Raw genomic sequence first — 57,671 nt, 5'->3', positions numbered from 1 at the left:
GTAGCCCTCCATGATGCCGGGGCCGCGCAGCAGGATCTCGCCGTCGTCGGCGATCCGCACCTCGGTGCCGGGCAGCGGCTTGCCGACCGTGCCGGTGCGGTAGGCCTCGCCGGGGTTGACGAAGGACGCGGCCGAGGACTCGGTCAGGCCGTAGCCCTCCAGGATGTGGACGCCCGCACCGGCGAAGAAGTAGCCGATCTCGGGGGCCAGCGCGGCGGAGCCGGAGACACAGGCCCGCAGCCGGCCGCCGAAGGCCTCGCGCAGCTTGCTGTAGACGAGGGTGTCGGCGACCTTGTGCTTGGACGAGAGGCCGAACGGCACGGACGCCACACCGGTCCTGCGGAAGTTGTCCTGGCTGACCTTGGCGTACTCGCGCGCGACCCCGGCCGCCCACTGGAAGATCTTGTACTTGGCGGCGCCACCGGCCCGCGCCTTCGCGGCGACCCCGTTGTAGACCTTCTCGAAGATGCGCGGCACGGCGGCCATGTAGGTCGGCTGCACGACCGGCAGATTCTCGATGATCTTGTCGACGCGGCCGTCCACGGCCGTGACGTGCCCGGCCTCGATCTGCCCGCTGATCAGCACCTTGCCGAAGACGTGGGCGAGCGGCAGCCACAGGTACTGCACGTCGTCCGGGCCGATGAGCCCGGTCGCCGACATGGCCTTCGCCATGTACGCCCAGTTGTCGTGCGGGAGGCGGACGCCCTTGGGGCGGCCGGTGGTGCCGGAGGTGTAGATGAGGGTGGCGAGCTGGTCCTTGTGGATCGCGCCGACGCGCTCCTTCACCACCTCCGGGTTCTTCTCCAGGTAGGCGGCGCCGCGCGCCTCCAGGTCCTCCAGGGTGAGCAGCCAGCCGTCGGGGTCGGCGGCGTCCGGCTCGACGCCGGTCGCGTCGACCACGACGACATGGCGCAGCTCGGGCAGGTCGGCCCGGCGCTCGCGCGCCTTGGCGAGCTGGGCGGCGTCCTCGGCGATGAGCACCTTCGACTCGGAGTCGGAGAGGATGAACGCCGACTCCTCGGCGTTGGTCTGCGGGTAGACGGTGGTGGTCGCCGCGCCGGCGCACATGATGCCGAGGTCGGCGAGGATCCACTCGACCCGGGTCGAGGCGGCGAGCGCCACCCGCTCCTCGGCCCGCACACCCAGCTCGACGAGTCCGGCGGCGATCGCGTAGACCCGCTGTGCGGCCTGCGCCCAGCTGAGCGACTTCCACTCGTCCGGGGCCGGGCCTGCGGCCGCGGGCACCGGGTAGCGATAGGCCTCGGCATCAGGTGTGGCGGCCACGCGCTCCAGGAAGAGAGACGCCACGGAAGGCGGCCGGTTCTCGATCAGGGTCTGTGTGTCGCTCACGACGTCCTCCGGGGCCCGCGGCTGTTGAAACGCGGCTTGTTTAACTGGCGAGTAACCATTGAGCAGTGATCAGGGTAAGGGCCACTGCCCCGGTGCGTAAGGGGCTCCGGCCTCCGACTTCACCGAGGACCACCCCATCCGTACCTGCCCACACAGGGCCCACACAAAAGCGGTGGGCCCGACACGCCTGTGCGTGCCGGGCCCACCGCTTTTGTCCGCCGGGACTGCTCCGGTGACTACTTCTTGCTCTTGCCGCCGCTGTCGTCGCTGGACAGGACCGCGATGAAGGCTTCCTGCGGAACCTCCACGGAACCGACCATCTTCATCCGCTTCTTGCCCTCCTTCTGCTTCTCGAGGAGCTTGCGCTTACGCGAGATGTCACCGCCGTAGCACTTGGCGAGGACGTCCTTGCGGATGGCGCGGATGGTCTCGCGGGCGATGACCCGGGAGCCGATGGCCGCCTGGATCGGCACCTCGAAGGCCTGCCGCGGGATCAGCTCGCGCAGCTTGGCGACGAGCCGCACACCGTAGGCGTAGGCCTGGTCGCGGTGGGTGATCGCGGAGAAGGCGTCCACCTTGTCGCCGTGCAGCAGGATGTCGACCTTCACCAGGTGCGCGGTCTGCTCGCCGGTGGGCTCGTAGTCGAGCGAGGCGTAGCCCCGGGTCTTGGACTTCAGCTGGTCGAAGAAGTCGAAGACGATCTCGGCGAGCGGCAGCGTGTAGCGGATCTCGACGCGGTCCTCGGAGAGGTAGTCCATGCCGAGCAGGGTGCCGCGCCGGGTCTGGCACAGCTCCATGATCGAGCCGATGAACTCGGACGGCGCGAGGATGGTGGCGCGCACGACCGGCTCGTAGACCTTGTCGATCTTCCCCTCGGGGAACTCGCTCGGGTTGGTGACGATGTGCTCGGCACCGTCCTCCATGTCGACGCGGTAGACCACGTTCGGCGCGGTGGCGATCAGGTCGAGCCCGAACTCGCGCTCCAGACGCTCACGGATCACGTCGAGGTGCAGCAGCCCGAGGAAGCCGACGCGGAAGCCGAAGCCGAGCGCGGCCGAGGTCTCCGGCTCGTAGACCAGCGCCGCGTCGTTGAGCTGGAGCTTGTCGAGGGCGTCGCGCAGCTCGGGGTAGTCCGAGCCGTCGAGCGGATACAGGCCCGAGAAGACCATCGGCTTCGGGTCCTTGTAGCCGCCGAGGGCCTCCTCGGCGCCCTTCTGCTGGCTGGTGATGGTGTCACCGACCTTGGACTGCCGGACGTCCTTCACACCGGTGATCAGGTAACCGACCTCACCGACGCCGAGCCCGTCGGCGGCCAGCATCTCCGGCGAGTTCGTACCGATCTCCAGCAGCTCGTGCGTGGCGCCGGTGGACATCATCCGGATCCGCTCGCGCTTGTTGAGCTGGCCGTCGACGACACGGACGTAGGTGACGACACCGCGGTACGAGTCGTAGACCGAGTCGAAGATCATCGCGCGGGCCGGGGCGTCCTTCACGCCGACCGGCTGCGGGATCTCGGCGACGACCTTGTCGAGCAGCGCCTCGACGCCCATGCCGGTCTTCGCGGAGACCTTGAGCACGTCCTCGGGCTGGCAGCCGATGAGGTTGGCCAGCTCCTCGGAGAACTTCTCGGGCTGGGCGGCCGGCAGGTCGATCTTGTTGAGCACCGGGATGATCTTGAGGTCGTTCTCCATCGCCAGGTACAGGTTGGCGAGAGTCTGCGCCTCGATGCCCTGCGCGGCGTCGACGAGCAGGACCGTCCCCTCGCACGCGGCGAGCGACCGCGACACCTCGTACGTGAAGTCCACGTGGCCCGGGGTGTCGATCATGTTGAGGATGTGCGTATTGCTCTTGTCGTGGGTCGGGGCCCACGGGAGACGCACCGCCTGGGACTTGATCGTGATGCCGCGCTCGCGCTCGATGTCCATCCGGTCGAGGTACTGAGCACGCATCTGCCGCTGCTCGACAACGCCGGTCAGCTGGAGCATCCGGTCGGCGAGCGTGGACTTGCCGTGGTCGATGTGCGCGATGATGCAGAAATTGCGGATCAGAGCCGGGTCGGTACGGCTCGGCTCGGGCACATTCTTAGGGGTCGCGGGCACGCAGGGTCCTGTCTCTTGAGGCGCCGTTTGCCTCAGGTCGGCCTCGGTTGGGATCGATACGTAGCTTCCATGGTCCCATGGCCGGGGCACTGGGACCGGTTTGGGCCGGTGGGAGTACGGCTGGTACCGTGGTCAGCTGTGTCTCATGCCCTCTCAGCGCGAGGCACACACTCAGAGAAAATCACCGGTACGGGTCCTTCACCGGCCCCGTGCCTGAACCTGCAAAGGCTCATTTCGTGGCGAACATCAAGTCCCAGATCAAGCGGAACAAGACCAACGAGAAGGCCCGGCTGCGCAACAAGGCCGTCAAGTCCTCTCTGAAGACCGCGATCCGCAAGGCCCGCGAGGCCGCTGCCGCGGGTGACACCGCGAAGGCCACCGAGTTCCAGCGCGCTGCCGCGCGTCAGCTCGACAAGGCCGTCGCCAAGGGCGTCATCCACAAGAACCAGGCCGCCAACAAGAAGTCGGCGCTTGCTTCGAAGGTCGCTTCCCTCCAGGGCTGAACCTGACCTGATCTGTACCCGGTAGGACCCGGGCGGGCCCTCTCTCATCCGCCCCCGACCGGCCCCCGAGCCCACACGCGACTGCGTTCGCCACGCGGGTGTGGGTTCACCCAGAGCGTGACCAAAGGCCCCGCCCTTCTTGGCTGAGAAGGGCGGGGCCTTTGGCTTTTCTGATTTCAGCCTGCCGGCGTTTGAGGACGAGGCCGAAGGCCGACAGGGGGGGTCTGGGGGCGCAGCCCCCAGGGACGGCCCCCGCGATGACCGGCTAACGCCCCCGCGCCCGCGCGGCCCCGGCCACGGCGACAACGGCTTTCTCCAGGGCGTACTCGGGATCGTCCCCGCCCCCCTTGACCCCGGCATCCGCCTCGGCGACGGCCCGCAACGCCAAGGCGACCCCGTCCGGAGTCCACCCCCGCATCTGCTGCCGCACCCGATCGATCTTCCACGGCGGCATCCCCAGCTCCCGGGCAAGATCCGCCGGCCGCCCCCCACGCGCGGAGGACAGCTTCCCGATGGCCCGCACCCCCTGCGCCAGCGCACTGGTGATCAGCACCGGCGCGACCCCGGTGGCCAGCGACCACCGCAACGCCTCCAGCGCCTCCGCGGCCCGCCCCTCCACGGCCCGGTCGGCCACGGTGAAGCTGGACGCCTCGGCCCGCCCGGTGTAGTAGCGCGCGACGACGGCCTCGTCGATGGTCCCCTCGATGTCGGCGACGAGCTGCGCGGAGGCGGACGCCAGCTCCCGCAGATCGCTGCCGAGAGAGTCGACGAGCGCCTGGCACGCCTCGGGCGTGGCCGAACGGCCGAGCGTGCGGAACTCCGAGCGCACGAACGACAGCCGGTCCGCGGGCTTGGTCATCTTCGGGCAGGCGACTTCCCGCGCGCCCACCTTGCGGGCCGCGTCGAGCAGCCCCTTGCCCTTGGCGCCACCGGCGTGCAGCAGGACGAGCGTGATCTCCTCGACGGGCGAGGCGATGTACGCCTTCACGTCCTTGACGGTGTCCGCCGACAGGTCCTGCGCATTGCGTACGACGACGACCTTGCGCTCGGCGAACAGCGACGGGCTCGTCAGCTCCGCGAGCGTCCCGGGCTGCAACTGATCGGGGGTGAGGTCGCGGACATCCGTGTCGGCGTCGGCGGCCCGGGCAGCGGCCACCACCTGCTGCACCGCGCGGTCGAGCAGCAGGTCCTCCTGGCCCACCGCGACGGTGAGCGGGGCGAGGGGATCATCGTTTGCAGTCTTCCTGGCCATCGCGGTCAAGCATCCCACGCGCCACCGACAACCCGGCCCGCCCGGCCCACCCACCAAAGCCGGGATCGGGAATCAGCGGCCGGTGCTCAGGGAGCCTCCAGCCACCCGTCCCACTCCCCCGCGAACCCGTCCAGCTCTCCGGGATCGAGCCGCCCGTCGGGGTCCTCCACGACCACCAGCCACTGGGCGTCCTCGGCGTCGTCCTCACCGGCCAGCGCGTCCCGTACGAGCTGCGGCTCCTCGGCCACACCGAAACGGTCGCCGAGTGCTTCGGCGGCCTCCTCCGCCGCGTCGCGGTCGGGCAGCACCAGCACGTGTCTCACATCGCTCACGCCACCATCTTCGGCCACCCGCGCCCCGGATCGGTCCTCGGGGACCACGATCAGTCCTTGGGCACGATCTGCACGTCGAGCTCGATGCGGACACTGGAGCCGACGACGGCGATGCCGCGCGCCAGCATCGTCTGCCAGCTGACGGTGAAGTCGTCCCGGTGCAGTTCGGTGGTGGCCCGGCAGGCGGCGCGGGTCTCGCCCTCCATGCCGTTGCCGATCCCCAGGTACTCGGCGTCGAGCGTGACCGTGCGGGTCACGCCGTGCAGCGAGAGCGCGCCGGTGATCGCCCAGCGGCTGCCGCCCTTGTGCACGAAGCGGTCGCTGTAGAACTCCAGGGTCGGGAAGCGGTCGACGTCGAGGAAGTCGGCGGACCTGAGGTGGTCGTCGCGCATCTTCACGTTCGTGTCGATGGACGACGCGTCGATGACCACGTGCATCGCGGACTGCTCGACGCGGTCGGCGATCCGCAGTGCGCCGGCGAAGGTGTTGAACCGGCCGTGGACCCGGGCGAGCCCGATGTGCCGCGCCGTGAACGCGATCGAGGAGTGCGTCGGCTCGATCTCCCACTCGCCGGACTTGGGCAGCTGGGGCGGCGGCGCGACCTGGAGCGTGACATCACCGAGCGAGGCGTGCGCGTTCTCGGCGACGGTGGCGCTGACCCGGTAGGGCGCGAACCCCTCGGCCGAGACGGCGAGCCGGTAGTCCCCGGCGGGCACGGCCGCCATGAACGAGCCGTACGGGTCGGTCCCGCCGCTCACCACCTTGCGCCCCATCGCGTCGCTGACCGCGAACTCGGCGCCGCGCACCGGCTCGTTGACCGGGTCGAGGACCCGGCAGCTCAGGACGCCCGCGCTGGGCGGGACCGTCACCGCCGCCAAGGGATTTGCCCGTTGAGCCCGGTTCGTACGGTTTCCCAGCCTGCGGCCGAACATGAACTACCCACCCCAGTACGCCTTGACGAGTGTCGTCACTTCTTCAACGAAGAAGCATTCGACCACCGTTGCGGCATTCGAGGCAACACGGGCCCATTTCTACTCACGGGTAGCATTTGGGCGACCGCGAACCGGTGCCGGTCTTCGCTTCCTGCACGCTCGAACCACCTGTCCGCCGTGCCGGGTTCACCGGTCCAACGCCGTCGGCGCCGTCAGGGTCCGCCGTGCGCCACCTCCAGACCGGCTCCGCCCCGCGCCCCGGACCCGCCGCTCACGACGGCGATCGCTCCGTCCCGGTCCGTCCGCAGCACGGCGGTCCCCTGCGCCCGCAGCGCCGCCATGGTCCGCGGAGCCGGATGCCCGTACGGGTTGCCGGCCCCCGCGCTGATCAACGCGAGCCGGGGCGCGACCCGCCGCAGCAGCCCCGGATCCTGGTAGGCCGAACCATGGTGGGCGACCTTCAGCACGTCCACCCGGGACAGCCCGGCGCCCGCGCCGCTCCTCGTCAGCGCCCGCTGCGCGGCCGGTTCGAGGTCGCCGAGCAGCAGCAGGGTTAGCCCGCCGGTCCGCACCAGCAGCGTGACGCTCGCGTCGTTCGGCCCGTCCGGACCGGGCCCGGGACCCGGTGGCGGCCACAGCACCTGCCAGTCGAGCGGTCCCGCTCTGCGCCGCTCCCCCGCCACCGCCCGGACCATTGTGAGTCCGTGCGCCGCAGCGAGCCGCCGGACGAAGACGGCCTGATCCGCCGGCTCCGCGAACCCCGTGGTCTCGATCGCCCCGACCGACCGCCCCCGCAGCACCCCCGGCAGGCCCGCCACATGGTCCGCGTGGAAGTGCGTGAGCAGCACCAACGGGATCTTGGTGATGCCCAGCGCGCGCAGACACCGGTCGACGCGCACCGGGTCGGGCCCGGCGTCCACCACGATCCCGGCATCCGGCCCGGCGGCGAGCACCAGCGCATCCCCCTGCCCGACGTCGCACATCACCAGCCGCCAGCCCGGCGGCGGCCAGCCCGTGATCACCCGGGTCAGGGGCGCGGGCTGCACCACGACCAGCAGGAGCAGCAGCGCACATGCCCCGCAGACCCACGCGGACCTGAGCGCTCTGCGCCCCACGACGACCAGCAACGCCGTGCCGACCGCGAGCAGCGCTCCCCCGCGCCAGCCGCCCGGCCAGTCCACACCGCTGCCCGGCATCGCGGCTCCCGTCCGCGCGATCCCGGCGATCCAGCCCGCGGGCCAACTCGCGCACCAGGCGCAGAACTCCGCCACGGGCATCGCGACCGGCGCCGCCGCGAGCGCCGCGAACCCCAGCACGGTCGCGGGCGCGACGGCGAACTCCGCCAGCAGATTGCACGGCACCGCCACCAGGCTCACCCGCGCCGCGAGGACGGCGACGACGGGCGCGCACACGGCCTGGGCGGCGGCCGCCGCGCCGAGCGCCTCGGCGAGCCGCCCCGGCACCCGGCGTGCGCGCAGGGCCGCGCTCCAGCGCGGGGCGAGGGTGAGCAGCGCACCGGTGGCGAGCACCGACAGCAGGAACCCGTAACTCCGCGCCAGCCAGGGGTCGTAGAGGACGAGCAGCAGCACGGCCGTGGCCAGGGCGGGGATCAGGGATCTGCGGCGTCCCGTGGCGACGGCGAGCAGCGCGATCAGCCCGCACGACGCCGCCCGCAGCACGCTCGGCTCGGGCCTGCACACGACGACGAAGCCGAGCGTCAGCCCACCGCCGAGCACCGCGGTCGTCCGGAGCGGCAGGCCGATCCGGGGCGCGAGTCCCCGTCTCTCCACGAGGTGCGCGGTGCCCGGCGGCCCGATCAGCAGCGCCAGCAGGATCGTGAAATTCGCTCCGCTGACAGCGGTCAGGTGGAGCAGATCGGTCGCCTCGAACGCCGCGTGCAGCTCCGGCGTGACCCGCGCCGTGTCCCCCACGACGAGACCGGGCAGCAGGGCGCGGGCGTCCGCGGGCAGCCCGTCCGTCGCCCGCCGCAGCCCCGCGCGCAGAGCGCCGGCCAGCCGCTGCGGGCCGCTCGGCGCGCCCACCACGTGAGGCCGCTCGCCCAACCGGACGCGCAGCACGGCCGCGACCCGGTCGCCGCCGGTCAGGGGCGGCGCGAGCGAGCCCGTGACCCGCAGCCGGGTGGTCGGCAGCCGGGACAGCCAGGGGCTGCCGCGCGGCCCGGCGCTCGGGTCAGCGCTCCGGTCGACCGCTGCCGCCCGGGGCGAGTCCGCGATGACCAGCACCGGTGCCCGGGTCCGGTACACCGTGCCGTCCGGCGCCGTGACCCGCACCATGTCCGCCTCGACGAGCACGGCGGCCGGCGCGGCGTGGTCCCCGCTGATCCGCGGCCGGGTGAGCCGGGGATCGGAGGTGATCTCCACCTCGGCGTCGACCCGGGCGTACCGGGCCGCGAGGTCCGGTACCGGGCCACGGCGCAGGTCGGCTCCGTGCAGGCCCGCCGAGGCGGCTGCCGCGGCGGTGCAGAGGAGAAGCAGCGCGGCGGAGGGGCTCCGCCAGGCGCGGGGTTCGTGGGGTGCCGGGCGGCCCTGGTATGTGGATCGGTGCGGGGCGTGTGTGGCTGGGCGCGCAGTTCCCCGCGCCCCTCCGGTTCGGGCCGCGATCAGTAGCCCCGCGCCGACGAGTGCGCACACCGTGGCCACCGCTGCCGCCCACCACCCCGGGGCCGTCAGCAGCAGTGCCGTCGTCGCCCAGGCCGCCAGCGCGGGCGGGACCAGTCTCAGGTCGACGGGATCCTCTTGGCGGGCGTCGCTCTGCTCGGCGCCGGTCATGGCCGGACCAGATTCTGCAGGTCCTCGAAGCGCCGGTCCCCGATGCCGTTGACCTCGCGCAGTTCGTCCACGGAGCGGAAGCCGCCGTGCTCGGTGCGGTAGTCGATGATGTGCTGGGCCAGCACCGGGCCGACGCCGGGCAGGGTGTCGAGCTGTTCCACACTCGCGGTGTTGAGGCCGATCGGCCCGGCGGGCGGAGCAGCGGCGGCAGAGCTTCCGCCCGGGGCGCCGCTCCCCACCGGCGGGGCCGCACCGGCCGCCACCGGCTCACCCACCAGGACCTGCTCGCCGTCGGTCAGCAGGCGCGCCCGGTTGAGCCCCGCCGTGTCCGCGCCGGGACGGACTCCACCGGCCGCCCGCAGCGCGTCCGCGACCCGGGCCCCGGCGGGCAGTCGCTGGATGCCGGGGCGGCGCACCTTCCCGGCGACGTCCACGACGATCCCCGTGCCACCCGTCGGCGTCGACCCGGATTCGGGACCGGGCGCAGGCGAGGGAACGGGGTCGACGCCCTCCCCGGCCACCGCCGGAGCCGCCGCCCGCACCGTCTCGGGGGCCCGCACCGGCTGCGTACGCCCCGCCCAGAAGTGCTGAACGGCGAAGAGCGCGGCGACACAGAGGACCACGACAAGCGCCAGCGCGCCCCGCCGCTCGACACCGCAGCGGGCCTGCACCCACAGCGGCAGCCGGTCACGCACGGCCAGAGCGGCCCGCTCCCTCCACGACGAGGGCCTGGTCTCCGGCGCGGGCGCCTCCGGCACAGGATCCCGCACCGAGGGACCGTCCCGGCCCGGCGGCGCGAACAAGGCCTCCGCCCGCAGCCGCGTCTCCTCCTCGGCCCCGCCGCGAACGCCCCCGTACCGCACGCGACGCCGGGTCTGTCGCCGCTCGCGGGCGCGGCTGTCGGACGCGGGCCCGCGCCCCGGCCCGCTGGATGCCCGAGCCGCTGACGGTGCCGATGCCTGTGCTGTCCTGGACAGTGATCGAAGTGCCATGTCCGAGACGGTAGGCACCGCACGACAAACGAGTGGATCTTGCTCAATTCCCGGGGACAACAAGCCAGTTGTGGAAAACTCCGTCACCCACACCGGCTACATCGGGGCTATGTCCGAGCTATGTCCGAGCTACGCCCGAGGCGAGACCACCGCGCCGAGCAACCCCGGCCCCGTATGCGCCCCGATCACCGCTCCGACCTCGCTGACGTGCAGCTCGCCGAGGCCCGGCACCCGCTCGCGCAGCCAGTCCGCCAGGGCCTCCGCCCGCTCCGGTGCCGCCAGGTGGTGCACGGCGATGTCGACCTGGCCGCTGCCCGCCCGCTCGGCGACGATCTCCTGGAGCCGCGCGATCGCCTTGGACGCCGTACGGACCTTCTCCAGGAATTCGATGCGGCCGCCATCGAGCTGCAACAGCGGCTTGACCGCGAGCGCCGAGCCGAACAGGGCCTGCGCGGCCCCGATCCGCCCGCCGCGGCGCAGATAGTCCAGGGTGTCGACGTAGAAGTACGCGGAGGTGCCCGCGGCCCGCTTCTCCGCCGCGGTGACCGCTTCGTCGACGGTGCCGCCCGCGTCGGCCGTCTCCGCCGCGGCGAGCGCACAGAAGCCGAGCGCCATGGCGACCATCCCGGTGTCCACCACCCGCACCGGGACCGGCGCCTGACGTGCGGCGAGGACCGCCGCGTCGTAGGTTCCGGAGAACTCGGCCGACAGGTGCAGCGAGATGATGTCGGTGGCGCCGGACTCGGCGACCTTGCGATAGGTCTCGGCGAACAGCTCGGGGCTGGGTCTCGACGTCGTCACCGGCCGGCGCTTCTGCAGCGCCTCGGCGAGCGAGCGAGCGGAGATCTCCGTGCCCTCTTCGAGCGCCCGGTCACCCAGGACCACGGTCAGCGGCACCGCCGTGATGCCGTGGCGCTCCATCGTCCGCTGCGGCAGGTAGGCCGTTGAATCGGTGACGATCGCGACATGGCGGGACATGCACCGGAGATTACCCGGCGAGGCCCGCCGTCGGCAGCCCGGCCCCCGGCGACCGGCGTCAGTCGGCCGCAGAGCGGCCGGGGATCAAGTCGTACTCTCCGGACGGGGTTTCTTCTGCCACGGATACACCGGTCGCACACCTGGCGGCGCGATCGCGGACCGGTCCGGCTTCTTCCTCCCGGCCGTGGCGGGCCCGGATCCACCGGCGCCCGACGCGTCCGGGGCGACCTCGGTCGTCCAGTGCCGCAGCGCCCCCGCCTCCACGTCGATCTGGGTCCGCAGCGCGTCCAGGTCGTCGCTCGCGAACCGGCTGGCCCGGTCGCGGGCCGCGTGCCGCAGGGCGTCGGCGGACTGGGCGATCTGCTCGGTACGGGCCCGCAGCTCCGGCAGGAGACGCGCGACCTGCGCCTTGTCGGGCTCGCTCTCCAGACGCTTCAGCTCGCCGTCCAGCTCGTGCCCGTGCGCGCTCAGCCGCGCGAAGAGGCCGAGGGACTCCTTGAGGGACTCGTCCTCGGTCACGCGCGCGTGCAGCGCGTCCTGCGTGGCGCGCATGGAGCCGCGCAGCCTCAGCCGCAGCTGGGCCAGCTCGCTGGCCGCTCCGGGCTGGAAGCTCTTGGCCCGCAGGGTGGTGTCCTCCACGGTCCTGCGCGCCTGCGCCACCGTGCGGTCCACTCCGCGCTTGGCCGCGCCGACCGCCTTCACCGTCGCGTACGCGCCGAGGGCGATGAACGCGATGAAGATCAGCGCCACGATCACCAGCACAGCTTCCACGGCGCTCCTCCGATTCGTCCGCCCGCCCCGTCCGACCCTTCGGACCCGTTCTCCCACCGTAAACGGACCGGGCAGGCCAGGGGTTCCAGCGGAACCCCCAACCTGCCCGTAGGGAACAACCCTGAGTGCCTTACGCGGGCACGATGTTCACCAGCTTCGGCGCCCGCACGATCACCTTGCGGATACCGGCGCCGTCCAGCGCCGCGACGACCTTCTCGTCGGCCAGGGCGATCTTCTCCAGCTCCTCGTCGGAGATCGACGGGGAGACCTCCAGGCGCGCCTTGACCTTGCCCTTGATCTGGACGACGCAGGTCACGGCCTCGTCGACCACGTAGGCCGGGTCGGCGACGGGGAAGTCCTGGTGGACGACCGAGTCGGTGCGGCCCAGCTTGCGCCACAGCTCCTCGGCGACGTGCGGGGCCAGCGGCGCGACCAGCAGCACCAGACGCTCGGCGACCGAGCGCGGCAGCGCGCCGCCCGCGTACGACTTGACCAGGTGGTTGTTCAGCTCGGTGACCTTGGCGATGGCGGTGTTGAACCGCATCCCCTCCAGGTCGCCGCGGACGCCATCGATCGCCTTGTGCAGGGCGCGCAGCGTGGCCTCGTCGATGTCCGCCTCGGCGGCGTCGGCGACGGTGACCTCACCGGTCGTCTCGTCGACGATGTTGCGCCACAGGCGCTGCAGCAGCCGGAACTGGCCGACCACCGCGCGCGTGTCCCACGGCCGCGACACGTCCAGCGGACCCATCGCCATCTCGTACAGGCGCAGCGTGTCCGCGCCGTACTCCTCGCAGATCTCGTCCGGCGTGACGGCGTTCTTCAGGGACTTGCCCATCTTGCCCAGCAGCCGGGAGACCTTCTCGCCCTGGTAGTAGTACGCGCCGTCGCGCTCCTCCACCTCGGCGGCGGGCACGGCGATACCGCGCGCGTCCCGGTAGACGAAGGCCTGGATCATGCCCTGGTTGAACAGCTTGTGGAACGGCTCGGCCGACGAGATGTGGCCCAGGTCGAACAGCACCTTCGACCAGAAACGCGCGTACAGCAGGTGCAGCACGGCGTGCTCGGCGCCGCCCACGTACAGGTCGACACCGCCGGTCGGCTGACCCTCGCGCGGGCCCATCCAGTACTGCTCGACGGCCGGGTCGACCAGCCGCTCGCTGTTGTGCGGGTCCAGGTAGCGCAGCTCGTACCAGCACGACCCGGCCCAGTTGGGCATGGTGTTGGTCTCGCGGCGGAACGGGCGCGGGCCGCGGCCGTCGCCCAGGTCCAGGGTGACGTTGACCCAGTCCTGGTTGCGCGACAGCGGCGTCTCGGGCTCGGTGTCGGCGTCGTCCGGGTCGAAGGTGCGCGGGGTGTAGTCGTCGACCTCCGGCAGCTCCAGCGGCAGCATCGACTCGGGCAGCGGGTGGGCGATGCCGTCCTCGTCGTAGACGATCGGGAAGGGCTCGCCCCAGTAGCGCTGACGGCTGAACAGCCAGTCGCGCAGCCGGAAGTTGACCGTGCCGTGGCCGATGCCCTTGCGCTCCAGCCACTCGGTCATCCGGGCCTTGGCGTCGGCGACGCCCAGGCCGTCCAGCGCGACCTCGTCGTTCGAGGAGTTGACCAGCGCCGCCTCGTAGGCGACGAAGGCGTCGTCCCACGTCGAGGTGTCGGTGCCGCGGTCGTCCGACGGCTGGACCACGCACCGCATGGGCAGCTCGAAGGCGCGCGCGAACGCGAAGTCGCGGGCGTCGTGCGCCGGGACGGCCATGATCGCGCCGGTGCCGTAGCCCATCAGCACGTAGTCGGCGATGAAGACCGGGACCTGCTCGCCGCTGACCGGGTTGATCGCGTACGCACCCGTGAAGACGCCGGTCTTGTCCTTGGCCTCGGCCTGACGCTCGACGTCCGACTTGGAGGCGGCCTGCTTGCGGTAGGCGGCGACGGCCTCGGCGGGCGTCGCGTGGCCGCCCGTCCACACGTCGTGGGTGCCCTCGGGCCAGGCGGCGGGGGTGATCTTCTCCACCAGGTCGTGCTCGGGGGCCAGCACCATGTAGGTGGCGCCGAACAGGGTGTCCTGGCGGGTCGAGAAGACGGTGATGACGTCGTCGCGGTTCGCGGAGGCGGCGTCGAAGCCGAAGTCGATCCGGGCGCCTTCGGAGCGGCCGATCCAGTTGCGCTGCTGCAGCTTGATCGCCTCGGGCCAGTCCAGGCCGTCCAGGTCGTCGATCAGGCGGTCCGCGTAGGCGGTGATGCGCATGTTCCACTGGCGCAGCTTGGCCTTGAAGACGGGGAAGTTGCCGCGCTCGGAGCGGCCGTCGGCGGTGACCTCCTCGTTGGCCAGGACGGTGCCCAGGCCCGGCGCCCAGTTCACGGGCGCGTCGGAGGCGTACGCCAGGCGGTACTCGCCCAGGACGTCGGCGCGCTCGGCCTCGCTCAGCGCGGACCAGGAGCCGCCGCCGGGAACCGCGCGCTCACCGGTCGCGAACTGCTGGACCAGGTCGGCGATCGGACGGGCCTTCTTCAGCTCGTCGTCGTACCAGGAGTTGAAGATCTGCAGGAAGATCCACTGCGTCCACTTGTAGTACTCCGGGTCGATCGTGGCGAACGACCGGCGCTTGTCGTGCCCCAGGCCCAGGGCGCGCAGCTGCGCCTTCATGTTCTCCATGTTGGCCTCGGTCGACGTGCGCGGGTGGGTGCCCGTCTGCACGGCGTACTGCTCGGCCGGCAGGCCGAACGCGTCGAAGCCCAGGGTGTGCAGCACATTGTGGCCGTTCATGCGCTGGAAGCGCGCGAAGACGTCCGTGGCGATGTAGCCCAGCGGGTGGCCGACGTGCAGGCCCGCACCCGAGGGGTACGGGAACATGTCCATGATGAACTTCTTCGGGCGGGCGGCGACGGCCCTGGCCTCGTCGGTCTCCCCGGCCAGGTCACCGCTCGGGTTCGGCGCCTCGTACGTGCCGTGCTCGTCCCAGAAGTCCTGCCAGCGTGCCTCGATGTCGGCGGCCATGGCCGCCGTGTAGCGGTGCGGCGCGACCGCCGCCTCGGAAGGGGCGGCGGTGTTCGTCTCGCTCATGATCCTCAAAGCTCCATCGATCGTCTCTGCCTGCGGCCCGCTCACGGAAATGAAAAAGCCCCTCGCACAGGAGGGGACGCCGCGCCGATTCCGACCTCACGCCTGGGGCGGGTCGGGACTGATCAGCGCGGCTCACTAAGCAGAAGGCGTACGGCACGCATGGCGTCAGGGTACCGCAGCCCCCGCAGGAGCCGCGACGGGCTTCCGCGCGCCCCGTGGGACACCCCGGGTTACTCCGCGTACCACCCTCTATCGGGGCAACACAAATACCAGGCTTCCTCTAGATAACGGCGAGATAACTCAAACCTCGTACTGGCTGGTATGCGGCGACCTAGAGTGCGGGCTGTGGGTCCACTGTGCCGAACCTTTCGGAGTCGCCCCCATGAACCCTCGAACCCCTCACATACTGAACTCGCCCCGTAACGGGCGGAGTTCACGCACCACCGGTAAGAGCCGCCGCGCGACCACGGGGGTGTTCAGCGCGGCGGTGCTCCTGCTCGGCCCCCTGATCGTGGTCACGGGGAGCGACGTCTTCAGAGCGGCGCTCGACTTCACCACAGGGGTGCTGTCCCTGGTGTCGCTCTCGGCATCCGTCGTCTGGGGCCTGGTGGCCTCGGACCGGCTGTTCCTCACCTCGCGGCAGCGGCTGCTGTCCCAGGCCGTCCACCGGACCACGGCGGTCGCCTCGCTGGGCTTCCTGCTGCTGCACGTCAGCGTGAAGCTGGCGCTCGCGCACGTGACGCTCATCGGGGCGCTGATCCCCTTCGGCACGGGCGTCACCGGCAGCAGCGGCCTGATCGGCCTCGGGGTGCTCGCCGGACTGCTGATGGTCACGACCGGCGTCACCGGCGCGCTGCGCAGCTCCATGGCCTCCCCGGCCCGGCTCGCCGCCCGCTGGCGCGCGACCCACATGCTCGCCTATCCGGCCTGGTGCTTCGCCCTGATGCACGGCCTGTACGCGGGCCGGCCGCCGAAGACGTACGTGACCGTCCTGTACTGCCTGTGCCTGCTCGCGGTCGCCGGGGCCGTGGCCCTGCGGGCGGCGCCGAGGCCCGTGAAGGCCAGGGTGGCGGCCCGCATCCTCACCCTCCTCGACCGCGACACCCGCGGCCCGCGCGGGATGAGCGCGATGAGCGGCATGAGCAGCGCGGCCGAGCAGCCGCCCCGGCCGGCGAGCGGGACGCCGCCGCGCCCCGCGCCGCCCGACGCCGGTTTCGCGGCCGCCTACCGCGCCGTTTCTGCCACCCCGCGCGCGGAGGCGATCACCGAATCGATCCCCTACGTACAGGCGACGCCTTACGCGGCGCCCGCGGAACCGCCTCCGGCCATGAACCGCATGGACCCCATGGACGCCGCGGACACCCTGGATCCCCTGACGGCGCCCATGGACGCCGTCGAACCGCCCGCCACCCAGCGCTGGCCCGCCCCTTCGCCGCCGCCTCCGGCCGAGGCCCCGCCGTCCGCCTACGACCCCACGTACGACACGCCCTACGGAGGCGTGCCCCGGTACGAGGCCACCTATGGCAGCCCGTACGGAAACGACGCTCCCCATGGGACGTACGAAAACCCCGCACCGCCCCCCGACCCCTTCCAGCCACCGTCCTCCGGTGAGCCCTGGTCCACGCCCTACGGAGGACCGCAGTGAACACGGCACTGCCCGACGTCCCGGAAGTACGCGTCGTCGGCCTTCCCCAGCTGACCGCCGGGTTCGACCTGGTGGAGCGGCTCGACCTCGACATGCATCTGAAGGTGCACGGCCCGCTGGAGCCCATGGCGGGCGAGCAGTTGGCGCGGCTGGCCCAGGCCGTGTCGCTGCGCGGCCGGGGCGGCGCGGGCTTCCCGTTCGCCAAGAAGCTGCGCGCGGTCGCCGAGTCGGCGATCCGGCGCGGGGTGCGCCCCGTGGTCGTCGTCAACGGCAGCGAGGACGAACCGGCCTGCCGCAAGGACACGGTGCTGATCAACCGCGCCCCGCACCTGATCCTCGACGGCGCCCTGCTGGTCGCGGAGGCGCTCGGCGCGCGCACCCTCGTCGTCGGCGTGACCCGCGACTCCACCGAGGCCTCGATGCAGGCGGCCTTCGCCGAACGCGGCCTGACCAACCGGCGGGGCGCCCCGCTCCGCGCGCGCGTGCAGCGCAATCCGGTGCGCATGGTCACCGGGGAGTCCTCGGCGCTGATCCGCTCGGCGGACGGCGGACCGCCGATGCCGCCGGGCCGCAAGGTCCGCGCCTCGGACTCCGGGGTGGGCGGCGCGCCCACGCTGCTGTCGAACGCGGAGACCTTCGCGCAGCTCGCCATCGCCGCCCGCACGGGACCCGAGCGCTACTGCCGCACCGGCCTGCACGACGAGCCCGGCACGGTGCTGCTCACGCTCTCCGGCGCGGTCGCCCGCCCCATGGTCCTCGAAGTCCCCTCGGGCGTCCCGCTGCGATACGTCCTTCAGCTCGCCGGCGCCCCGCCGCTCCCCCAGGGCGTGCTCACGGGCGGCTATCACGGCAAGTGGCTGGACGGCGTCGGCGCACAGGACGCGATCGTCTCGCGGGCCTCCCTGGAGGCCTGTGGCGGTGCGCTGGGCGCGGGCGCGATCCTGCCGATCGGTCCCGACACCTGCCCGCTGGGCGAGGCCCTGAGGGTCGCGCAGTGGCTGGCGGCGGAGAGCGCGGGCCAGTGCGGGCCCTGCTACCTCGGGCTCCCGGCGGCGGCGCGCGGCCTGGAGGACGTCCTGAACGGCGGCGGCCCGACCGCCCTGGAGGCGCTGCGGGAGGTGACCCGCGCGGTGAAGCGCCGGGGCGCCTGCAAGCACCCCGACGGGTCGGCGGCGTTCATCGAGTCGACCATCTCGGCGTTCACCGACGACCTGGCCGCGCACGTGCTGGGCGCCGGATGCGGGCGGCCGGTGCGCGGGGTGCTGCCGCTGCACACCGAGGCACCCGCGAGCGCCGCTCCCAGCGGCAAGCGGCTCGCCGTCGACTGGACGCTGTGCCAGGGGCACGGCCTGTGCGCGGACATCGTGCCGGAGCTGATCCAGCTGGGCCCCGACGGCTTCCCCTCGGTCGCGGAGGCGGCGGTGCCGCGCTACTCGGAGGCGAACGCCGTGCGCGCCGTACGCCGCTGCCCGGCCCTCGCCCTGCGCATCGAGGGAGACCCCGCGGCGCTCCCGCCGCGCCCCGCGACACCGCCCGCGCTGCCACCGGGCCGCAGCCGCGCCCGCAGGTAGCCGGACCCACCGCCGGACACACACGGGCACACACGCACACGAAAGCGGGCCATCCGATTCGGATGGCCCGCTCTCAATTCCTGTGGAGCTAAGGAGAATTGAACTCCTGACCTCCTGCATGCCATGCAGGCGCTCTACCAACTGAGCTATAGCCCCTTGCGATGTACTGCCGTGGTGTCCTTCAGGTCTTCCCTGTCGGTTTCCCCGGCGGCGACGCCAACATTACACGGTCCCCTGGGTGCACCACCAAATCGTTTCCCATCTGCCCCACCTTGTTGGGAAAAGATCCTTATGGGGCCACTACGGTGCGTCCCGTGACCGCGCTCGTCCTGCCCCGTACCCACCGTCGTGTCTCCGTATCCCTGGGAGTCTGTGTTCTCTCCTTCGTGAGCTTCTGGATCGCCCAGCGCGCGGCTCACGTCTCGATGATCGATCTGCTCGTCTACCGGGCGGAGGGCGCGACCGTACGGGCGGGCGGCGACCTGTACGCGCTGCGGGCGACCCACGCCGGGCTGCCGACCACGTACCCGCCGTTCGCCGCGCTGCTGTTCACACCGCTGACCCTGCTGGACATCGCGTCCCTGCGGACAGCGGCGACGGCGCTGAATCTCGCCCTGCTCGTCGCGTTCGCCCACCTCTCCCTGCTGCTCGTGCGGCGGCACGCGCGCGTGGAGCACGCGTTGTGGGTGGCGGCGGGCGCCGTGTGGTGCGAACCGGTGTGGACCACCCTGCGCTACGGCCAGGTCAACCTGCTGCTCGCCGTGCTCGTCCTGTGGGACCTGACCCGGCGGCCCGGGCACCGGTGGGCCGGGGTGGGCATCGGGGTCGCCGCCGCGATCAAGCTGACCCCGGCACTGTTCGCGGTGTTCCTGTTCTGCACGGGGCTCGCGCTCGCGGCCACCCGGGGCGCGTGGCGGCCGTGGCTGCGCGCGGCGTGCGTGGCGGCCGGCACGTTCACCGGTGTCACGGCGCTGACGGCCGTGGTCCTGCCGTACGACTCGCGCCGCTTCTGGACCCGTACGGTCTTCGAGGCGAGCCGGGTCGGGCACGCCGAGGAGACCGCGAACCAGTCGCTGCGCGGTGTCCTGGCCCGGCTGCTGCACACCGACGACCCGGGCCTGTGGTGGGTCCTGGTGGCCGCCGCGGTGGGGGCGGCGGGCATCGCGGTGGCGGTCGCGGCGGCGCTGCGCGGACGGCAGGCGCTGGCCGTCGTGGTGTGCGCGACGACGGCGCTCCTGGTCAGTCCGGTCTCCTGGTCGCACCACTGGGTGTGGTGCGTACCGCTGATCCTGCTGACCTGGGAGGCGGGCCGCCGCCGCACCGCGGCCGTCCTCGGGCTGCTGTTCTGCTCGTACGCCCTGTGGTGGGTGCCGCACGGCGGGGGCCGCCCGGAACTGCACCAGAACGGCGCCGAGTTGCTCCTGTCGGCCCTCTACGTAGGAGCCAGCTGCGCCTTTCTGGCGCACGCCGGGGTCAGGCTCTGGCGAACGAGTAGAACCGCTTGAGCGTGCAGTGCTCGTCGAGGAGACGGCCGTAGATCGGCTCGCCCTCCAACTCGCGGTACGTCTCGATCGGGTCGCCTTTTATGATCAGCGCCCGCGCGCACTCCTCGCACCAGTACTGGTACTCGGGGTTGAGAGGCTCCATGTCGCGCACGATGGGCGTACCGCTGCCGCACCAGTCGCACTTCCTCCTGTGTGCACCCATCAATCAGCTCCAGCTGTGGCCGCAGGCCGTGCACACGTACGAGACCCCGCCGTTGTCACCCAGCATCTGGGCGACATGGGAGGAACCGCAGGACGGACAGTTGAGAAGCACCCGGGTGCCGCGCGAGGCGACCTCCTGGGCCGGGACACCGGGGGCGGGCGCGGACGGGAACGGGGGCTCGGCGGATATCGCTGTCTCACCGAGGAGGCGGTCGGCCTCCTCGTTGATGCTCGCGGGCATCGCGCACTCCCTCCCGTCGGGCCGTCTTCGTCGGTCGGACGCAGCCCCCTCCCGGCCGTCCGATTCTGCCACGGCCGGAGCAATACGGTCAGCGACGCCTGCGTACCAGTCCGGATACGGCGCCCACCAACGCCACCGTGGCCAGCGCGTACGCGCAGATCAGGAGCGCGTCCGAAGAGTTGTACGCCCCAGGGGCCCCCAGTGACTCAACGCGGCCGAGAAATAGTGTGCCGAAGGCGGCGACGCCGATCAGCATGCCGAGCTGGGTCATGGTGGTGAGCAGTCCGCTGGCGTCGGCCGCGTCCTCGGGCCGCACCGTCGCCAGGGCCCCGGTGAGCGTCGGGCCGAAGGCGAGCGAGAGCCCCGCGCCCATCGCCACGAAGGACAGTTGGAGCCCCGCACCGCCGTCGCCCCCGCCGTGCAGGGCGAGACCGGTGCCGAGCGCTCCCGCCGCCGCGAGTGCGAACCCGGCCGGGACCAGGGCCCGTTGCCACCGCGCCGGCCAGCGCCGCCAGGTCAGCCCCACGGCGCCGAACGCGACCGCGGTGGGGGCGACGGTCAGCCCGGCGCGCAGCGGGCCGTGGCCGAGGCCGCTCTGGAGGTGCAGGGTGAGCGCGAAGAGGTAACCCGCGTTCACGGCCATCACGGCGAGCACCCGGAAGACGGCCAGGCCGATGCCGGGCAGCCGCAGCACCCTCGGCACGATCAGCGGAGCCCCGCCGCGCCGGGCGAGAGCGGACTCGTAGCCGCAGAACAGGGCGAAGAGCACGACGGAGGACGCCAGGCAGAGCCAGGACCACAGCGGCCAGTCCTGCTCCTGGCCGAGCACCAGCGGCACGGTCAGCAGCGACACCGAGCCGCCGAGGAGCACCAGCCCCACCAGGTCGAGGCGGCGGCCCGCACCGCGCCCGGTGTCGGCGGGGAGCGCGCCCCGGCAGAGGACGAGGAGGGCCGCGCCGACGGGCACGTTCACCAGGAACGCCGCGCGCCAGCCGGTGCCGAACAGATCGGCGCCGACCAGCAGCCCGCCGAGCACCTGCCCGGCGGCGGCGCCCACCGCGAGCGTCGCCGAGTACAGGCCGAGCGCCCGGGTGCGGGCCTCCCCGGCGAAGTGCCGCTGGACGAGGCTGAGCACCTGCGGCACCAGCAGGGCCGCTCCGGCTCCCTGCACCATGCGGAAGGCGATCAGCTGGCCGCCGCTCTGCGCGAGGCCGCAGGCGAGCGAGGCCGCGGTGAACAGGGCGAGCCCGCCGAGCACGGCCCGCCGGTGCCCGAACAGGTCTCCCAGCCGGGCGCCGGTGATCAGCAGGACGGCGTACGTGATGGTGTATCCGGCGACGATCAGCTGCAACGCGGAGCCGGACGCGTGGAGTTCGGCGCGGACGGTGGGGGCGGCGACGTTCACGATGAACACGTCGAGGACCGCCATGAACTGCGCGGTCAGCACCACGGCGAGCAGCCGCCGGTCGCCGCGCGCGGGGCCGTTGTCCGTGCCGTTGTCAGCGGTGGGGGCTTTACTGGACACGGGAGTTGGGGACGGGGAATCTTCCGGGGCGGTTGTCGTCATGCCTGGAGCGTGACGGCGATCGGGCACGGGTCCCGAGAGCCCACTGATGCTGGTACCGGCACCACCCGGTTCGTGTCTTCCGGGTCCCGGCACGCGGGCACACGATGGGGGATGTGACGACGATGACCACGACGGAGCGGACCACGGGCGGGCCACAGGACCGCCGCAGGCCGGAGCTGGCCGCCTTCCTGCGCAGCCGCCGCGCCAGGGTCTCCCCGCAGGACATGGGGATGCCGGCGGGCCCGCGGCGGCGCACGCCCGGGCTGCGCCGCGAGGAGGTCGCCCAGCTCTCCGGCGTCGGCGTCACCTGGTACACCTGGCTGGAGCAGGGACGCCCGATCAATGCCTCGCCCCAGGTCCTGGACGCGGTCGCGCGCACCCTGCGGCTCGACCGGCCGGAGCGCGAGCACCTGTACCACCTGGCGGACGTGGCGTTCGCGCCCGCGCACGAGGACGCCGGGCGGTCGGTGGGCCCGCAGGTGCAGGGCATCCTCGACTCGCTCGCCCCGCTGCCCGCGGTCGTCTACAACGCCCGGTTCGACCTGCTGGCGACCAATGCCCCCTACCGGTCGCTGTTCATCGTCGTCCCCACCCCGCCGCCCCGGGTCCCGAACGCGCTGCGGACGCTCTTCCTGGCCCCCGAGGGGACCTGTCCCCTGGTGAACCGGGAGGCGGAGCTGCCGGTGATGGTGGCGACCCTGCGCTCCGGCTACGGACGGCATGTGGGCGAGCCCGCCTGGGAGGGCTTCATCGGCGAGCTGGCGGCGGCCAGTCCCTTCTTCGCCGGGCTCTGGGAGAGCGGCGACGTGGTGCCTCCGGGCTCCCGCGTGAAGACCTTCCGGTGCGACGGGGCACCGGGCGAGCTGCGGATGACGTCGACGTCCCTGTCGATCGACGGGATGCCGGAGTGCCGGATCGTCGTCTACTCGCCCGCGGACGACGCCACCCGCGCTTATCTGGACAAGGATCGGGACATAGAAAAATCCCGCCCCTGACGGGACGGGATTTCTTTCTGTGGAGCTAAGGAGAATTGAACTCCTGACCTCCTGCATGCCATGCAGGCGCTCTACCAACTGAGCTATAGCCCCTTGCTTTCATTCGGTTTCCGGCCGGTTTCCCGGGCGGCCCGAACAAGAAGAACTCTAGCCTGCGACCTGCCAGAAAGTGAAATCCGGCCCCCGCGCCCCGGGGACCGGCCGGATCAGTCGTCGTCGCCGAGGACCGGCTCCGGCAGGGTGCCCGCGTTGTGCTCCAGCAGGCGCCAGCCGCGCGCGCCCTCGCCGAGCACGGACCAGCAGCAGTTCGACAGGCCGCCGAGCCCTTCCCAGTGGTGGGATTCGAGGCCCAGGAGGCGGCCGATGGTGGTGCGGATGGTGCCGCCGTGGCTGACCACGACGAGCAGACCGCCGTCGGGCAGCTTGTCGGCGTGCCGCAGCACCACGGGCGCGGCCCGGTCGGCGACCTCGGTCTCCAGCTCGCCGCCGCCGCGCCGCACGGACTCGCCGCGCTTCCACGCCGCGTACTGCTCGCCGTACTGCGCCTGGATCTCGTCGTGCGTGAGGCCCTGCCACGCGCCGGCGTACGTCTCGCGCAGGCCCTCGTCGTACGTGATGTCGAGGCCGGTCAGCCGGACCAGCTCACCGGCGGTGGCGGCGGCCCGCTTGAGGTCGGAGGCGACGATCGCGTCCGGCTTCAGGGAGGCGAGCAGCCGGGCGGCGCGCCTGGCCTGCCCGGTGCCGGTCTCGGTCAGCTCGATGTCCGTGGTGCCCTGGAAGCGGCGCTCCAGGTTCCAGGAGGTCTGGCCGTGCCGCCACAGGATGACCCGACGGCCGCGCGGAGCCGCCGTCAAAGGACCTCACCGCCGAGGTCCCGGATGTCCTCGGCCTCCGCCGCCGCCTCCTCGCGCTGGGCGTGCTCGGCGCCCTTGCCGCGGGTGGCCTTGGCCTCCTCGGGCAGGTCCAGCTCGGGGCAGTCCTTCCACAGCCGCTCGAGGGCGTAGAAGACGCGCTCCTCGCTGTGCTGGACGTGGACGACGATGTCGACGTAGTCGAGGAGGATCCAGCGGGCGTCGCGGTCGCCCTCGCGGCGCACCGGCTTGACGCCGAGGTCCTTGCTCAGGCGCTCCTCGATCTCGTCCACGATGGACTTGACCTGGCGGTCGTTGGGCGCCGAGGCCAGCAGGAAGGCGTCCGTGATGGACAGCACGTCGCTGACGTCGTAGGCGATGATGTCGTGCGCGAGCTTGTCGGCGGCCGCCTGCGCGGCGGCGTTGATGAGCTCGATGGAACGGTCAGTGGCGGTCACTACAAGGCTTTCGGTCGAAGGTCGGGGCGATCTTTTCGGGTCGGATACCCCCGGAATTCCCCCGGACTGTCCCTCACCGGGCCTCACGGGGATACCCCAAGGGTCTCACGGACCGCCGGGCGGCCTCACGGCATCGCCGGCGCCCCCGCGCGGGGGCGCCGGCGCCGGTGTCACTTGCCCGTGTAGTTCTGGCCGAGGACGACGGACACGTCCGCGTTCGCCGTGGTCTCGCCCTTCTTCACGGCCGAGGTCGGCAGGTTCAGGGTCTTGGCGACCTCCACGGCGTCCTGCTTGCTGTCCGCGTCGGCGTACGTGACCCGGGAGGCGGCCACGGCCGTGTCGGTGCCGCCGGAGACGTAGGTGTAGCCGCCGTTGACCAGAGCCACGCGGGCCAGTTCGGTACGGGCCTTGTCGCCGGTGGCGTTCTCGACGGAGACGCGCGGGGAGTCGCCCGACGACGGAGCCTTCACGGTGCCGCCGAGCACGTCCTTGACCACGGAGCTCGCGGTCTGCTTGGAGAGGGTGCCGTCCTGCTGGACCGGGAGCAGGGCGGTCTTGTAGTCGCCCTCCTTGGCGTGGTCGGCCAGCTTGGCGAGGAAGGCGCCGAGGTCCTTCTCGGTGAGCGGCGGCTCGATGATCTGGGTGAGGGTCTGCACGGTGGTCGTCGCGGCCTGCGGGTCCGAGGAGATCTTGCGCAGGACGCCCTGCATGACCTGGCCGAACCGCATGAGCTGCGCGGTCTGGGCCTCGCCCTTGGCCCGGTACGTGGCGTAGCCGACGGCCATCGCGCCGCTCAGCGTCTGGTCCTGGCCCTTGTGGACGAGGGTGGAGCCCTTCTTGGAGGGGTCCGGGACGTCGGTGTCGGTGGTGATGTCGATGTTGCCGACGAGTTCGACGAGGTTGCTGAGGAAGGGGGTGTCGAGCCGCCAGGTGCCCTCGATGTCGGTGCCGAGCAGGGTGTCGATGGAGTCGCCGGTGCCCGAGGAGCCGTCGTCCTCGACGGACTTGGCGAGCGTGGTCGAGCTACCCTCCTCGTCCGTCAGGCCGAGGGTGTTGGGCAGCAGCACGGTCGTGCCCTGCTTGGTGGTGGTGTTGTTCACCAGCAGCGCCGTGGAGGTGCCGCCGCCCTTGGTGTTGTGCAGGTGGACGACGATGACGTCACGGTTCTGCGGACCGGCGGCGGCCGCAGAGCCGGCCTTCGCGGCGTCGTCGGACAGGAACGGCAGCTTGCCCGCCGACCAGAGGTAGCCGACGCCGCCGACGACGCACAGCACGAGGACGACGACGAGGGCGACGACCCGGTTGCGGCCGCGGCGCCGGGCCTCCTCGCGCCGCTCGGTGCGCGACTCGGTGAACTTCAGCCAGTCGATGACGTCTTCGGAGTTCTCGTCCGGCTCCTCGACGAACTCGAACTGCTCGGTGCGGTAGTCGCGCTGCTCCGCTTCGCCCTGCGGCCGGGGCCGGGCCTGCGGCTGCGGCTCCGGCGGCGTCACCGGCGGGGCCTGCTGCGGGATGTACGCGGTGGCCTGCGCCTGTTGCTGCTGTTGTTGCTGCTGCTGCTCGCCGCGGTACCCGGCGCGCGGCTGCTGCCCGGTCCCGGCGGCCGGGCCGTAGGGGTCGTACCCGCCCGAACTCCCCTGCTGGGCACCGCCGTAGGGGTCGTAGGGCTGCGGCGGGACCGGCTGCTGCTGCCCGGTCGCGTACGGGTCGTAGCCGTATCCGTACGACGGGTCACCGGCGTTGCCCGCGTGCTGCTCGTACGACGGCGCCTGTCCCACCTGCCGGTAGACCGGCTGGCCGAATTCGTCGTAGCCGACCAGCTCGTAATTCTGCTGGTCGTAACCGTCGTATCGGTCGTTCACCGATGCCCCTCTCGGCGGTGCAGGGTCATTCGCCTCGGTACAGCTGGCGTTTGTCGATGTAGCGCACCACACCGTCCGGCACCAGGTACCAGACGGGGTCGCCCTTCGCGACTCGGTCACGGCAGTCCGTGGACGAGATCGCGAGGGCGGGCACCTCGACGAGCGAGACGCCGCCCTCCGGCAGGCCGGGGTCCGCGAGCGGGTGACCCGGCCTGGTCACGCCGATGAAGTGTGCCAGGGAGAAGAGCTCTTCGGTGTATCGCCAGGTGAGGATCTGGCCCAGGGCGTCGGCGCCCGTGATGAAAAAGAGGTCCGTGTCCGGATTGAGCGCGCGCAGATCGCGCAGCGTGTCCGTGGTGTAGGTGGGTCCGCCGCGGTCGATGTCGATGCGGCTGACCGAGAACTGCGGGTTCTCGGCGGTCGCGATGACCGTCATCAGATAGCGGTCCTCGGCGGGCGAGACCTTCTTGTCGCTCTTCTGCCAGGGCTGCCCGGTCGGCACGAACACCACCTCGTCGAGGTGGAACTGCGAGGCGACCTCACTGGCCGCCACCAGGTGTCCGTGGTGGATCGGGTCAAACGTTCCGCCCATGACGCCGAGGCGCCTCTTGGCCGGTGAGGCCCACTGGTGATCCGGGCCGCCGGTCGGGCTGTTGACCGGGCCGGTAGGCATGTCCTGCGCTCCCATGCGTGCAGAGCCTACTGGCCCGATCCGGGTGGTCCCGCCGGGAGGGCCCGGATGATCAGCGGTCGCGGTTGAAGCGGGTCGTGATCCAGAGGAGCAGCAGCAGGATGATGAAGGCGGCGCCGCCCGTCATCAGGGGGCTGATGCTCTCGTGGTTGCCGCCGTGCTCGCCGCCCTCGGAGGCGAGGGTGGCCAGCTGGGCAGCGGTGGCGTGGAGGCTCATCGTCAGCAGGACCTATCCGGTGTGGGATCGGGACAAAGACTTCCCGCCCATCGTAAGCGGGGGCCCTCCCGCCGCTCACGCCGACTCTGCCGTACGGGTTCCGGATCCCCCGGATCAGTCGTCGCGCTTGTAGCCGCGCAGCAGGAACCAGGCCAGGAAGACGGCTCCGAGCACACCGACGACGAGCACGATGCGCAGCAGGTTGCCGGCGCCCTGTTCGGACGCGGCGATGATGTGATCCATGGCGGTTCGCTCCTTCTGTCTGCTGACCCGTCACGGTATCTCCGCCTAGTCTGGTCACCATCTCGGGGGCACGACCGGACGACAGACATGGGGGGCCGCATGCCCGACGTACCGAACGAGCAGCATGATCACGTACCCAGCAGACAGCGCAGGCGCTTCCCGGGGATCTCCTCGCGGGCGTACGAGCACCCGGCGGACCGCTCGGCGCTGGTGGCGCTGCGCAAGCTCACCGGGTTCGACACGGTCTTCAAGGCGCTGAGCGGCCTGCTGCCCGAGCGCAGCCTGCGGCTGCTGTTCCTGTCGGACTCGGTGCGGGTCTCCGACGACCAGTTCGCGCATCTCAACTCGATGCTGCGGGACGCCTGTTACATCCTGGACCTGGAGAAGGTCCCGCCGATGTACGTCAATCAGGACCCGCAGCCGAACGCGATGTGCATCGGCCTCGACGAGCCGATCATCGTCGTCACGACCGGCCTCGTCGAACTGCTGGACGAGGAGGAGATGCGGGCGGTCGTGGGCCACGAGGTCGGCCACGCGCTGTCCGGCCACTCGGTCTACCGGACGATACTGCTGTTCCTGACGTCGCTGGCGCTGCGCGTGGCGTGGATCCCGCTCGGCAATCTCGCGATCATGGCGATCGTGACGGCGCTGCGCGAGTGGTTCCGCAAGTCCGAACTCTCCGCGGACCGCGCCGGGTTGCTGGTCGGCCAGGACCTCCAGGCATCGATGCGCGGCCTGATGAAGATCGCGGGCGGCAACCACCTGCACGAGATGAACGTGGACGCGTTCCTGAAGCAGGCCGAGGAGTACGAGGCCGGGGGCGATCTGCGCGACTCGGTCCTGAAGATCCTCAATGTGATGCCGCGCTCGCACCCGTTCACCACGGTGCGCGCCGCCGAGCTGAAGAAGTGGGCGGAGTCCCGCGACCACCAGCGGCTGATGGACGGCCACTACCCGCGCCGCACCGAGGACAAGGACACCTCGGTGACGGACTCGTTCCGCGAGTCGGCCGCACACTACTCGACGCACGTGAAGAACTCGAAGGACCCGCTGATGAAGCTGGTCAGCGACATCGCGGGCGGCGCCGGCGACCTGGGCGGCCGGGTGCGGCGCGGCTTCGGGAACTTCGGCGGCCAGAGCGGCGGCGAGGGCGGCGGCGGCAACACCGGCAACCACGGCACCCGCGACGACGAGTAGGACGCGGGACTCGTCCCGCTAGACGGACGGCTGGGCACTGGGCGCGAGCGCGCCGCACAGCGCGGTCGCGCCACCCGTGGCGTACGGATCGGTGCCCGCCGGACCGTCCTTCGTGGCCCGCTGCCCCGCGAGCAGCGGGTGCAGCCGCTCCGCCGAGTCGGCGGAGCAGGACAGCGGCCCGGCCTGGAGGTAGGACACGAGCACCTCGGCCTGGTGGTTGCGCAGGTCGTCGCGGTCGTAGCGGAAGTGCAGCTCGCGGCGGACGGTGAACAGGGACGCCTCGGCGTCCGGCCGGTCGGTGGGCCGCAGCGCGTACACGAAGGTGTGGTCCGAGGTGACTTCCAGGGTGTCCGCGTCCGTCTCGGCGACGTGCAGGGTGCCGGTCACCCGGATCCGGGGATCGGCGAGCGCGGCCTCGGCCGGGTCGAAGCGGACCAGCCAGCCGGTGGCCGCGTGCCGGCCGTCGGCGGCCGGGCGGTCGAAGCTCTGGTCGAACTGGTCGAGCTGCTGCGGGTCCACGAGCTGGCGCACCGGCCGCAGGGTGGAGCCGGTGAGCACGTCCGGGTCGAGCGAGGAGTCGACGAGATAGTCCTTGGACGTGGTGAGCGCGGCGACGACCTGGCTGTCGGAGAAGTGCGCGGTGCGTCGGGTCGGCGTGGGCAGCGTGATGCCGTCGGCGGCGGTGTGGAACTGGGCGGCGGGGCTGTGCGCGTACAGCTCGGCGGCCGAGTCGGCGCCGGGCACCTTGCCGGCCGGGGCGAGCGGGATGACGGTCATCCGCAGCGGCTCGGTGTGCCGGACGGCCTGGGCGGTGCGGTAGGGGCTGCGGACGCCCATGTAGATCGCGGTGCCGAAGGCGAGCACGATCATCACGACGAGGATGACGGCCTGCCGGGTCAGTCCGCGGCGCAGCGCGGGCGTGCGGCGCACGGCGGGGGCGTGGTCGGCTATCCGCTCCCGCGCGGAGAACTCCTGGAGCCGGGCAGCCCGGACGAACGACTCGTCGAACACGACGGATCGGTATTCGTCCTCGCTTCCGCCACCACCTCCGGGGCCGCCTTCGGGGGTCCCCTCCGGTGGGTCTGCTGGCCCGCCCATACCTTCAGGGTAGGTCCCTGGGGCCTCCGGTAAACGCCCTGGTACACGACAACTTCCGACAGCGGCCCGCGGGAGCGGTGCCGGGCCGCTCAGGGGGTGCGGGGAACCGCCGACACCGCGGGCCGCGAGTAGTCGGCGGAGGCGGACGGACCCGGAACGCTCTTCTCCAGCTCCGTCGTCGCGGGCGGGGGCACCCGGTCGTCCTGGCGGCCCGAGGCGGCGCCGCGGTAGACGGCCGTGAAGGCGAGGGCGACCATGCCCACGCCCATCAGCAGGGCGAGCGCCCAGGCGACGGGCCTGCGCCAGCGCATCCGGCCGGGGTGGGCGGCACCGCGGCCGGTCTCGTCGGGCCCGTCGTCGTACAGGTCGTCGAGCTCGCGGCCGAAGTCGGCGGCGTCGTCCGGGCCGAACCCCTCGGGGTCGGACTCGTCGTAGAAGTCGTCGTCGGGGCCGCGGCGTATGCGCGCCCTGCGGGCCTCGGCCTCCTGGGCCTCGGCACGGGCCTGCGCCGCGGCGAGCAGGCGCTCGACCGCGGTGGGCTCATGGACCTTCGCCGCCTGCACGAAGTCCTCGTCGAAGACCACGGAGGCGAACGCGTCGTCCGAACCCCCGCGGTCGTGGTCGTCGTCGGGCTCCCAGCCGTCCGGAAACGGCGTGCCCCCCACGTCCTCCGGCACGTGTCCAGAGTAGACCTGGGGGGTCAATTTGGGCAGACAGTAAGGAAATTCACCGCACGAACCGCACCATCCGGTGACTACCGGGTGTGCCCGTCGCCCGTGACGATGTACTTCGTGCTCGTCAGCTCCGGCAGCCCCATGGGTCCCCGGGCGTGCAGCTTCTGCGTGGAGATGCCGATCTCGGCGCCGAAGCCGAACTGGCCGCCGTCGGTGAACCGGGTCGAGGCGTTCACGGCGACGGTCGTGGAGTCGACGAGCTGGGTGAAGCGGCGGGCCGCCTGCTGCGAGGTGGTGACGATGGCCTCGGTGTGGCCGGAGGACCACAGCCGGATGTGCTCGACGGCGCTGTCGAGGTCGTCGACGACGGCGGCCGCGATGTCGTAGCTCAGGTACTCGGTCTCCCAGTCCTCGGGCGTCGCCTCGACGACGGTGGCCTTGGACTGCTCGGCGTATCCGAGGATCCGGGCGTCGGCGTGGACGGTGACGCCGGCGTCGGCGAGGGCGTCGAGGGCGCGCGGCACGAACGCGTCGGCGATGCCGGCGTGGACGAGGAGCGTCTCGGCGGCGTTGCAGACGGAGGGCCGCTGGGCCTTGGAGTTGACGAGGATGTCGACCGCCATGTCGAGGTCGGTGTCCTTGTCGACGTACACATGGCAGTTGCCGGTGCCGGTCTCGATGACGGGCACGATCGAGTTCTCGACGACGTTCTTGATGAGGGAGGCGCCGCCGCGCGGGATGAGGACGTCGACGAGGCCGCGGGCGCGCATCAGCTCGGTCACCGAGTCGCGGGACTCGCCGGGCACCAGCTGGATCGCGTCGGCGGGCAGTCCGGCGCCGCCGACGGCGTCACGCAGGACGCGCACGAGCGCGGTGTTGGACTCGTACGCGGAGGAGCTGCCGCGCAGCAGGACGGCGTTGCCCGACTTGAGGCAGAGGGCGGCCGCGTCGACGGTCACATTGGGCCGGGCCTCGTAGATGATGCCGACGACGCCGAGCGGGACGCGGATCTGCCGCAGGTCGATGCCGTTGGGCAGGGTGCTGCCGCGCACCACCTCGCCGACCGGGTCGGGCAGCGCGATGACGTCACGCACGTCGGAGGCGATGGCGCGGACGCGCTCCGCGGTGAGCGTGAGCCGGTCGATGATCGCTTCGCTGGTGCCGGCCTCGCGGGCCTTGGCGATGTCCTTGGTGTTGGCCTCGATGATTTCGGCCGTACGGACTTCGAGGGCGTCGGCGATCGCGGCCAGGACGTCGTCCTTCTGCGCGCGCGGCAGCGGGGCGAGGGTGTTCGCGGCGGCGCGGGCGCGGTAGGCGGCCCGGGTGACCGGGGTCATCGAGTCGTACGGGTTCAGCGAAGGCGTCATGCTCCGCAGGGTAACGGGGGTGCGGGGGGTGTCCAGCGCGTGTTTCGGGGGGTGAGACATGGCTGAAAACGGTTTGTTCGTGAGGCGGTCGGTTTCGTCGCCGGGTGACGGTTCGTCGTGGGTGCTCGCGCCCACGCGGCGGAGCCGCACATCGATACAGCCCCGCGCCCCTGCGGGGCGCTTCCTCGGACTGCCTAGAAAGGGTGCACGCCCACCGGGGTCGCCGGGAGGGGGCCGTAGCCCTCCGCGATGCGGTGGTGGTAGGTCTGGCGGTCGATGACCTCCAGGCCGACGATCTCCCAGGGCGGGAGCTGCGACGTCTGGCGGTGCTCGCCCCACAGGCGCAGGGCGACGGCCGCGGCGTCGTGCAGGTCGCGGGCCTCCTCCCAGTACCGGATCTCGGCGTGGTCGACGGCGTAGCGGCTGGTCAGCAGGAAGGGGTGGTCGTGGGCGAGCTGTTCGAGGCCACGGCGGACTTCGGCCAGCGGCGCCTCGGCGCCGGAGACACTGAGCGTGATGTGCCACAGACGGGGGACTTCCTCGGTGCCTCCCGTGGGCTCCACGGTGACGTCCGCGGTCTCGCCGGACAGCTCCTCGTACGCGTCCCCCGCGGCCACACTCGTCAGGGCTCGCTCAGCCGACCCTCGGGACCCCTTGGATACGGCCCCCGGGCGCGCTCGTCTCACGACGGCCTCCTTTGCGCAATGGTCGTGATGGTCGTGCGGAACCACTCCGGCTGAACTCCCTGCGTGTAACTCCCTGCCTCAAGAGTTGAGCAGGACACGAGCCGTCGTGGGGTGGTTTTGGGGAAGGTCCCCCACGGGTGGCAGGCTTTCGGCCGATTACACAGGCGGTTTCGAAGGTGACCGGCGGTGTTTCAAGCCGGGAGGAGGACCAGGTCGTCCCTGTGTACGACTTCGCGTTCGTAGGCCGGACCGAGGTCGCGGGCGAGTTCCCGGGTGGAGCGGCCGATCAGCTGAGGGATCTCCTTGGCGTCGAAGTTGACCAGGCCCCGGGCGACCGCGCGCCCGCTCTCGTCCCGCAGCTCGACCGGGTCCCCGGCGCTGAACTCGCCCTCCACGGAGGCGATCCCGGCGGGCAGCAGCGACTTGCGCCGCTCGACCACGGCCCGTACGGCACCGTCGTCGAGGGTGATCGCGCCCTGCGGGGTGGAGGCGTGCTGGAGCCACAGCAGCCGGTCCGCGCTGCGGCGGCCGGTGCGGTGGAAGTACGTGCCGGTGTCGCGGGCGGCGAGGGCGTCGGCGGCGTACGACGCGGAGGTCAGCACGACGGGGATGCCGGCGGCCGCGGCGATGGAGGCGGCCTCGACCTTGGTGACCATGCCGCCGGTGCCGACGCCCGCCTTCCCGGCCGAGCCGATCTTGACGTGCGCGATGTCGGCGGGGCCGCGGACCTCGGCGATGCGGGAGGTGCCGGGCTTCGCGGGGTCGCCGTCGTAGAGGCCGTCGACGTCGGAGAGGAGAACGAGGAGGTCGGCGTGGACGAGGTGGGCCACGAGCGCGGCCAGGCGGTCGTTGTCGCCGAAGCGGATCTCGTCGGTGGCGACGGTGTCGTTCTCGTTGACGATCGGGAAGGCGCCCATCGCGAGGAGCTGGTCGAGGGTGCGCGAGGCGTTGCGGTGGTGGGCTCTGCGGGCCATGTCGTCGCTGGTGAGCAGGACCTGGCCGACGCGGACGCCGTAGCGGGCGAAGGAGGCCGTGTAGCGGGCCACGAGCAGGCCCTGGCCGACGCTGGCCGCGGCCTGCTGGCGGGCGAGGTCCTTGGGGCGGCGGGTCAGGCCGAGCGGGGCGAGTCCGGCCGCGATGGCGCCGGAGGAGACGAGGACGATCTCCTTCGCTCCCCCGCCGCGGTGCTTGGCGAGGACGTCCACCAGGGCGTCGACGCGGTCGGCGTCCAGTCCCCCGGCGGCCGTGGTGAGCGACGACGATCCGACCTTGACCACGATCCGGCGTGCTTCCGCGACGCCCTGCCGCGCCGGTCGAGCCGCCCCTGTTGTTGCCCCTGACATGCTGCGCAATCTACGGGACGTGACCGGCCGGACGCTCAGGGGTTTCGAGGGGCGGACGCCCGCGGCGCCGGGGCTTCGCGGGCGTAGAGGACCTGGGCCCGCACAGGTGATGGCTTTCGCCCCTATTTGTCGTGATTGATCTCACCGAGGATTGCTACGGGACCGCTCAAAGTCATACGGTCAGTGGTCAGCCTCTTCACCGGGGCGGACCAGCCCCCCACGGTCCTCCTCGTCCTCCTATTCCTGCCAGGAGCCCAGCCCGTGCCCTCCGCCGGACTTGCCCCCCGCCGCGTCGTGCAGCTCTCAGCGCTGCTCACGATGTTTGCGCTCTATGTGGCCCAGCTCGTGAGCGCGCTCGTTCCGTATGTACCCGTGTTCGTCGCCGCGAGCGCCGCGGGCCTCGCACTCGACACGTATCTGCAGTTCCGCCAGCCGGGCCTCCTGTCGCTCCTGGGCAAGATCCGCTTCGACGTCACCGTGCGTCAGCTGCTGCGCGACATGCTGATCTTCGTCGGCCTGCTGCGCATCCACGGCATCGATCCGCTGGGCGAGCAGGCCCCCCTGCTGATCATGGTGCTCGCGGTGTACGTCATGCACTTCGCCTGCCAGGCCGCCGCCGTGCTGGTGCGCCGCAGCCGGACGCTGCCGATCGTCACCCGCAACATCGACTCCACCCCGCTGCGCCTTTCCGCGGCCCCGCCGCGGCTGCTGGCCCGCCGCTCCAGCCACCGTCTGCTCGCCTTCTCGGTGCCGGCCACGATCGGCCTGCTGGTGACGGCCGCGACGACGAACGCCCTGTGGGGCGGCATCGGCATCGGCGTCTCGATCGTGCTGCTCGGCGGCGGCGCCGTCTACCTGGCGACCTGGCTGCTGCCGAAGAAGCGCCCGCTGAACGACCAGCAGACCATCGAGTGGCTCGACCGCTGGCTGGCCGACTACCGGCCGACCGTGGCGATGTACTTCTCCGGCGGCACGACCTCCGCGTACCAGGCGAACATGTGGCTCTCCACGCTCGCCGACGTCGACGGCAAGCCGCTGATCGTGCTGCGTGAGCGCTTCATGGTGAACAAGATCGACGCGACCGATGTGCCGATCATCTGCTTCCCGAAGGTCGCCACGATGTTCTCGCTGGAGAACTCGACGCTGAAGATGATGCTGCACCCGGCGAACGCGGCGAAGACCTCGCAGGTGCTGCGCATCCCGACGATCAAGCACGCGTTCATCAACCACGGCGAGTCCGACAAGCTGTCGTCCTGCAACCCGTACGCGAAGGCGTACGACGAGGTGTGGGTGGCGGGCCCCGCGGCCCGCGACCGCTACCAGCTGGCCGACGTCGGCGTCGACGACAAGGACGTCGTCGAGGTGGGCCGCCCGCAGCTCTCCCCGATCAAGGTCGGCACGGGCCCGGCGACCGGTTCGTACACGACCGTCCTCTACGCCCCCACCTGGGAGGGCTGGGACGGCAACCCGGGCAACACCTCGGTGATCCTGGCCGGCGAGAACATCGTGCGGCACCTGCTCGCCGACGAGAAGGTCCGGCTGATCTACAAGCCGCACCCGATGACCGGCTCGCAGGTCCCCGCAGCGGGCGCCGCCAACGAGCGGATCATGGCGATGATCCGCGAGGCCAACACCCGCCGCTCCGGCGCCCGCCCCGGCCCGGAGGCCGCCGCCGAGCTGAGCCGCGCCACCGCCGTGCTCGACCAGCTGACCTCCACCGCCTTCCGCACCAGCGCGGACGAGATGGAGAAGATGCTGCTCCAGGGCGCGCCCGACGGCGGCCGGGCCGCGGCCGTGGCGCAGGCGACGGCCGCCTGGGAGGAGGCCTATTGGGCGTCCTTCCCGGAGTGGGAGCACCTGATCGTCACCGCGCCCCGCCCGGCGATCTTCACCTGCTTCAACCAGGCCGACGTGCTGATCTCCGACGTCTCCTCGGTCGTCTCCGACTGGCTGAGCAGCGAGAAGCCGTACGCGGTCGCCAACACCTCGGGGCTGTCCGAGGCGGACTTCCGCACCGGTTTCCCGACGGTGAGCGCGGCGACGATCCTGACGCCGAAGGCGAAGGGCGTACCCGCCCTTCTCGCGGCCGTTCGGGGCGAGGCCGAGGACAAGTACGCCGAGGCCCGTCTGGAGCTCAAGGAGCACCTGCTGGGCCCCTCGGACCCGCCGTCCATGGACCGCTTCAACGGCGCGGTGCGCGCGCTGTGCACGCGGGCCGACGAGCGCCGGGTGCGGATGGCCGCCCGTGGCGAGAGCGAGATTCCGATACAGCGCGAAGACTCGATCGAGGAGCAGGTCGCCGAGGCCGTGGAGGCCGAGGCGGCGGACACGCAGGACTCCGCCGAGTCGGAGGACTCCGTCACCGCGTGACACCGCACAGCGCATGAGGAAGGGCCCGGGAGATTCTCCCGGGCCCTTCCTCATGCGTACACGGACCGCCTAGAACGGGTTGAAGTCCTCGAACTCCTGCTGGGCCTCGTCCCGCTCCGCCTGCCGGTCGCGGCGGCGCTGCGCGGCCGGTCGCGGGGCCTCCAGGCGGTGGTCCTCGCCACGGCGGCCGAGCATCTCGGCGCCCGCCATCATGGTGGGCTCCCAGTCGAAGACGACCGCGTTCTCCTCGGGGCCGATGGCGACGCCGTCGCCGTTGCGGGCGCCGGCCTTCATCAGCTCGTCCTCGACACCGAGGCGGTTGAGGCGGTCGGCCAGGTAGCCCACGGCCTCGTCGTTGTTGAAGTCGGTCTGGCGCACCCAGCGCTCCGGCTTCTCGCCGCGTACGCGGAACAGCGGCTCGCCGTCGGCGTCCTCGCGGGTGACGGTGAACCCGGCGTCGTCCACGGCCTTCGGACGGATGACGACGCGGGTCGACTCCTCCTTGGGCTGCGCGGCACGGTGCGCGGAGACCAGCTCGGCGAGGGCGAAGGAGAGCTCCTTGAGGCCCTTGTGGGCGACGGCGGAGACCTCGAAGACCTTGTAGCCGCGCGCCTCCAGGTCGGGGCGGACCATCTCGGCGAGGTCCTGGCCGTCGGGCACGTCGATCTTGTTGAGGACGACGAGCCGCGGGCGGTTCTCCAGACCGGCGCCGTACTCCCGCAGCTCCGCCTCGATGACGTCGAGGTCGGAGACCGGGTCGCGGTCGGACTCCAGGGTCGCCGTGTCGAGCACGTGCACCAGCACGCTGCACCGCTCCACGTGCCGCAGGAACTCCAGGCCGAGGCCCTTGCCCTGGCTGGCGCCCGGGATCAGGCCCGGGACGTCGGCGATGGTGTAGACGGTCGAGCCCGCGGTGACCACGCCCAGGTTCGGGACGAGCGTCGTGAACGGGTAGTCGGCGATCTTCGGCTTGGCCGCCGAGAGCACCGAGATCAGCGAGGACTTGCCTGCGCTCGGGTAACCCACCAGGGCGACGTCGGCGACGGTCTTGAGCTCCAGGACGACGTCGCTCTCGTCGCCGGGCACGCCGAGCAGCGCGAAGCCGGGGGCCTTGCGGCGGGCCGAGGCCAGCGCCGCGTTGCCCAGGCCGCCGCGGCCGCCCTGGGAGGCGACGAAGGTGGTGCCCTGGCCGACCATGTCGGCCAGCACGTTGCCCTGCTTGTCGAGGACGACGGTGCCGTCGGGAACGGGCAGGACCAGGTCCTGGCCGTCCTTGCCGGAGCGGTTGTCACCCGCGCCGGGCGCGCCGTTGGTCGCCTTGCGGTGCGGGGAGTGGTGGTAGTCGAGGAGCGTCGTGACGTCCTGGTCGACGACCAGGATCACATCGCCGCCACGGCCGCCGTTGCCGCCGTCCGGGCCGCCGAGCGGCTTGAACTTCTCACGGTGGACGGAGGCACAGCCGTGGCCTCCGCTACCCGCGGCGACATGCAGTTCGACGCGGTCCACGAAGGTGGTCATGGTTCGGTGCCTCCAGAGACTTACGGAAATGTCTAACGTCTAACACGCGAAAGGCGGACCCGCTTCCCCGAAAGGAAGTGAGGTCCGCCTCGCGAAAAACTACCGGTCAAGCTGCCTTTCAGGCGGCGACCGGAACGATGTTCACGACCTTGCGGCCACGGTGGGTACCGAACTCCACCGCACCGGCGTCGAGCGCGAACAGCGTGTCGTCCTTGCCACGACCCACACCGTTGCCCGGGTGGAAGTGGGTGCCGCGCTGGCGGACCAGGATCTCACCGGCGTTGACGGTCTGACCGCCGAAGCGCTTCACGCCGAGCCGCTGAGCATTGGAATCGCGCCCGTTCCGAGTGGACGATGCGCCCTTCTTGTGTGCCATGTCTCAGTCCCTACCCTTACTTCGCAGCCGCGGGGATCTCAGTGACCTTGATCGCCGTGTACTGCTGGCGGTGGCCCTGACGACGGCGGTAGCCGGTCTTGTTCTTGTAGCGAAGGATGTCGATCTTCGCACCCTTGTGGTGGTCCACGATCTCGGCCTGGACCTTGATGCCGGCAAGGACCCACGGGTCACTCGTCACGGCGTCGCCGTCGACCACGAGCAGCGTAGAGAGCTCTACGGTGTCGCCGACCTTGGCGGTGGGAAGCTTGTCAACCTCAACGATGTCGCCGACAGCAACCTTGTGCTGGCGACCACCGCTGCGCACGATGGCGTACACGCGGATCTCTCTTTCGCTCGGAACGGAACCCCCGCAGTCCAGCCGCGCGAGGCGGCCTCTCCGGCATCCGGGAAGCCTGGGCTTCACCGGTCCCGGAGGAAGAGGTTTACGGGAGTGAGACGCGTCTATGGACACGCCGACGGTCAAGGTTACGGGGCACCCCTCAGAAGGGTCAAACCGGCCCCGCCCCCGCCCGCCTCAGGTCGTCTTGGGCTCACCGTCCTGCGGCAGCGTGCTGACGCCCTTGCACAGGTTCGTGTTGTCGCTCGTCCCCGGGTACGCGACGTTCCACACCTTCAGGAAATGCGCGCGGTACGTGTCGTGCACGGAGTCGTCGTCGATCTTGACGTACGCCTCGTCGTTCTCGCGCAGCGCCGGGTTCGAGGCGTTCTGCGAGCCGGTGAAGGTGACCTTGTTCCGGGCGCCGTCGTACATGCCGTCGATCGCCACGTACTTGGTGTGGATGATGAACGGCGTGCCCAGCTTGGTGCCGGGGTTCAGCGGGTCCCGGTCGTCGTTGTAGCAGCGGCGCGGCGGGGCGCCGGAGGCGTGCATCGACTTCCAGGTGCCGCTGTCGGACGTCGCGTACTCGATGGAGACGGTGCAGCCCGACTTCTGCAGCGCGACCAGTTTGTCGGCGATGGCCTGCCGGGTGATCTGGAAGATCGCGGCCCGCACGACCGTGCGCTTCGTCGCGCCCGCGGCGTCCTTGTAGGTGCACGAGACGTTGTTCAGCACCGAGTACAGGGTGTCCGTGGAGTTCGTGGTGCCGGCCCGCGGATAGAAGTACGCCTTGTAGTGGCCGTTGCTGACCGTGCGGTAGTCCCAGTTCTTCCAGTCCTTGGCGGCGATGTCGTCGAAGTAGTCCGAGTAGGCGCCGTACAGGACCGCGTTGTTCGGCAGCTGGAGCGCGTCGTTGAAGAAGCGCGTGCCGGCCGACGGCGTGGAGTTCGCCGTGGTCTGCACGACGACGTTCTTGGCGCCGTCGACGGCCGAGAACAGCCAGAACTTGTTGTGCATGATCGACTTGCCGAACTTGGGGTCACCCAGGCACGACTTGTCCTTCGGGCACAGCGTCACGAAGGACGACGCGGCGATGTTGGTGCCGAACGCCGTCTTCAGCTGGCTGTAGATCGTGTTCGTGGGGCGGTCGTTGACGCTGGAGGAGTCGAGCACGATCCGGATGTTCACCCCGCGGGCCTTGGCCCGGATCAGGGCGTCCGCGATCGTCTGCTCCCACACGTGGTAGACCGCGACCTTGATGGTCGAGCCGGGCAGCGCCGCGTCCGTCAGCTCGACGAGCCGGGTACGGATCGCGTACTGCGCGTCCACCGTGCCCAGCGGGTCGTTGAAGATGGGCCCCTCGGTCCAGGTCCTGGTGTCCGCCGACGCGGTGTCCGCGGCGACGCCCGCCTGCACCCCCGCCGCCGAGAGCACGGTGGCGAGGGCCACCGCCTGCCGGGCCCCCTTGACCGGCTTGGCCGCCCGATGCCGGCCCGTCCCTCTGAGACGCACGTGCGTCATGATTCCCCTCCCTGGCAAGGGCGCGGCCGTCTCCCCAACGGACACCCCTGCTTCTCCCGCACATGTACTACCGCTTGAGTTTTACAGGTAGTTTGCCGTGCCCCGAGGGCGGGGGGGCGATTTACGTACGATATTCACCCGTTCCCCTCCCCTGCTGTCACGGCGCACGAAGGCGCCCCCGGCACAGCCGAAGCCGTGCCGGGGGCGCCTTCGTGCGTGGCTCAGGCCTCGTCGGCCGCGGCCGTGACGGACGGCAGCGACTGCTGCTCGGCCGCCGCGGTCTTCTTCGCGGTCGTCTTCTTGGCGGCGGTCTTGGTCGCCGCCTTCTTGGCCGTCGTCTTCTTCGCGGCCGTCTTCTTGGCCGCGGTCTTCTTGGTGGCGGTGGCCGCCTTCTTCGCCGTCGCCTTCTTGGCCGTCTTACGGGCCGTCTTCTTGGCGGCGGGCGCCTCCTCCACGGGCTCGTCCTGAGCGGCCGGCTCCTCCGTGGCCGACGGGACGACCAGGACGGCCGGCTCCTCGGACGCGGTCGGCGCGGTGGCCTTGCGGACGGCACGGCGGCGCGGGCGGGCCGGCGCGGCAGCCTCGGCCGCCGACTGCTCCACCACGGGCTCCTCGGCCTTCGGCTCGGCCTCGGGCACCGTCTCCACGACGGTCACCGCGGCGGCCTCGTCGGACGACGCCTTCGGGGCACCCGCGGGGGCGCTGGCCTTGCGCGTGGCACGACGGCGGGCGCGCGGGGCCGGAGCCTCGGCAGCCTGCTCCGCCGCGGGCTCGGGCGTCTCCTGGGCCTTCGGCGCCTCGGCGACCGGCTCGGCCACCGGGGCGGCCTCGGCGGTCTCCCGCTGCTCCTCGGCCTGCTCCGCCTTGCGGGCCCGGTCGGCACGCGCGGACCGCTTGTTGTCGGTCTGCTCCTGCTTCGGGGCACCGGCCGGGGCCGACGCGCGGCGCGTGGCACGGCGGCGCGAGCGGCCACGGCTGCCCGCCGCGGCCTCCGCCTCGGCGGCGCTGGAGTACAGCTCCTCGTCCGGGACGAACTCGGGCTCGGGCAGCGCCACCGGGGCGGCCACCTCCGCGGCGACCTCGGCCTCGGTCTCGGCCTGCTCCGACGCCTCCGCGTGGGCCTCGTGCTCGTGCGTGTCGTGCTCGTGCGTCTCGTGCTGGTGGTCCGCGCCGTTGCCGCCGCGGCCGCGCTTCTTGCGCTTGCCGCCGCCACCGGTGCCGGCGGAGGACGCCTGCTCCATGTGGACGATGACACCGCGGCCGTTGCAGTGCACGCAGGTCTCGGAGAAGGACTCCAGGAGGCCCTGGCCGACGCGCTTACGGGTCATCTGGACCAGGCCGAGCGAGGTGACCTCGGCGACCTGGTGCTTGGTCCGGTCACGGCCCAGGCACTCCAGGAGACGGCGCAGCACCAGGTCCCGGTTGGACTCCAGGACCATGTCGATGAAGTCGATGACGACGATGCCGCCGAGGTCGCGCAGCCGCAGCTGGCGGACGATCTCCTCGGCCGCTTCGAGGTTGTTCCTCGTCACGGTCTCTTCGAGGTTGCCGCCCTGGCCGGTGAACTTCCCGGTGTTGACGTCGACGACGATCATCGCCTCGGTCTTGTCGATCACCAGGGAGCCGCCGGAGGGCAGCCACACCTTGCGGTCGAGCGCCTTGGCGAGCTGCTCGTCGATCCGGTACGTCGCGAAGACGTCGACCTCGGACGTCCAGCGGGACAGCCGGTCGGCCAGGTCGGGGGCGACATGGTTGACGTAGCCGTGGATGGTCTCCCACGCCTCGTCACCGCTGACGATGACCTTGGAGAAGTCCTCGTTGAAGATGTCGCGCACGACGCGGACGGTCATGTCCGGCTCGCCGTACAGCAGGCTCGGCGACGACGTCGAGATCTGCTTGGACTTCTTCTGGATGTCCTCCCACTGGGCCTGCAGACGCTCGACGTCGCGGCGCAGCTCGTCCTCGCTCGCGCCCTCGGCGGCGGTGCGCACGATGACGCCCGCGTCCTCGGGGACGATCTTCTTGAGGATGGTCTTCAGACGCGCGCGCTCGGTGTCGGGCAGCTTGCGGCTGATGCCGGTCATCGAGCCCTCGGGCACGTAGACCAGGTAGCGGCCGGGCAGCGAGACCTGGCTGGTCAGGCGGGCGCCCTTGTGGCCGATCGGGTCCTTGGTGACCTGCACGAGCACGGACTGGCCGGACTTGAGCGCGGTCTCGATGCGGCGCGGCCCGTTGGCCATGCCGAGCGCCTCGAAGTTGACCTCACCGGCGTACAGCACCGCGTTGCGGCCCTTGCCGATGTCGATGAAGGCGGCCTCCATCGACGGCAGCACGTTCTGGACCTTGCCCAGGTAGACGTTGCCGACGTACGAGGTCGACTGCTCCTTGTTGACGTAGTGCTCGACGAGGATGTTGTCCTCGAGCACGCCGATCTGGGTGCGGTCGCCGTTCTGCCGGACGACCATCACGCGCTCGACGGCCTCGCGGCGGGCCAGGAACTCGGCCTCGGTGATGATCGGGACGCGGCGGCGGCCCTGCTCGCGGCCCTCGCGGCGGCGCTGCTTCTTGGCCTCCAGACGCGTGGAGCCCTTGATGGACTGCACCTCGTCCGAGGAGGTCGAGCGCTCGGCCTTCTCGTCCTTCTTGCGCGGCTCGCGGACCTTGACGACGGTGCGCTCCGGGTCGTCCGAGGACTGCTCGGCCTCGGGGGACGCGTCACCGGCGCGACGGCGGCGACGGCGGCGGCGACGGCTGCTGCTCGACCCGCCGGAGGAGCCGTGCGCGTCCTGCTCGTCGTCGTGGTCGTCGGCGTGCTCGTCGTCGCCGTGCTCGTCGTCGGCCTCGTCCGCGGCGTCGGCGTCGGTCTCGGCGTCCGTGTCGGCGGCGTCACCGCGACGACGGCGGCGGCCACCGCGACGGCGACGGCGGGCCGGGCGGTCGCCCTGCTCGTCGTGGTCGTCGGCGCCGTCAGCGCTGTCAGCGCTGTCGTTGTCCTGCTCGTCGGCCTCGGTGGCCTGCTCGGCCTCCTGCTCGACGGCCGGCGTCTCGGCGGCGGGCTCCGGCGCGGTGGCGGGGGCCTCGGGCTCGGCGGCGGGGCGCTCGTCGGTGGCGCGGCGACGGCGGCGACGGCGCGGCGTCTGGTCCTCCTCGACGGCCGCGACGGGCTCGGGAGCCGTCTCGGGCTCGGCGGCCGGCTCACCGGCGGCCTCGGCCGCGGCGGCGGCAGCGGCGCGCTCGGGCGTCTGGAACATCGGCTCGGTGAAGACCGGCGCCTGGAAGACGGCGACGGACGGCCGCTTCGGGCGGCTGCCGCCCTCGGCGTCGGCCGTGCCGGACTGCTTCGCCTGCCGGCCCTTCGACTGCTTGGGCTCGGAGAAGCCGCCGGCGGCCTTACGGGTGGCGCGGCGACGGGGGCGACGCGGCGCGTCGTCCTCGGCGGCCTCGACGGGCTCCGCCGACTCGACGGGCGCGGCCTGCTCCTGCGCGGCCGGCTCGGCGGCCTGCGGGGCCTCGGGCGCGGACACGGCGCGGGTGGCCCGGCGACGCGAACGGCGCGGGGCCGCGTCATCGGCGGACTCGGCCGGGGCCTCCTCGGCGACGGGCGCCGCGGCCTGCGGCTCCTCGGCCGGGGCCGCCTCGACGGCCGGAGTCTCGGCGGCGGGGGTGGCGACGGTACGGGTCGCACGGCGGCGACGGCGCGGCGCGGCGGCCTCGGCGGGCGCCTCTTCGGCGGCCGGGGTCTCCTCCGCGACGGCCTTCGGCTCGTCGGCGGCGGGCGCGGCGCTCTCGGCGGTGTCCGTCACGGGGGCGGACGCGGTACGGGTCGCGCGGCGGCGACGGCGCGGGGCGGCAGCCTCGGCGGGCGCCTCTTCGGCGGCGGGCGCGGCGACCGGCTCCGCGGCCGGCTCGACGACCGGCTCGGCGGCCTCGGCCTGCGCGGGCGCACCGGTGGGCGCGGAGGCGCGACGGGTCGCGCGGCGGCGCGGGCGGGCGGCGGGCGCCGCGTCCTGCGCCTCGGGCGCCGGAGAGGTCTCAGGGGTGGCAGCGGCCTCGGCGGCCTCGTCTGCGGGGGCGAGCTGGTCCTCGGCGTCCGCGGCAGCGGCCGGTATGGCCGGCGCGGCGGTCTCGGCGGAGGGGGCCGCGGGCGGGCCCGCGGGACGCGACGCGGCCCGGCGCCGGCGGCGCGGGGGCAGGGTGTCGCTGGGGCTGTCCAGCTCGGAGGTGGTGGGTTCGGTCGGCTCGGGCATGCGGGTGGATCTCCCGTCGGGCCCCCGGGCGCCGCGCCTGATCCATGACCGGTGACGTCCGCGGCTCGCTCGCGCTCGTTGTCGGGCGCGAGGGCCGCCGGTCCGGGGCGCGGGCGCCGCACGGGGGCTCTTCTGTCTGTTCTCGCCGGTTCCGGTACGCGATGTACGTACGGCCTGGCGAAAGTCCTTGGGTGGGTGCGCTGCCCGACCCAGGTGGCTCCCGAGTACGAGGGCGGCGCGACGGCGACCGTCCTTACGCGGAACCTTCCACGGCAGGCACCTTCGCGGCGGCAGATCCTGCGGCCCCCGCGTGCGGGGTGGCCTGGACTGCCTCGCGGTCGGGCGCGAGCGGGTCGGTCACCGTGCCGGTCTCTTCATCGAAAGGCCCCTGCGCCAGCCTGGTCACCGCTGCGGGGACCGGCGGCGCCAGGTCGGCCACGGCGCGGAGACCGGACAGGACGTCGTCGGGTCGAACGGCAGGCGTCACGTGCCGAACAACCAGGCGCAGTATCGCACAGGCCTTGTCGCCGGGCCTATCAGCCGGGACATCCGAGATCCGCGCCGCCTCATGTGCCTCCAGCGACACGACGGCACCGCGGGCGTCGAACGTCCGCATGCCGTTCTTGGTGCGGCGCTGCACCTCGACCGTCTCGGCGGCCCGGAAGACCTCCGCGGCGCGGGCGGCCTCCTCGGCCGTGACCCCGTCGAGCCGCAGCTCCCACACGGAGGCGGCGAGCCGGTCGGCGAGTCCCGAGGTACGGGCCTCGACGGCGTCGACGATGTCGAGGCCGTGCGGCATCGACTCGTCGAGCAGCTCACGGAGGGTGCCGGGGTCGCGGGGCGCGGTGAGCGCGATCTCCAGGTACTCGGCCTCACTGCCCGTGCCGGTGGGTGCGGCATTGGCGTAGGACACCTTCGGGTGCGGCGTGAACCCCGCCGAGTACGCCATGGGCACCTCGGCGCGGCGCAGCGCACGCTCGAAGGCGCGCTGGAAGTCTCGGTGGCTGGTGAACCGGAGGCGGCCGCGCTTGGTGTAGCGCAGTCGGATGCGCTGCACCGCGGGTGCGGGCGGCGGGCCTTCGGGCTGTCGCTTGCCCAGTGTCCTAATCCTTAATGAATGCGGTCTTCGTGAGAGCGGTCGCACTGCTGCCAGTGCTGACAGCGGTACTGCTACCAAGAGTACGTCCCTGCGCGTCCTCCGGTTCCCGCACCTCCGTGACCAGCGGCTCGGGCGGGCGGTCCGGACCGAACAGGGCGCGCCGCACGTCGGCCCGGACCTGCCGGACCGTGGCACGGACCGCGCCGAGCGTCTCCCGGACCACCCGGGCGGCGGGCCGCCACAGCCGGTCCCGTACGACGTGCCCGACCGGGGTGAGCACCCTGCGGTACGCCCAGCGCACGGGCTCCACGAGGATCCGGCGCAGCAGGGTGCCGAGGAACCGTCCGACGGCGAGCGAGACGTACCCGGCCACGCGCCAGGCGACGCCGAGCGCGTCGCCGATCTCCCGCAGCAGCACGCCGAGGGCACGTCCGACGGGCAGCAGCACCCAGCGCCACAGGGCGAGCGCGGGCAGCACGAGAATCCACCGGACGAGCAGGGCGATCGCGTGCCCGAGTGGAGTCAGCACGCGCGCGTACAGCCACACGGCGGGTACGACGAGCAGGATCCGCCCGAGCGCGGCGACGCCCGCCGCGAACTGCCGGAACAGCAGGCCCAGTCCACGCCCCATCGGAACGAGCACCTGCCGCCACAGCCAGACCCACGGCCAGACGAACAGGGCCCGGCCGACCCAGGCGAGCACCACGGCGAGCGCCCGCCCGACGGGGGCGAGCACGCGCGCGTACAGCCACGCCAGCGGGACGACCACCAACACCCGCCCCAGGAAGGCGAGTCCGCGCGCGAGCTGGACGAGCGGCCAGATGAGCACCCAGTACAACAGCAGTCCGACACCGCGGCCGAGCGGCACGAGCGCCTTCTCACAGAGGAAGCGTCCGGCCGTGACGAGCGCGTCCCACACGAGCCGGACCGGCACCACGACGACGAGCGCCACGATCCGCATCGGCATACGGACGGCCGCCACCAGACAGCCTTCCGAGGAGGCGGGCGCGGGGCCGGGGTGCTTCTCCATGTCCATGCAGTGTCAGACGCCGAAGAGGGCCTTCCGGATGCGGGATTGGACGCCGATGCTTCACAAAGCGGCCGTGCCAGGCACAATCTGCCCATGATTACGCTTACGAAGGAAGACGGCCCCGCGGATCTCGACGGTGTCACCCATCTCTCCATCGGGGTCTCCTGGGACCCGACCGCCGGCAGCAGCGGCGGCGTGCTCGGCGCGCTGCGCCGCAAGCAGGGCACGGACCTGGACCTGATAGCGGTCGCGCTGCAGGGCGGCGACCCGGTCCGGCTGGCCGGCCTCGACTCCCTGGACCCGCTGGGCAACGGCGCGTTGCTGCACAGCGGCGACAACCAGACCGGCAAGGGCGACGGCGACGACGAGACCGTCACGGTCGAGTTCTCGAAGGTGCCGCCGGTCATCACGTCGATCGTGTTCATCGCTGCGGCCTACAAGAAGGGCAGTTCGTTCCAGAAGGCCCGCAACATCAGTTTCAAGGTGTACGACGCGACCGGCGGCAGCAGCCAGCAGGTGGCGGACATCTGGCCGAGCCTGCTCAGCGCCGACAACGGGTGCCTGGTGGCGAAGGCGATCCGCAGCGCGGGTGACGTCTGGAAGCTCGAGGTCATCAATGAGACCGGCAAGATCAAGCAGGGCGACGAGCGCGCGCTGATGCGCTTCGCGGTCAGCAAGTAGCCGTGGGACATGGGTGTGGGGCCGGGCTGACGCCCGGCCCCACACCCATGTCGATCAGGTACTACTTGACGACCGTCAGCGGCAGCAGCTTCTTGCCGGTCGGGCCGATCTGGATGGACGTGTCCATCGCGGGGCAGACGCCGCAGTCGAAGCAGGGCGTCCAGCGGCAGTCCTCGACCTCGGTCTCGTCGAGCGCGTCCTGCCAGTCCTCCCAGAGCCAGTCCTTGTCGAGGCCGGAGTCCAGGTGGTCCCAGGGCAGGACCTCCTCGTACGTGCGCTCGCGCGTCGTGTACCAGGCGACGTCGACGCCGTGGGCGGGCAGTGTCTTGGCGGCGCAGTCCATCCAGCGGTCGTAGCTGAAGTGCTCGCGCCAGCCGTCGAAGCGGCCGCCGTCCTCGTAGACCGCGCGGATGACGTCGCCGATGCGGCGGTCGCCGCGGGAGAGCAGGCCCTCGACGGTGCCGGGCTTGCCGTCGTGGTAGCGGAAGCCGATGGAGCGGCCGTACTTCTTGTCGCCGCGGATCTTGTCGCGGAGTTTTTCGAGACGGGCGTCCGTCTCCTCCGCCGACAGCTGCGGCGCCCACTGGAACGGGGTGTGCGGCTTGGGCACGAACCCGCCGATGGAGACCGTGCAGCGGATGTCGTTGGACCCGGAGACCTCGCGGCCCTTCTGGATCACGTTCATCGCCATCTCGGCGATCTGGAGGACGTCGTCGTCGGTCTCGGTGGGCAGGCCGCACATGAAGTACAGCTTCACCTGCCGCCAGCCGTTGCCGTACGCGGTCGCGACCGTGCGGATCAGGTCCTCTTCGCTGACCATCTTGTTGATGACCTTGCGCATGCGCTCGCTGCCGCCCTCGGGGGCGAAGGTCAGACCGGAGCGGCGGCCGTTGCGCGTCAGCTCGTTGGCCAGGTCGACGTTGAACGCGTCGACGCGGGTCGAGGGCAGCGAGAGGCCGATCTTGTCTTCCTCGTAGCGGTCCGCGAGGCCCTTGGCGATGTCGCCGATCTCGGAGTGGTCCGCGGAGGACAGCGAGAGCAGGCCGACCTCCTCGAAGCCGGTCGCCTTGAGGCCCTTCTCCACCATGTCGCCGATGCCGGTGATGCTTCGCTCCCGCACGGGGCGCGTGATCATGCCGGCCTGGCAGAAGCGGCAGCCGCGGGTGCAGCCGCGGAAGATCTCGACGGACATCCGCTCGTGGACGGTCTCCGCGAGCGGGACCAGCGGCTGCTTGGGGTAGGGCCACTCGTCGAGGTCCATGACGGTGTGCTTGGACACCCGCCACGGCACGCCCGAGCGGTTCGGCACGACGCGGCCGATGCGGCCGTCGGGCAGGTACTCGACGTCGTAGAAGCCCGGGACGTAGATGTTCCCGGTCTTCGCGAGGCGGAGCAGGACCTCCTCGCGCCCGCCCGGGCGGCCCTCGGCCTTCCAGGCGCGGATGATCTCCGTCATGTCGAGCACGGCCTGCTCGCCGTCGCCGATGACGGCGGCGTCGATGAACGCGGCGATCGGCTCGGGGTTGAAGGCCGCGTGGCCGCCCGCGAGGACGATCGGGTCGTCGAGCCCGCGGTCCTTGGACTCCAGCGGGATGCCGGCCAGGTCGAGCGCGGCCAGCATGTTGGTGTAGCCGAGCTCGGTGGAGAAGGAGAGCCCGAAGACGTCGAAGGCCTTCACCGGGCGGTGCGAGTCGACCGTGAACTGGGGCACCTTGTGCTCGCGCATCAGGGCTTCCAGGTCGGGCCAGACGCTGTAGGTGCGCTCGGCGAGGACGCCCTCCCGCTCGTTCAGGACCTCGTAGAGGATCATGACGCCCTGGTTGGGCAGGCCGACCTCGTACGCGTCCGGGTACATCAGCGCCCAGCGGACGTCGCAGGACTCCCACGGCTTGACCGTGGAGTTGAGCTCTCCGCCGACGTACTGGATCGGCTTCTGCACATGCGGGAGCAGCGCTTCGAGCTGCGGAAAGACAGACTCGACCGCTTGGGGCGCCGCGGCGACGGCATCGGCAGGCATAACCGTGGACCTTTGTGAGCTGACAGGGGGGACCCTCAAGCCTAACCCGCCGAGAGACCCGCCTCCGCCGCCCCGGCCCACACCCCGGGCAGCTCCCGCTCGTAGTCAGCGGCGGCCGCCTGCTCCTGTCCGTACAGCAGTCCCCAGGTGAACGCCGTCTCGCCGGCCGCGTGCGCCTGGATCGCGAGCTGGCGCAGCGTCTCGCGGGCGACGACGGAGTCCTGGTGGTCGCCGAGGAGGGACTGGACGGCCTTCATCCGCTTGGCGAACCGCTTGGCCTGCTTGCCGAGCGCGGGGACGGCGGCCTCGCCCGCGTACCGGGCGCGCTTGGCGGACTTACGGGCCTCGTGCATCGCCACGTCGCGGTCGGTGCCCGCGGGCAGCGACAGGGCGTGCTCGATACGGGCGGCGAGGCGGGCCTTGTCCTTGAGAGCGGCGGCTACGAGGCGGTCCGCGGCCGGTTTCCGGGCGGCGGGCAGCAGCGGCGGGTCGGCGAGCAGGGCGTCCAGGGCGTCCAGCAGGGCGAGGTAGCGCTTGCTGTCGAGGACGGCGACCGTGTGGCGGCGCGAGCCCTGGCGGCGGGCCACCGCCCAGATCCGCAGCCGGCCGCGGACCGGGCCGAGCAGCAGGGTGCGCGGTACGTCGTCGATCCGGGCGGTGAGCCGCTCGGTCAGCACCTCGTGGTCCCGGTCGATGCCCAGCTCGCCGCCGAGCCATTTCAGCTCCTCGGCGACCGGTTCGGTGGCGGCGGGGTCGAGGATCTTCTTGTACGTCTTGAACGCGCTGCGCATCCTGCGGGCGGCGACCCGCATCTGGTGCACCGCGTCGGGCAGGTCGCGGCGGACCGCCGGGTCGAGGTCGACGAGCTTGTCCCGCTGGGTGCGCAGGTGGGCGACGACGTGGTCGCCCGCGGTGCCGGGCTCCGTGGGGGCGGCGGGTCGCGACGCCGGGGCCTTGGCGCCCGTCTCGTCGAGGGCTCGGGCCAGTTTGGAGAGGGAGACGGAGCGGTCGGCGCCGACCTTGCGCAGTCGCTTCTCGACCTTGCCGAGGAAGTCGGGGTCGCCGTCGTCCGCCAGTTCGACCTCGATCTCCGTCCAGGCCGTGCCGCCCTGGCCGTCGGCCCGCTCGGCGCGTACGGCGTCGACGCTGACCTCGGCGAGCAGGGCGCCGTGGGCGTCGGTCAGGTGGGAGACGTCGCGGGACGACAGCAGGCGGACGACGGGCAGCAGCGGCTCCTGTCGCACCCGGGACCGGACGAGTCCGGCGAGCGAGCGGGGCAGTTGTGCCGAGAGCGGGGCGCGGATCTCGTCCCGCACGCCCTCGCCGAGGGCGACCGGGATCTTCAGGTGCCAGCCCGCGTCGTCGCCTCCGGTGCGGCGGCGCAGGGTGATGTGGTCGGCCGCGAGGCGCTGGTCGGCCGTGTCGTAGTACACGGCGTCGAGTTCCACCACGCCCTTGTCGATGACCTCCGCCACGCCGGGGACCTTGCCCAGGTCGGGCAGCTCGAAGCCCTCGTCGGCAGCGCCCGCAACCTCGTACTTCCGCTCGATCTCGCGCTTCGTCTCCGCCATAACCCGAATCTAGACGCCACCGGTTCGTCCCGATAGAGGACAACCCGGGCTGCGTCAGGGGCGCGGGGAACCGCGCGACCAGCCCCTACCGGGGCCGCACACGCGAACGGCGCTGAAGTGGCCGCCCCTGGGGCGCTGGCCCCGCGCCGGGGTGCCGCCTTGCCCACCCTGCCGCCCTTGGCGGCGGGCGCTAGGCCGACATCGGGCGCTGGACCCTGATCGACTGCAGCAAACCGATCGCCACCCACACCGCGAACATCGACGAACCGCCGTACGAGACGAACGGGAGCGGGAGACCCGCCACCGGCATGATGCCCAGCGTCATGCCGATGTTCTCGAACGCCTGGAAGGCGAACCACGCGATGATGCCAGCGGCGACGATCGTCCCGTACAGCTCGGTGGTCTCGCGGGCGATCCGGCAGGCCCGCCACAGCACCACGGCGAGCAGCAGAAGAATGGCGCCGGCGCCGAGGAAGCCGAGCTCCTCCCCCGCCACCGTGAACACGAAGTCGGTCTGCTGCTCGGGCACGAACTGCCCGGTGGTCTGCGAGCCGTGGAAGAGCCCGGAGCCGGTGAGCCCGCCCGAGCCGATCGCGATGCGCGCCTGGTTGGTGTTGTAGCCGACACCGGCCGGGTCGAGCGCCGGATTGGCGAAGGCGGCGAACCGGGCGATCTGGTAGTCGTCGAGGACACCGAGCTGCCACACCGCGACGGCACCGGCCGCGCCGACCCCGATCAGCCCGAGCACCCACCGGTTGGAGGCGCCGGAGGCCAGCAGCACGCCGAGCACGATCATCACCATGACCATGACGGACCCGAGGTCCGGCATCAGCATGACGACCATCATGGGGACGGCGGCGAGGCCGAGGGCCTGGAGGACGGTCCGGTGGTCGGGATGCTCGCGGTCACCGGCGTCGACCCGCGCCGCGAGCAGCATCGCCATCCCCAGGATGATCGTGATCTTCACGAACTCCGAGGGCTGGAGCGAGAAGCCGCCGCCGATGATGATCCACGCGTGCGCGCCGTTCACCGTCGCACCGAGCGGGGTGAGCACCAGCAGCACCAGGAAGACCGAGATGCCGTAGAGGATCGGCACGGCCGTGCGCAGGGTGCGGTGGCCGAGCCAGATCGTGCCGACCATCAGCCCGATGCCGATGCCGGTGTTGAGCAGGTGGCGGAAGAGGAAGTAGTACGGGTCGCCCTGGTTCAGCTCGGTCCTGTTGCGGGTCGCCGAGAAGACGAGCGCCGAACCGATCAGCGACAGCGCGATCGCCGACAGCAGGATCGGCCAGTCGAGCCGCCGCACCACCGAGTCCCGGGCCATGAGCCGGGACATGGTGGAGCGCTGCTGCGGGCCGTACCCGGAGACGGAGAAACCGTTGGTGTGACCTGCCATGGTCGGTCAGTCCCTCCTGCTGTACGTCGAGGCGGGCAGCCCGGCCGCGAGCTCCTGCTGCGCGGGCGCCTGCTGCTTGCCCGGGTCGTACGTGTCGATCGTCGGGGCGTCGATCGAACCGTCCTTCTGGATCTTCGGCAGGGCCTTCTCCGGCTCGGGCAGCAGGGCCTTCTTCAGGTCCTGCTTGCCGTTCTCGTCGAGGCCGTACATCGCGTCGTAGATCTTGCGGACGGCCGGTCCCGAGGCGCCGGAACCCGTACCACCCTGGGAGATCGTCATCACGATCGAGTAGTCCTTGGTGTAGGACGCGAACCAGGACGTCGTCTGCTTGCCGTAGACCTCGGCCGTACCGGTCTTGGCGTGCATCGGGATCTTGTCCTGGGGCCAGCCGCCGAAGCGCCAGGCCGCCGTACCGCGGGTCGCCACTCCCGCCAGTGCTTCGTCTATCTCGTCGCGGGTCTTGCCCTTGAACGGCAGCTTGGCGTTGACCTTCGGCTGGATCGCGTGGACCTGCTTGCCGTCGGCGCTGACGATGGCCTTGCCGACCTCGGGCTCGTGCAGGGTGCCGCCGTTGGAGATCGCGGCGTAGATCGACGCCATCTGGATCGGGGTGACGAGGGTGTCGCCCTGGCCGATGGAGTAGTTGACGGAGTCACCGGCGCGCATGAGATTGCCTTCGAGGCAGTTCTCGTAGTTCAGGCGCTGGACGTAGTCGCCGTCCTTCTTGCCGGACTTGCACCAGGAGTCCTTGTTGGCCTTCCAGAACCGCTGCTTCCACTGGCGGTCGGGGACCCGGCCGGTGACCTCGTTGGGCAGGTCGATGCCGGTCTCCTTGCCGAGGCCGAACTGGTGGGCGGTCTTGTAGAACCAGTCCTGGGTGTCCTTGTTGCCCTTGAGGCCGCCGTCCTTCTTCCACTCGTTGTGGGCGATGCCGTAGAAGACGGTGTCGCAGGAGACCTCCAGGGCGCGGCCCAGCGAGATCGGCCCGAAGTTCTCCGACTCGAAGTTCTTGAAGACCTGGTTGCCGATCGAGTACGAGCTGGTGCAGGGGTAGCGCCCGTTGAACTGGTAGCCCGCGTTGACCGCCGCCGTGGTCGAGATGACCTTGAAGATGGAGCCGGGGGCCGCCTGGCCCTGGATGGCCCGGTTCAGCAGCGGGTAGTTGGAGCTCTTGCCGGTCAGGTTGGCGTAGTCCTTGCCGGAGATGCCGCCGACCCAGGCGTTCGGGTCGTAGCTCGGGTTGGACGCCATGGCGACGACGCGGCCGGTCTTGGCCTCCATCACGACGACGGCGCCGGAGTCGGCCTTGTAGTTGGTGCCGGTGTTCTTGTCGAACTCCTTGCGGGCGTTCTTCATCGCCTCGTTCAGCTCGTACTCGGCGACGCGCTGGACCCGTGCGTCTATCGAGGTGACGACGTTCGCACCGGGTTCGGCGTCGTCGCTCTTGGCGCGGCCGATGACCCGGCCGAGGTTGTCGACCTCGTAGCGGGTGACGCCGGCCTTGCCGCGCAGATCCTTGTCGTACGTGCGTTCAAGACCGGAGCGGCCGACCTGGTCGGAGCGGAGGTACGGCGAGTCGCTGTCCTTCGCCTTCTCGATCTCGGAGTCGGTCACCGGGGAGAGATAGCCGAGGACCTGCGCGGTGTTGGCCTTGCCGGGCGCGGCGTAGCGGCGTACGGCGGTGGGCTCGGCGGTGATGCCGGGGAAGTCCTCGCCGCGCTCGCGGATCTGCAGCGCCTGCTTGGGCGTGGCCTCGTCGGTGATCGGGATGGGCTGGTACGGCGAGCCGTTCCAGCAGGGCTGCGGCGTCTTGGCGTCGCACAGCCGGACCTTCTCCTCGACGTCCTTGGGCTTCATGCCGAGGACGCCGGCGAGCTTGGTGAGGACGCCCTTCCCGTCGTCCTTCATCTTCATCAGGTCGGTCCGCGAGGCGGAGACGACGAGGCGGGTCTCGTTGTCGGCGAGGGCCACGCCCCGCGAGTCCAGGATCGAGCCGCGCACGGCGGGCGTGACGACCTGCTGGACGTGGTTGCCGGACGCCTCCTTGGCGTACTCGTCGCCGTTGCGCACCTGGAGGTACCAGAGGCGGCCGCCGAGCGTGAGCAGGAGGGACAGGACGAGGATCTGGAGGACGACGAGACGGATCTGGACGCGCGGGGTCCGGCCGGTCTCCGGGATGTTGGTCATGGTGCCCGTGCTCCCCCTAGTACGTGTGCGAGTACGAGTAGTACGTGTACACGCCCCACCTGTGCGCGGCCCGGTCGGCCGCGGCGGTCAACTGCTCTGCGCTCACAGGCGCTTGACCCCCTTGATGCGTCCGGCGCGGGCGGCGCGCGCCTTGACGGACTTCATGCGCAGGCCGCCGCGCTGGTTGCCGATGCGCAGGCCGGTGCCGGCGGAGAGCCAGCCGGAGGAGACGTCGGAGACCTTGCCGGAGCCGCCGCCGCTGTCGGCCAGCGGATCGTTCTCGGCGCGTCTGGCGAGCGCCATCACGCCGGGTACGACGAACGGCGCGAGCAGCAGGTCGTAGAGCGCGGCGGTGAACAGCAGGCTGCCGAGGCCGACGTGGCGGGCGGCGGTGTCGCCGACGAGGGCGCCGACGCCCGCGTACAGCAGGGTGGTGCCGACGGCGGCGGCGACCACCACGACCATCGGGCCGAAGGCCGAGCGCAGCTGTCCGGTCTCGGGCTTGGCGAGGCCGGCGAGGTAGCCGATGACGCACAGGACCAGGGCGTACCGCCCGGCGGCGTGGTCGGCGGGCGGGGCCAGGTCGGCGAGCAGGCCCGCGCCGAAACCGATGAAGGCGCCGCCGACGTGGCCGTAGACGAGCGCCAGGCCGAGGACGGTGAGCAGCAGCAGGTCGGGCACGGCGCCCGGGAGCTGCAACCGCGCCAGGACGCAGACCTGGACGACGAGGGCGACGACGACGAGGGTCGTGGAGAGGAGGATCCGGTTGAAGCGCATGGTGGTCAGCTCCTCCTGTTACTGCTGGACGCCGTCGGCGGGCGCGGACGGCGTGACGGTGACCGTCACGGTCGGCGCGGGCTTGGGCTTCGCGGGCTTGGACGGCAGGACCTCGTCGCGCGGGTCGGTGCGCGGCGGCTGGACGACGACGCCCACGATGTCGAGCTTGGTGAAGCCGACGTACGGCTCGACGTAGACGGTACGGGTCAGGTCGCCGCCGGACGGATCGACGCGGACGACCCTGCCGACGGGCACGCCGGGCACGAACGGCTTGTCGGCCTGTGAGCCGAAGGTGACGAGCCGGTCGCCCTTCTTCACCTTGGCCTTGCCGTTGAGCAGCTGGACGCGCAGCGGGCGGTCGCCCTGGCCGGAGGCGAAGCCGAGCTCGTCGGTCTTCTCCATCCGGGTGCCGACGGTGAAGTCCGGGTCGTTGGCGAGGAGGATCGTGGAGGTGCCGGGGCCGACCGTGGTGACGCGGCCGACGAGCCCGTCCCCGTTCAGCACCGTCATGTCGCGCTTGATGCCGTCATCGGCACCGGCGTCGATGGTCACCGTCCAGGAGAAGCCCTGCGCGGACCCTATGGCGATGACCTGGGCGCCCTTGATCCCGTACTGACCGGCGCCGGCCGTCTTCAGCATGGTGTCGAGCTGGCGGATCTTGCTGCGGTTGCGGTCGTCGCTGCCGAGCTTGGCCTTCAGGCCGGCGTTCTCGCGCTCCAGCTGACTGATCCGGTCGTGCCGCTTGTCGGAGTCGCGGACCGCGCTTATGGCGTTGCCGATCGGATCGACCGCGCCGGCGACACCGCTCTCCACGGGTCCGAAGACCTTGGCGGCGCCCTGACGGGCACCGTCGACCGGCGAGTCCTCTCCTCCGCGGATGTCCACCGTGATCAACGCGAACGCGATGGCGATCAGCAGTACCAGGAGCAGCCGGCTCTCTCGTGTGTCCCTCACGTACGGCGGCCGTGCCTTCCTCAATCAGAAATCGGGTGGGGCGATGTCACGATGTCTGGGGATATGGGTTTGTCGGGGGGATTAGGTGATGCCGGACGGATGTAACCGATGCAACTGATGTCCGGGAATTCTTGCGCCTTGCCTCTATATCAACGATCCGCCGTACGAAGTGGCAGGCACTCGTACGGCGGACCCACCCTTTCAGGTGTTCACACCACTCATCTGCGCGGCGAGGCGTCGAGCACCTGCTGCAACGCCTCGAACTCCTCGACACACTTTCCGGAACCGAGCGCCACGCTGTCCAGCGGGTCCTCCGCGATGTGGATCGGCATGCCGGTCTCGCGCCGCAGTCGCTCGTCGAGGCCGCGGAGCAGGGCGCCGCCACCGGTGAGAACGATGCCGCGGTCCATGACGTCACCGGACAGCTCGGGCGGGCACTTGTCGAGGGTGGTCTTGACCGCGTCCACGATCGCGTTGACCGGTTCCTCGATGGCCTTGCGGACTTCCGCCGCCGAGATGACGACGGTCTTCGGCAGGCCGGAGACCAGGTCACGGCCGCGGATCTCGGTGTGCTCGTCGTTGTCGAGGTCGTACGCCGAACCGATCGTGATCTTGATCTGTTCGGCGGTCCGCTCACCGAGGAGGAGGGAGTACTCCTTCTTGATGTGCTGGATGATCGCGTTGTCCAGCTCGTCGCCCGCCACGCGGATCGACTGTGCCGTGACGATTCCGCCGAGCGAGATGACCGCGACCTCGGTGGTGCCGCCACCGATGTCCACCACCATGTTGCCCGTGGCCTCGTGGACCGGGAGGCCGGAGCCGATGGCCGCCGCCATGGGCTCCTCGATGATGTGCACCTGGCGGGCACCGGCCTGCGAGGAGGCCTCGATGACCGCGCGGCGCTCGACACCGGTGATGCCGGACGGTACGCAGACCACGACGCGGGGCCGGGCGAGGTAACGCCGCTTGTGGATCTTCAGGATGAAGTAGCGGAGCATGCGCTCGGTGATCTCGAAGTCGGCGATCACGCCGTCCTTCAGCGGGCGCACGGCGACGATGTTGCCAGGGGTGCGCCCGATCATCTTCTTGGCTTCGGCGCCGACCGCGAGGATGCCACCGGTGTTGGTGTTGATGGCGACCACGGACGGCTCATTGAGCACGATCCCGCGACCCCTGACGTACACCAGCGTGTTGGCGGTCCCGAGGTCGACAGCCATGTCACGGCCGATGAACGACATTGAGTTCCCCATCAGGATTCGTCTGGCCTTCCCAAGTGGAGCGTTTGATTGCTTGTCAGGTTGGCGAGAGGTGGACGCGGTGTGGCGTGGAGGCTCCATCGTAGTCTCGCCTGCACGATCACGGCGCGAGGGTCTTCGCCATTGTCAGCAGATGAATCCCCGCCCCGCTAATGGGGACGTGCCGACGGAGGGTTGCGTTCCCCCAATCGGGGCGCATATGCCAAAGAACGGCCTGAATTCTCAGGCCGTTCCAGGTCAGTGGCGCTCCGTGACTGACGAATCGTCAGAAAGGGAATGCGGTTCGTCTCAATGGGCGAGATCCGGCGTCAGACCAGGTTCGGGAAGAAAATCTTCAGCTCGCGCTCGGCCGACTCCTCGGAGTCCGACGCGTGAATCAGGTTCTCTCGGACGATGACACCGAAGTCGCCACGGATGGAGCCCGGGGCCGCCGCGATCGGGTCGGTCGGGCCGGCCAGCTGGCGAACGCCCTCGATGACGCGCTCGCCCTCGACGACCAGCGCCACGACCGGGCCGGACGCCATGAACGTCATCAGCGGCTCGTAGAAGGGCTTGCCCTTGTGCTCGCCGTAGTGCTGCTCCAGCGTCTCCTGGCCGAGCTCGCGCAGTTCGAGTGCGCCGATCGTCCAGCCGGCCTTGCGCTCGATACGGCCGATGATCTCGCCGATCAGGCCACGGCGGACCGCGTCGGGCTTGAGCAGGACGAGCGTGCGCTGGGTCATTTCGGTTGGGCTCCTTGTGCGGCCGGGATGTGCGGTGGGCCCGAGATTACAGGGGGTGACCCCAGCCCCGGCACCGGGGTTCGCCCCCACCCCGGCTCGTTCCCCGCCCGCGGCCCGGTGGCCGCATCTCGCGCCGTTCCCCGC

47 protein-coding genes and 2 tRNA genes (1 of these 49 cut by a window edge) are annotated in these 57,671 nt (G+C 71.4%); 8 read left to right on the top strand and 41 right to left on the bottom strand.

The window, feature by feature from the left end; translation table 11 throughout:
- Both K377_RS38850 and lepA read right to left on the bottom strand, forming a co-directional pair.
- Window positions 1-1,350 carry the 5' portion of a long-chain fatty acid--CoA ligase gene (locus K377_RS38850; protein ID WP_111668370.1) on the bottom strand. The gene continues 540 nt to the left of window position 1, outside the view, so only the first 1,350 of its 1,890 coding nucleotides appear in the window; the start codon lies at window positions 1,348-1,350; the stop codon falls past the left edge of the window.
- Window positions 1,351-1,586: 236 nt separating this feature from the next.
- Window positions 1,587-3,449: a translation elongation factor 4 gene (lepA, locus tag K377_RS38845; RefSeq protein ID WP_111668369.1), complete on the bottom strand. Its 1,863-nt coding sequence runs from the start codon at window positions 3,447-3,449 to the stop codon at window positions 1,587-1,589.
- 236 nt (window positions 3,450-3,685) lie between these two features.
- Here lepA and rpsT point away from each other — a divergent pair, with 236 nt between their 5' ends.
- On the top strand, window positions 3,686-3,952 hold the full coding sequence (rpsT, locus tag K377_RS38840; RefSeq protein WP_111668368.1) for a 30S ribosomal protein S20: 267 nt from the start codon (window positions 3,686-3,688) through the stop codon (window positions 3,950-3,952).
- A gap of 265 nt (window positions 3,953-4,217) precedes the next feature.
- Here rpsT and holA read toward each other — a convergent pair whose 3' ends face one another.
- The 8 genes from holA to leuS all read right to left on the bottom strand — a co-directional run bounded on the left by holA (window position 4,218) and on the right by leuS (window position 15,053).
- Entirely contained in the window at window positions 4,218-5,204 is a 987-nt protein-coding gene (holA, locus tag K377_RS38835) for a DNA polymerase III subunit delta (RefSeq protein WP_111668367.1), read from the bottom strand.
- A gap of 86 nt (window positions 5,205-5,290) precedes the next feature.
- Complete coding sequence (locus tag K377_RS38830) at window positions 5,291-5,536, bottom strand: hypothetical protein (protein WP_111668378.1); 246 nt, start codon at window positions 5,534-5,536, stop codon at window positions 5,291-5,293.
- Window positions 5,537-5,586: 50 nt separating this feature from the next.
- Window positions 5,587-6,468 (bottom strand): YceI family protein, encoded by an 882-nt coding sequence (locus K377_RS38825; protein WP_111668366.1) that lies wholly within the window; start codon window positions 6,466-6,468, stop codon window positions 5,587-5,589.
- Between the two features lie 212 nt (window positions 6,469-6,680).
- Window positions 6,681-9,257, bottom strand: coding sequence for a ComEC/Rec2 family competence protein (locus K377_RS38820; RefSeq protein WP_111668365.1), 2,577 nt, complete (start codon window positions 9,255-9,257; stop codon window positions 6,681-6,683).
- Window positions 9,254-10,249: a ComEA family DNA-binding protein gene (locus tag K377_RS38815; protein ID WP_111668364.1), complete on the bottom strand. Its 996-nt coding sequence runs from the start codon at window positions 10,247-10,249 to the stop codon at window positions 9,254-9,256. Before K377_RS38815 ends, K377_RS38820 begins: the two co-directional genes overlap by 4 nt.
- Before the next feature lie 129 nt (window positions 10,250-10,378).
- Window positions 10,379-11,227 carry a DegV family protein gene (locus K377_RS38810; RefSeq protein WP_111668363.1) on the bottom strand — a complete coding sequence of 283 codons (849 nt, stop codon included), beginning with the start codon at window positions 11,225-11,227 and terminating at the stop codon, window positions 10,379-10,381.
- Window positions 11,228-11,311: 84 nt separating this feature from the next.
- Window positions 11,312-11,998 (bottom strand): hypothetical protein, encoded by a 687-nt coding sequence (locus K377_RS38805; RefSeq protein WP_111668362.1) that lies wholly within the window; start codon window positions 11,996-11,998, stop codon window positions 11,312-11,314.
- A 130-nt stretch (window positions 11,999-12,128) separates the two neighbouring features.
- Window positions 12,129-15,053: a leucine--tRNA ligase gene (gene leuS, locus K377_RS38800; RefSeq protein ID WP_111668361.1), complete on the bottom strand. Its 2,925-nt coding sequence runs from the start codon at window positions 15,051-15,053 to the stop codon at window positions 12,129-12,131.
- A gap of 382 nt (window positions 15,054-15,435) precedes the next feature.
- On the opposite strand from leuS, the gene K377_RS38795 reads away from it, so the two are divergent.
- Complete coding sequence (locus tag K377_RS38795; protein ID WP_237551448.1) at window positions 15,436-16,698, top strand: ferric reductase-like transmembrane domain-containing protein; 1,263 nt, start codon at window positions 15,436-15,438, stop codon at window positions 16,696-16,698.
- Entirely contained in the window at window positions 16,695-18,269 is a 1,575-nt protein-coding gene (locus K377_RS38790) for an NADH-quinone oxidoreductase subunit NuoF family protein (protein ID WP_111668359.1), read from the top strand. The genes K377_RS38795 and K377_RS38790 overlap by 4 nt, the downstream gene beginning before the upstream one ends.
- A gap of 83 nt (window positions 18,270-18,352) precedes the next feature.
- Here K377_RS38790 and K377_RS38785 read toward each other — a convergent pair.
- Window positions 18,353-18,425, bottom strand: a tRNA-Ala gene (locus tag K377_RS38785).
- 158 nt (window positions 18,426-18,583) lie between these two features.
- Between K377_RS38785 and K377_RS38780 the strand changes: the two genes are divergently transcribed.
- Window positions 18,584-19,774 carry a glycosyltransferase 87 family protein gene (locus K377_RS38780; RefSeq protein ID WP_111668358.1) on the top strand — a complete coding sequence of 397 codons (1,191 nt, stop codon included), beginning with the start codon at window positions 18,584-18,586 and terminating at the stop codon, window positions 19,772-19,774.
- Here the strand turns inward: K377_RS38780 and K377_RS38775 are convergent.
- The 3 genes from K377_RS38775 to K377_RS38765 all read right to left on the bottom strand — a co-directional run bounded on the left by K377_RS38775 (window position 19,743) and on the right by K377_RS38765 (window position 21,663).
- Window positions 19,743-19,976: a hypothetical protein gene (locus K377_RS38775; RefSeq protein ID WP_111668357.1), complete on the bottom strand. Its 234-nt coding sequence runs from the start codon at window positions 19,974-19,976 to the stop codon at window positions 19,743-19,745. The genes K377_RS38780 and K377_RS38775 overlap by 32 nt on opposite strands.
- A 3-nt stretch (window positions 19,977-19,979) precedes the next feature.
- Window positions 19,980-20,216 (bottom strand): hypothetical protein, encoded by a 237-nt coding sequence (locus tag K377_RS38770; protein WP_202454858.1) that lies wholly within the window; start codon window positions 20,214-20,216, stop codon window positions 19,980-19,982.
- 88 nt (window positions 20,217-20,304) lie between these two features.
- Window positions 20,305-21,663: an MFS transporter gene (locus K377_RS38765; RefSeq protein ID WP_258395302.1), complete on the bottom strand. Its 1,359-nt coding sequence runs from the start codon at window positions 21,661-21,663 to the stop codon at window positions 20,305-20,307.
- 224 nt (window positions 21,664-21,887) lie between these two features.
- On the opposite strand from K377_RS38765, the gene K377_RS38760 reads away from it, so the two are divergent.
- A complete protein-coding gene (locus K377_RS38760) occupies window positions 21,888-22,778 on the top strand; it encodes a helix-turn-helix transcriptional regulator (RefSeq protein ID WP_111668356.1) in 891 nt (296 codons plus the stop codon).
- Between the two features lie 20 nt (window positions 22,779-22,798).
- On the opposite strand, the gene K377_RS38755 is transcribed toward K377_RS38760, so the two are convergent.
- The 7 genes from K377_RS38755 to K377_RS42570 all read right to left on the bottom strand — a co-directional run bounded on the left by K377_RS38755 (window position 22,799) and on the right by K377_RS42570 (window position 27,100).
- A tRNA-Ala gene (locus K377_RS38755) sits at window positions 22,799-22,871 on the bottom strand.
- 113 nt (window positions 22,872-22,984) lie between these two features.
- Window positions 22,985-23,632 (bottom strand): histidine phosphatase family protein, encoded by a 648-nt coding sequence (locus tag K377_RS38750; protein WP_111668355.1) that lies wholly within the window; start codon window positions 23,630-23,632, stop codon window positions 22,985-22,987.
- Window positions 23,629-24,087 carry a ribosome silencing factor gene (rsfS, locus tag K377_RS38745; RefSeq protein ID WP_111668354.1) on the bottom strand — a complete coding sequence of 153 codons (459 nt, stop codon included), beginning with the start codon at window positions 24,085-24,087 and terminating at the stop codon, window positions 23,629-23,631. The genes K377_RS38750 and rsfS overlap by 4 nt, the downstream gene beginning before the upstream one ends.
- Window positions 24,088-24,257: 170 nt before the next feature.
- Complete coding sequence (locus K377_RS38740; protein WP_111668353.1) at window positions 24,258-25,949, bottom strand: LCP family protein; 1,692 nt, start codon at window positions 25,947-25,949, stop codon at window positions 24,258-24,260.
- Window positions 25,950-25,974: 25 nt separating this feature from the next.
- Complete coding sequence (gene nadD, locus K377_RS38735; protein ID WP_111668352.1) at window positions 25,975-26,637, bottom strand: nicotinate-nucleotide adenylyltransferase; 663 nt, start codon at window positions 26,635-26,637, stop codon at window positions 25,975-25,977.
- 55 nt (window positions 26,638-26,692) lie between these two features.
- Entirely contained in the window at window positions 26,693-26,857 is a 165-nt protein-coding gene (locus K377_RS41905; RefSeq protein WP_181512755.1) for a hypothetical protein, read from the bottom strand.
- Between the two features lie 114 nt (window positions 26,858-26,971).
- A complete protein-coding gene (locus K377_RS42570) occupies window positions 26,972-27,100 on the bottom strand; it encodes a hypothetical protein (RefSeq protein WP_258395301.1) in 129 nt (42 codons plus the stop codon).
- A 99-nt stretch (window positions 27,101-27,199) separates the two neighbouring features.
- Between K377_RS42570 and K377_RS38730 the strand changes: the two genes are divergently transcribed.
- The gene (locus K377_RS38730; RefSeq protein WP_111668375.1) at window positions 27,200-28,297 is read left to right on the top strand and encodes a M48 family metallopeptidase; all 1,098 of its coding nucleotides are present in this window, start codon (window positions 27,200-27,202) and stop codon (window positions 28,295-28,297) included.
- An 18-nt stretch (window positions 28,298-28,315) separates the two neighbouring features.
- On the opposite strand, the gene K377_RS38725 is transcribed toward K377_RS38730, so the two are convergent.
- The 5 genes from K377_RS38725 to proB form a co-directional block, all read right to left on the bottom strand.
- The gene (locus K377_RS38725; protein ID WP_111668351.1) at window positions 28,316-29,395 is read right to left on the bottom strand and encodes a hypothetical protein; all 1,080 of its coding nucleotides are present in this window, start codon (window positions 29,393-29,395) and stop codon (window positions 28,316-28,318) included.
- Between the two features lie 89 nt (window positions 29,396-29,484).
- Window positions 29,485-30,072, bottom strand: coding sequence for a hypothetical protein (locus K377_RS38720; RefSeq protein ID WP_258395300.1), 588 nt, complete (start codon window positions 30,070-30,072; stop codon window positions 29,485-29,487).
- A gap of 77 nt (window positions 30,073-30,149) precedes the next feature.
- Window positions 30,150-31,436: a glutamate-5-semialdehyde dehydrogenase gene (locus K377_RS38715; protein ID WP_111668349.1), complete on the bottom strand. Its 1,287-nt coding sequence runs from the start codon at window positions 31,434-31,436 to the stop codon at window positions 30,150-30,152.
- A gap of 194 nt (window positions 31,437-31,630) precedes the next feature.
- Window positions 31,631-32,122 carry a hypothetical protein gene (locus K377_RS38710; protein WP_111668348.1) on the bottom strand — a complete coding sequence of 164 codons (492 nt, stop codon included), beginning with the start codon at window positions 32,120-32,122 and terminating at the stop codon, window positions 31,631-31,633.
- 191 nt (window positions 32,123-32,313) lie between these two features.
- Window positions 32,314-33,465, bottom strand: a complete 1,152-nt coding sequence (proB, locus tag K377_RS38705) for a glutamate 5-kinase (RefSeq protein WP_111668347.1) — start codon at window positions 33,463-33,465, stop codon at window positions 32,314-32,316.
- A gap of 261 nt (window positions 33,466-33,726) precedes the next feature.
- Here proB and K377_RS38700 point away from each other — a divergent pair, with 261 nt between their 5' ends.
- Window positions 33,727-35,835 (top strand): hypothetical protein, encoded by a 2,109-nt coding sequence (locus K377_RS38700; protein WP_111668346.1) that lies wholly within the window; start codon window positions 33,727-33,729, stop codon window positions 35,833-35,835.
- Window positions 35,836-35,904: 69 nt separating this feature from the next.
- Here the strand turns inward: K377_RS38700 and obgE are convergent, their stop codons facing one another.
- From obgE to K377_RS38665, 7 genes are all read right to left on the bottom strand, one after another.
- Window positions 35,905-37,353 (bottom strand): GTPase ObgE, encoded by a 1,449-nt coding sequence (gene obgE, locus K377_RS38695; protein WP_111668345.1) that lies wholly within the window; start codon window positions 37,351-37,353, stop codon window positions 35,905-35,907.
- A 118-nt stretch (window positions 37,354-37,471) separates the two neighbouring features.
- Complete coding sequence (gene rpmA, locus K377_RS38690) at window positions 37,472-37,729, bottom strand: 50S ribosomal protein L27 (RefSeq protein WP_026245994.1); 258 nt, start codon at window positions 37,727-37,729, stop codon at window positions 37,472-37,474.
- Window positions 37,730-37,745: 16 nt separating this feature from the next.
- Window positions 37,746-38,066 (bottom strand): 50S ribosomal protein L21, encoded by a 321-nt coding sequence (gene rplU / locus K377_RS38685; RefSeq protein ID WP_018531425.1) that lies wholly within the window; start codon window positions 38,064-38,066, stop codon window positions 37,746-37,748.
- A 198-nt stretch (window positions 38,067-38,264) separates the two neighbouring features.
- Window positions 38,265-39,590 carry a phospholipase D-like domain-containing protein gene (locus tag K377_RS38680; RefSeq protein ID WP_111668344.1) on the bottom strand — a complete coding sequence of 442 codons (1,326 nt, stop codon included), beginning with the start codon at window positions 39,588-39,590 and terminating at the stop codon, window positions 38,265-38,267.
- A 221-nt stretch (window positions 39,591-39,811) separates the two neighbouring features.
- Window positions 39,812-43,837: an Rne/Rng family ribonuclease gene (locus tag K377_RS38675; protein ID WP_111668343.1), complete on the bottom strand. Its 4,026-nt coding sequence runs from the start codon at window positions 43,835-43,837 to the stop codon at window positions 39,812-39,814.
- A gap of 253 nt (window positions 43,838-44,090) precedes the next feature.
- Window positions 44,091-44,894, bottom strand: coding sequence for a TIGR03936 family radical SAM-associated protein (locus K377_RS38670; protein ID WP_111668342.1), 804 nt, complete (start codon window positions 44,892-44,894; stop codon window positions 44,091-44,093).
- 46 nt (window positions 44,895-44,940) lie between these two features.
- Complete coding sequence (locus K377_RS38665) at window positions 44,941-45,966, bottom strand: hypothetical protein (protein ID WP_309252266.1); 1,026 nt, start codon at window positions 45,964-45,966, stop codon at window positions 44,941-44,943.
- Window positions 45,967-46,059: 93 nt separating this feature from the next.
- On the opposite strand from K377_RS38665, the gene K377_RS38660 reads away from it, so the two are divergent.
- Window positions 46,060-46,647 (top strand): TerD family protein, encoded by a 588-nt coding sequence (locus K377_RS38660; RefSeq protein ID WP_111668340.1) that lies wholly within the window; start codon window positions 46,060-46,062, stop codon window positions 46,645-46,647.
- Between the two features lie 61 nt (window positions 46,648-46,708).
- Here the strand turns inward: K377_RS38660 and K377_RS38655 are convergent, their stop codons facing one another.
- From K377_RS38655 to ndk, 8 genes are all read right to left on the bottom strand, one after another.
- Window positions 46,709-48,664 (bottom strand): TIGR03960 family B12-binding radical SAM protein, encoded by a 1,956-nt coding sequence (locus K377_RS38655; protein WP_111668339.1) that lies wholly within the window; start codon window positions 48,662-48,664, stop codon window positions 46,709-46,711.
- A gap of 41 nt (window positions 48,665-48,705) precedes the next feature.
- Entirely contained in the window at window positions 48,706-50,235 is a 1,530-nt protein-coding gene (locus K377_RS38650; RefSeq protein ID WP_111668338.1) for a CYTH and CHAD domain-containing protein, read from the bottom strand.
- Window positions 50,236-50,425: 190 nt separating this feature from the next.
- Window positions 50,426-51,631, bottom strand: coding sequence for a rod shape-determining protein RodA (rodA, locus tag K377_RS38645; protein ID WP_111668337.1), 1,206 nt, complete (start codon window positions 51,629-51,631; stop codon window positions 50,426-50,428).
- Between the two features lie 6 nt (window positions 51,632-51,637).
- Entirely contained in the window at window positions 51,638-53,818 is a 2,181-nt protein-coding gene (mrdA, locus tag K377_RS38640) for a penicillin-binding protein 2 (RefSeq protein ID WP_111668336.1), read from the bottom strand.
- Window positions 53,819-53,920: 102 nt separating this feature from the next.
- Window positions 53,921-54,595: a rod shape-determining protein MreD gene (gene mreD, locus K377_RS38635; protein ID WP_111668335.1), complete on the bottom strand. Its 675-nt coding sequence runs from the start codon at window positions 54,593-54,595 to the stop codon at window positions 53,921-53,923.
- An 18-nt stretch (window positions 54,596-54,613) separates the two neighbouring features.
- Window positions 54,614-55,549, bottom strand: a complete 936-nt coding sequence (gene mreC / locus K377_RS38630) for a rod shape-determining protein MreC (protein ID WP_111668334.1) — start codon at window positions 55,547-55,549, stop codon at window positions 54,614-54,616.
- A gap of 218 nt (window positions 55,550-55,767) precedes the next feature.
- Window positions 55,768-56,787: a rod shape-determining protein gene (locus K377_RS38625; RefSeq protein WP_111668333.1), complete on the bottom strand. Its 1,020-nt coding sequence runs from the start codon at window positions 56,785-56,787 to the stop codon at window positions 55,768-55,770.
- 326 nt (window positions 56,788-57,113) lie between these two features.
- On the bottom strand, window positions 57,114-57,527 hold the full coding sequence (ndk, locus tag K377_RS38620) for a nucleoside-diphosphate kinase (protein WP_111668332.1): 414 nt from the start codon (window positions 57,525-57,527) through the stop codon (window positions 57,114-57,116).
- Window positions 57,528-57,671 lie beyond the last annotated feature (144 nt).

The organism is Streptomyces sp. PsTaAH-137 (assembly GCF_003259365.1).
In the GTDB taxonomy this organism is placed as follows: Bacteria; Actinomycetota; Actinomycetes; order Streptomycetales; family Streptomycetaceae; genus Streptomyces.
Note: the sequence above shows the minus strand (reverse complement) of the source record. Positions and strands in the feature narration are given on the sequence as shown.

Bases quoted from the DNA above. Each gene is read 5' to 3' on its own strand.
- rpmA (WP_026245994.1), bottom strand. From the start codon at position 37,729: ATGGCACACAAGAAGGGCGCATCGTCCACTCGGAACGGGCGCGATTCC.
- K377_RS38665 (WP_309252266.1), bottom strand. From the start codon at position 45,966: ATGGAGAAGCACCCCGGCCCCGCGCCCGCCTCCTCGGAAGGCTGTCTG.
- mreD (WP_111668335.1), bottom strand. From the start codon at position 54,595: ATGCGCTTCAACCGGATCCTCCTCTCCACGACCCTCGTCGTCGTCGCC.
- K377_RS38660 (WP_111668340.1), top strand. From the start codon at position 46,060: ATGATTACGCTTACGAAGGAAGACGGCCCCGCGGATCTCGACGGTGTC.
- ndk (WP_111668332.1), bottom strand. From the start codon at position 57,527: ATGACCCAGCGCACGCTCGTCCTGCTCAAGCCCGACGCGGTCCGCCGT.
- K377_RS38725 (WP_111668351.1), bottom strand. From the start codon at position 29,395: ATGGGCGGGCCAGCAGACCCACCGGAGGGGACCCCCGAAGGCGGCCCC.
- K377_RS38795 (WP_237551448.1), top strand. From the start codon at position 15,436: ATGAACCCTCGAACCCCTCACATACTGAACTCGCCCCGTAACGGGCGG.
- K377_RS38655 (WP_111668339.1), bottom strand. From the start codon at position 48,664: ATGCCTGCCGATGCCGTCGCCGCGGCGCCCCAAGCGGTCGAGTCTGTC.
- K377_RS38730 (WP_111668375.1), top strand. From the start codon at position 27,200: ATGCCCGACGTACCGAACGAGCAGCATGATCACGTACCCAGCAGACAG.
- obgE (WP_111668345.1), bottom strand. From the start codon at position 37,353: ATGACCACCTTCGTGGACCGCGTCGAACTGCATGTCGCCGCGGGTAGC.
- K377_RS38760 (WP_111668356.1), top strand. From the start codon at position 21,888: ATGGGGGATGTGACGACGATGACCACGACGGAGCGGACCACGGGCGGG.
- K377_RS38675 (WP_111668343.1), bottom strand. From the start codon at position 43,837: ATGCCCGAGCCGACCGAACCCACCACCTCCGAGCTGGACAGCCCCAGC.
- nadD (WP_111668352.1), bottom strand. From the start codon at position 26,637: ATGGGAGCGCAGGACATGCCTACCGGCCCGGTCAACAGCCCGACCGGC.
- rodA (WP_111668337.1), bottom strand. From the start codon at position 51,631: ATGGCAGGTCACACCAACGGTTTCTCCGTCTCCGGGTACGGCCCGCAG.
- mrdA (WP_111668336.1), bottom strand. From the start codon at position 53,818: ATGACCAACATCCCGGAGACCGGCCGGACCCCGCGCGTCCAGATCCGT.
- proB (WP_111668347.1), bottom strand. From the start codon at position 33,465: ATGTCAGGGGCAACAACAGGGGCGGCTCGACCGGCGCGGCAGGGCGTC.
- K377_RS38715 (WP_111668349.1), bottom strand. From the start codon at position 31,436: ATGACGCCTTCGCTGAACCCGTACGACTCGATGACCCCGGTCACCCGG.
- K377_RS38810 (WP_111668363.1), bottom strand. From the start codon at position 11,227: ATGTCCCGCCATGTCGCGATCGTCACCGATTCAACGGCCTACCTGCCG.
- K377_RS41905 (WP_181512755.1), bottom strand. From the start codon at position 26,857: ATGAGCCTCCACGCCACCGCTGCCCAGCTGGCCACCCTCGCCTCCGAG.
- K377_RS38650 (WP_111668338.1), bottom strand. From the start codon at position 50,235: ATGGCGGAGACGAAGCGCGAGATCGAGCGGAAGTACGAGGTTGCGGGC.
- K377_RS42570 (WP_258395301.1), bottom strand. From the start codon at position 27,100: ATGGATCACATCATCGCCGCGTCCGAACAGGGCGCCGGCAACCTGCTG.
- leuS (WP_111668361.1), bottom strand. From the start codon at position 15,053: ATGAGCGAGACGAACACCGCCGCCCCTTCCGAGGCGGCGGTCGCGCCG.
- holA (WP_111668367.1), bottom strand. From the start codon at position 5,204: ATGGCCAGGAAGACTGCAAACGATGATCCCCTCGCCCCGCTCACCGTC.
- K377_RS38820 (WP_111668365.1), bottom strand. From the start codon at position 9,257: ATGACCGGCGCCGAGCAGAGCGACGCCCGCCAAGAGGATCCCGTCGAC.
- K377_RS38770 (WP_202454858.1), bottom strand. From the start codon at position 20,216: ATGCCCGCGAGCATCAACGAGGAGGCCGACCGCCTCCTCGGTGAGACA.
- K377_RS38625 (WP_111668333.1), bottom strand. From the start codon at position 56,787: ATGTCGTTCATCGGCCGTGACATGGCTGTCGACCTCGGGACCGCCAAC.
- K377_RS38815 (WP_111668364.1), bottom strand. From the start codon at position 10,249: ATGGCACTTCGATCACTGTCCAGGACAGCACAGGCATCGGCACCGTCA.
- K377_RS38825 (WP_111668366.1), bottom strand. From the start codon at position 6,468: ATGTTCGGCCGCAGGCTGGGAAACCGTACGAACCGGGCTCAACGGGCA.
- K377_RS38680 (WP_111668344.1), bottom strand. From the start codon at position 39,590: ATGACGCACGTGCGTCTCAGAGGGACGGGCCGGCATCGGGCGGCCAAG.
- K377_RS38775 (WP_111668357.1), bottom strand. From the start codon at position 19,976: ATGGGTGCACACAGGAGGAAGTGCGACTGGTGCGGCAGCGGTACGCCC.